The sequence below is a fragment of the Variovorax sp. Soil_C_19 genome, from assembly GCF_057657255.1.
Window position 1 is genome coordinate 443,410 of the sequence record NZ_JBDGIV010000001.1, and the last position, 57,671, is coordinate 501,080.

Here is a 57,671-nt window from a genome sequence, read left to right on the forward strand (position 1 = left end):
GAACAACTCTCGCGCCGGAAACTGCCGGTGGTGTGCTCGGAACCCTATGAGATCGACAAGATCCTCGCCCTGCGCAGTGCCTTGCTGCTGCAGGCGCAGACCGAACCCACGGTGGTGCTGCGCACGGGCGAACGCCGCATCGCGCGTGCGATCGTGACCGCCATCACCGCCGAAGGCCGCGCTGCCTGCGCGTTGCACGGCGCGGCAGCTCCGCCCGCCCGCCGTTGAGCCATCCCGGCCCAAGCCAGGGCACCCGTGGAACGGGCTTTGCCCGGCCACCGGGTGCGCCCCCCAGTGGGGGGAGGCGGCTACACGAAGTGAGCCGCTTCGGAGGGCGTCCTGGTCCTCTAGAACTGTCCCTGGCCGTCGCCTGTTCTGTCGTGCACCCAGCGCATCGCCTGCTGCTCGGCATGGCGCAACGCCTCGGCCTCGCTGGCATAGCCGATCTCGTCGGTGTCGTCGGGCAGCGCCTGTTCGCGGTGGCCGGCGCCCTGGCCCAGGCAAACCACGACGGGGCGGTACACGCCCGTGGCCATGCGGCGCGCGCTGTAGATGAAACGCCAGCCGCGGTAGGCGAAATCGTGGCGATCGCCGGCCCCCGGATCGCCGCCCGCTGCTGCAGGTTCGCGTGCACTCATTGCGGTTGCTCCATCGTCAAGGGATTGCCGTGGCGCCGAAGGCCTCGCGGCGGCGTTCGAACGGGTCGATGTTCATGCTCTGGCGGTACTTGGTGACCGTGCGGCGCGCAATGCGAAAGCCCTGCTGCGCGAGCTGGCGCGCGAGCGCGGCGTCGCTGAGCGGTGCCACCGGCTTTTCCACCGCGATGAGCTCGCGGATCAGGCCCTGCAGCGCCACGGGCGCACTCGCGCCGCCGGCCGCATGCGCGAGCCCACGCGAGAAGAAATACTGCAGCTCGAAGACGCCGACCGGCGTGGCGATGTACTTGTTGTGCACGGTGCGCGACACGGTGGACGGATGTACGCCCACCTCGTCTGCGATCTCGCGCAAGCCCAGCGGCTTCATCGCGAGTGGGCCGTGCTCGAGGAACAGCTTCTGCCGCGCGACGATGGCGCGCGCCACGCCGAGGATGGTGGCGGCGCGCTGCGAGACGTTGCCCGCCATCCAGCGCGCCTGCTCCAGGCATTCCTTCATCGCGGGGCAGCGGTTGCCGCCGTGCTTCTCGAACAGCTGGACGTAGTCGGCGTTCACGCGTGCGCGCGGCACGGCGCCGGGGTTGAGCGAGGTGCGCCACGCGCCGGCCACCTTCCGGACGGTGACGTCGGGCGCCACGAAACGCGCACCGGTCTCGCCGAACTGCCAGCCCGGGCGCGGGTTCAGGCGCCGGATGGCGTCGACTGCGGCCTGCATCTCGTGCGCGGCGGCGCCGAGCGCGCGGGCGAGCCGGCCGGTGTCGCGCGCGGCGAGCAGCGCGATGTGCTGTTCGAGGATGCGGCGCGCCAGCTGGCGCGTCCCGTCGTCGGCAATCGTATCGAGCTGCAGGCACAGGCATTCGGCCAGGTCGCGCGCCGCCACGCCTGTCGGCTCGAGCGCCTGCACGCGCCGCAGCGCGGTGCGCAGCTCCTGTTCGGCGTCGGCATGGCATTCGCCGAGCGCGGTGCCGATCTCGTCGAGCGAGATGCGCAGGTAGCCGTCCTCGTCGAGGGCCTCGACCAGCGCCTGCGCGAAGGCGGCTTCGCGCTCGGACAGCCGCAGCACGCCGAGCTGCGCATGCAGGTGGGCGCGCAGCGAATCGGGCAGCGGCACGCGCTGCATCAGGTCGAAGCTCTCGTCGTGCGACAGGTGGCGTTCGCCCGTGGCGGGCGCGGCGGTGAGGCGGTCGAAGGCGGCGGCATCACTGGCATGGTCGGCGAGCGCCGGCGCGGCCTCGGCCGTGTCTGCCGCCACGACGGCCCCCGCTTCGGTACCGTCCTGAGAGGCCGCATCGACTTCGAGGAAGGGGTTGAGCTCGGCCGCTTCGCGCAGCGCCTGCGCGTAGTCGACCGACGACATCTGGAGCAGCCGCACCGCCTGCTGCAGCCGGCGCGAGAAGACCGGCGCCTGGATCTGGCGGGCCTGCATGGCAATGGAAGTGTTCATGGATCTCCGTGTGTTGGCCTGGCGGGGCGGTCGGCAGGGAGACGGTCCTGCGCAACGGACGTGCCAGCGCCGCGGGGGCCGGAATCGGCTTGATCAGTAACTCGAAAGTTCGCGAAAATCGGGCCGGACCCCGCCACCGGCAGAAAGCCTTGCGGTAAATCTTGCGGACCGGCAGGGTAGAGACAGCCGCCTGCGCTTGCAGCACACTCCGGCCAATGAAAATTCCGGCAAGTGGGAACGAGGGCGCGTGGGCGAAGTTGGCCGGCGCGGGCGTGCTGTTGCTGAGCCTGGGACTCGTGTGCGCGCGCCAGGCGCGCTCGTCCGCGGCGGCCCACCTGGCGCTGGCCGACCATGCACGGCGCCAGGCGGCACGCGCAGAGGCGGCGCGGCGGCTCGAGCACGACCTGCGCAGCCCCGTGGGCGCCATGGCCGTGGCGCTGGAGCTGCTGCGCAGTGCCGACGACGACGCCACGCGCAACGAAGCGATGGCGGTGCTCGAACGCCAGGTCGCTCGTATGACCTCGCTGACAGAGCGAGTGCACGAATTCGCACAAGGCATGGCCGATTGAGCTGTCCGGCGAACGCCTGTCCGCGAGGCAGGCTCGAGTTTCAGGGAGTGACGCGGAGCAACGCAAGCAATCAAGGCGCGGGCGCAGGCAAGAGCGCAGGGCAGGCAGCAAGCCGGGGAATAAATTGGGCCACGCACTCATTGTTGAAGACGACGAAGATTCGGCGCGCATGATCGGCGCGCTGATTGCGCGCGAGGGGCACACGGTGATGAACGCCCACTCGATCGCGGCCGCGCGCCGCATGCTCGCGATGCAGCGGGCCGACCTGCTGCTGCTCGACCTGCACCTGCCCGACGGCAACGGGTTCGACCTGCTGGACGATCCTGACATCGTGAAGGACACGGTGCTGGTGCTCATGACGGGCCAGGCGAGCCTCGAGACCTCGATCCGGGCGCTGCGCCTCGGCGCGGCCGACTACCTCGTCAAGCCGATCAATCCGCAACACCTCAAGGGGCTGCTCTCGCGGCTGATCGCGCCGTCGCAGTTGCGCGCCGAGCTCGACGAGGTGCAGGAGCTCTGGCGCGAGACCGGGCACTTCGGGCACCTGATCGGGCGCTCGCAGCCGATGCAGCGCGTCTACCGCCAGATCTCGCGCGTGGCCGGCACCGCGGTGTCGGTGTTCATCCATGGCGAGAGCGGCACCGGCAAGGAGCTGGTGGCCCGCGCGGTGCACGACCTGAGCCGGCGGCGCGAGCAGCCGTTCCTGGCGGTGAACTGCGGTGCGCTGTCGCCGCACCTGGTCGAGAGCGAGATCTTCGGCCACGAGCGCGGCAGCTTCACGGGCGCCGAGCGCCAGCACCAGGGCTTCTTCGAGCGCGCACATGGCGGCACGCTGTTCCTCGACGAGGTCACCGAGATGCCACTCGAGCTTCAGGTGAAGCTGCTGCGGGTGCTCGAGAGCGGCACTTTCATGCGCGTGGGCTCGACCCAGGTGCAGCAGACCGACGTGCGCATCATCGCGGCCACCAACCGCGACACCGGCAAGGCGCTGGCCCAGGGCGCGATCCGCGAAGACCTGCTCTACCGCCTCAACGTGTTCCCGATCTCCCTGCCGCCGTTGCGCGAGCGCGGCGAGGACGTGGTGCGGATCGCCATCAGCTTCCTGCAGGATCTCGTCCGCCAGGAGGGCGGGGCCAAGCAGTTCACGCCGCAAGCGCTGGCCCGGCTGCAGGCCTATGCCTGGCCCGGCAACGTGCGCGAGCTTCGCAACGTGGTGCAGCGGGCCTGGGTGATGGCGTCGGGTGACGACATCGACGAGGAATGGCTCCCCCCACCAGACGCGGCGGCCGAGGCGCCCGACCCGTGGCCGCCGACAGTGCCAGGCGGCGCGTCCGAGGGGGCCGCCAGTGGCTTCGATGCGGGGAAGAGCCGGCTGGTGGTCGAGGTGGGCACGCAGCTCGCCGACATCGAACGGCAGGTGATCCTGGCCACCTACGAGCACTGCGGGCGACACAAGGAGCGTACTGCGGCGCTGCTCGGCATCAGCATGAAGACGCTCTACAACAGGTTGAAGGAGTACCGCGAATGAGGCGGCGCGGCGGTGTGCAGCGGCCCGTGCCGCCGGCCTGATGATGCGGCGCCCGAAGGCTGCCTCTCGTGCAGGGTGGGCGGGCGCGCGCGGTAGCTCTCCTGCCAGGTTTGAAGCCGCAGCCTGTAGGCCGCGGCGCCGGCAGGGTCGAAGTCGGTTCCCAGGTAGTTCGCTGGATTCTCGAGCGGATGATGGGCGAAGTAACGGCTGAGTTCGTTCATGCATACCTCCAGGCGCACGAGGCGTTTTCTTCGGGTTCTCGCGCACGGCCTGCCCGGCACCCGGCAAACTGCGTGCCGCCCCCGGGACCCGATCGGTGGATGGCGGCTTGCAACCAGGAGAAAGCGCATTGGATGAGTTGAACGCCGATCCTGCCGACGACGCGGCGCCGCCGCGCCGCGGGCGGCTGCTGCCCGTGGTGGGCCTCGGTGGCTGCGCCGGCAGCCTCGAAGCCCTGCGCGCCTTCTTCGAGGCCGCGCCGGCCGATACCGGCATGGCTTTCGTCGTGGTGCTGCATCCCTGCGCTGCCCAGGAGCGCGCGGCAGTGCTCGACATGCTGCGCGCCGCCACCTGCATGCCGGTGCTGCCGGTCGACACGCGCGAGCGCATGCAGGCCGACACGGTGCATGTGGTGGCACCCGGCAGCACGCTGCGGCTGCGCGGCGAACGCATCGAGCCGGTGGCGCTGGCGTCGGCGCGCGGCGCCCACACGGCGATCGACATGTTCTTCCGCGCGTTGGCCGACAGCCACGGCCCGAGCGCGGTGGCGGTGGTCTTGTCGGGCCGGCACGAGGACGCAGCGATCGGCCTCAAGCGCATCAAGGAGCGCGGCGGGCTCACCATCGCGCAGGCGCCGCAGGAAGCCCGCCACGCCGCGATGGTGCTGGCGTGCATCGCCACCGGCATGGTCGACTGGACCCTGCCGGTCGGCGAGATCGCTGCGCGCATCCAGGCCTACCGCCGCATCGAGTCGCAGCTCAGGCTGCCGGCCGAACAGCTGGCCCGGGAAGGCGGGGCGGGCGTGTCGCCGGTGGCGCGCGACGAAGAGTCGTCCTTCAGGGAAGTGATGGCCTTCGTGCGGCACCGCACCGGACGCGACTTCGCGCACTACAAGCGGGCCACGGTGCTGCGGCGCATCGGGCGGCGCATGCAGGTGAACGGCGCGAGCGACCTCGCGGCCTACCTGGAGTGCCTTCGCACCCGGCCAGGCGAGGCCGGCGCGTTGCAGCAGGACATGCTCGTGAGCGTGACCCACTTCTTCCGCGACGCGGCCTGCTTCGAGGCGCTGGAGGCTCGGCTGCCGACGCTGTTCGCCGGCAAGACCGCGACCGACACGGTGCGCGTCTGGGTGGCGGCGTGCGCCACCGGCGAGGAGGCGTATTCCGTGGCCATGCTGCTCAGCGAGCATGCGCAGACGCTCGAGAGCCCGCCGGCGGTGCAGGTGTTTGCCACCGACCTGAACGAAGAAGCGATCCGCACCGCGCGCGAAGGCATCTATTCGAGCGCCGCCGAGGCCGACCTGGCGGCCGACCGGCTGCGCCGCTTCTTCGTGCGCGAGCCGCGCGGCTGGCGCATACGGCGCGACCTGCGCGAGATGGTGCTGTTCGCGGTGCACGACGTGCTCAAGGACTCGCCGTTCGCGCGCATCGACCTCGCCTGCTGCCGCAACCTGCTGATCTACCTCGACCGGCAGGCGCAGGCCAAGGTGCTCGCGAAGTTGCACTTCTCGCTGCAGTCGGGCGGGCTGCTCTTCCTCGGTCCGCAGGAATCGGCCGGAGACCAGCGCACGCTGTTTTCCGCCGTCGACGCGCCGTACGGTCTCCATGTGCAGCAGGACGTGCCCCGGCCGGCGCTCCCGGTGCTCCAAGGGGCAGTGCGCCGGCTCGCGCCGGCACCGGTGGTGGCCGGCGAAGTCGCGGTGCCGCTGCCGCGCATCGCGCTCGCGCCCTTTGCCGGCACGCGTGCGATGAGCTGGGCCGAGCTGCACCTGAAGCTGCTCGACCGCCTCGGTCCGCCGTCGATCCTGCTCGATGCCGAGCACGAGATGCTGCACGTCTCGCCGGCCGCAACCGCGTTCCTGCACTTCAGCGGCGGAGAGCCGTCGCGCAACGTGCTGCGCGCCATCGTGCCCGAGCTCAGGTCCGAGCTGCAGACCGCGCTCTACCAGGCCCATGAGCGGCGGCAGCCGCTGGATGTGGCGCCGGTGCACGTGCGCCTCGGTGGGCGCGATGTCGACGTGGCCCTGGAGGTCATTCCGGTCGACGAACTCGGCGGCGCACTGCTGGTGCTGCTGCGCTCCAGCGAAGCGGCTGCTGCGCTGCGCGAGGTCGTCGTGGTGCCGCGCGCCGACCCTGCCTCCGTCGCCGGCCACCTCGAGCGCGAGGTGGAGCGCCTGAAGCAGCAGCTGCGCGAGACCGTCGAGCAGTACGAGACCTCGACCGAGGAGCTCAAGGCCAGCAACGAGGAACTGCATGCGATGAACGAGGAGCTCCAGTCGGCCACCGAGGAGCTCGAGACCAGCCGCGAGGAGCTGCAGTCGATCAACGAGGAGATCACCACCGTCAACCAGGAACTCAAGAGCCGCGTGGACGACCTCGGCCAGGCCAACAGCGACATGCTGAACCTGATGGACGCGACCGCCATCGCCACCGTGTTCCTCGACCGTGCGTTCCGCGTCACGCGCTTCACGCCCAGCGCGGCCGCGGTGTTCAAGCTGATCGCCGCCGACGTCGGGCGCCCGCTCTCCGACCTGGCCACCTCGCTCGACTATCCGCAGCTGCCGGACGACGCGCACCGCGTGCTCGAGACGCTGCTGCCCTGCGAGCGCGAGGTCGGCGACGACCAGGGCACCTGGTACCTGGCGCGCCTGCGGCCCTACCGCACCATCGAAGACCGCATCGCCGGCGTGGTGCTGAGCTTCGTCGACATCACCGAGCGCAAGGCCGCCGAGGCCGCGCTGCGCGAGAGCGAGGAGCGGCTGCGGCTGATGCTGGAGAACGCGGTCGACTACGCCATCTTCTCGGTCGACATGGCGCGCCGCGTCACCAGCTGGAACACCGGCGCCCAGCGGCTGCTCGGCTACACCGAGCCCGAGATCCTCGGGCGCTCGGCCGACATCATCTTCACCGAGGAAGACCGCACGGCCGGCGCGCCCGAGGAAGAGGCGCGCACCGCGCTGGCGGCAGGGCGCGCGGCCGACGACCGCCAGCACAAGCGCAAGGACGGTTCGCACTTCTGGGCCAGCGGCGCGCTCATGCCGATGCACAACGGTCATGGCGCGGTGATCGGCATGGTGAAGGTGCTGCGCGACCAGAGCGAGCAGCGCGCGGCGCAGCAAGCGCTCGAAGCGGCCGATGCCGCCAAGGACCGCTTTCTCGCGGTGCTCTCGCACGAGCTGCGCAATCCGCTCGCGTCGATCAGCGGCGCGGCGCAGCTGCTGGCGCCCGAAAGCCAGCTCACGCCCGACCAGGCGCACGCCGCGCGTGTGATCCAGCGGCAGGCCTCGGCCATGAAGGCGCTGCTCGGCGACCTGCTCGACGTGTCCAGCCTGCGCATGGGCCGGCTCGCGCTGCGCCGCGAACGCTTGACGGCGCAGGCGGTGGTGGAGGCTGCCGTCGAGGCCACGCGGCCGCTGATGGAGCTCGGGCGCCATACCTTCGAGCTCGATGTCAGCGCCGAGGAAGTCAGGCTCGACGCCGACCCGATGCGCTTGACGCAGGTGCTGTCGAACCTGCTGTCGAACGCGGCCAAGTACACGCCCGACCGCGGCGTGATCCTGCTGTCGATGCACCCCGACGCCGCGGCGCGCGAGGCGGTGTTCACGGTGACGGACAACGGCATCGGCATGGAGCCCGATACCGTCCAGGCGATGTTCGAGATGTTCACGCAGAGCGTGCGTTCGCACGACCGCGCGGCCGGCGGGCTTGGCATCGGGCTGGCGCTGGTGCGCAGCATCGTCGAGATGCACAGCGGCAGCGTCATGGGCGAGAGCGCGGGCAGCGGGCACGGCAGCCGCTTCACGGTGCGCATTCCGCTCGCGCGCAGCGAGGCGCAGGCCGCCGGTGCCGAGCGCGTGGCGAACCTGCCGCCGCCGGGGCCCGGACAGCCGCCGGCGTCGGAGCGGGCCTTGCGCGTGCTGCTGGCCGATGACAACGCCGATGCGCTCTGGGGCATGGCGCGGGTGCTGTCGATCTCGGGCTTCCACGTGGAGACGGCCGAGAACGGCATCGACGCGCTGCGCATCGCCGAGGCGTTGCGCCCCGATGCCGCCGTGCTCGACGTCGACATGCCGGGGCTCGACGGCCACGAGGTGGCACGGCGCATCCGCGCGCAGCCCTGGGGGCGCGGCATGCTGCTGGTGGCCGCCACCGGTTGGAGTCAGCCCGAAGACAAGCAGATGGCGCTGGCGGCGGGCTTCGACGAGCATCTCGTCAAGCCGGTGGCCCTGGGCGACGTGCAGCGCCTGCTGCGGAACCGGCGCGTCTCGGGCTGACGGGCGCGGGCATGCGGATTGCCGCAAAGGTGCATCGTCGCGTACTTGCTTCTGCACGCCAGGAATGTCCCAGCCTTATGCCTCCCTGCAAGCGATCTGCATCGGCGCCTCTTCGGGCGGCGTCAATGCGATGCTCCAGTTCGTTGCCGCACTGCCGGCCGGCTTTCCGGCGCCGATCTTCCTGGTGCAGCACATCGGCGCTCACCGCAGCCAGCTCGCGTCGCTGCTGGACACCCGCGGACCCAACCGCGCGGTGGAAGCGAGGCCGGGGGATGTGCCCACCGCCGGCACGATCTACGTGGCGCCGTCCGACCACCACATGCTGCTCGACGGCGGCGTGATCCGCCTGAACCGCGGGCCGAAGGAACACCATGCCCGTCCCGCCATCGATCCGCTGTTCCGCTCCGTCGCGCTCGAGTGCGGGCCGCGTGCCGTCGGCGTGGTCCTCACCGGCATGCTCGACGACGGCAGCGCGGGGCTGCGCGCCATCAAGGACTGCGGCGGCCTCGCGGTGGTGCAGGACCCGGCCGAGGCGCACGAGCCCGGCATGCCGCGCGCGGCAATGGCTGCAACGCAGGTGGACCACGTGGTGAAGCTCGCGGCGCTGCCGGGGCTGCTGATCCAACTGGCCGGGCCGCGCGACGCGGTGGCGGCCGCGGCAGTGTCGTCGACACTGCGCGACGAATATGAAATCGGTCTCGGAGGATCCACCGTGGAAAAGCTCAAAGCCATCGCCGAGCCCTCGATGTTCACGTGTCCCGACTGCGGCGGCGTGCTGTTCGAACTCAACGACAAGCGGCCGGTGCGCTACCGCTGCCACACCGGCCACGCCTTCAGCCTGCGCAGCCTGGCGGCCACGCAGGAAGAAGTGACCGACGGCGCGCTCTGGACCAGCCTGCGCACGCTGCAGGAGAAGGAATCGATCCTGCGCAGACTGGCCGCGATGCAGCGCGACGACGGCACCGGCGACCCCGAGGGCAGCCTGCGCGAGGCCGACGACCTGGCGGCCGTGAGCGCCGCGCTGCGCAAGCTCACGCTGAAGGCGCCGAGCCCGTCGGGCTTCGCCGTGCGCTGAGGCCCGGCGCCTTCTTTTCTTTCTTTCTTACCTACTTCGCCTTCTTCTTCTTGGCACCCGCGGCCGGGCCGTCGTCGGCCGGGCCCGACGCGGGCCCTTCGCCCATGCCGAGCTCGGCACCGGTGAGCGGGTCGCCGGCGGGCTGCGACTGCGTGCGCTCGGCCATCTGCTGCAGCGTGGCCGCATCGGCGTCGTCGAGCTCGACGGTCGCGAGTCCGTCGCCGCCGTCGACCGGGCCCGAGTCCTGGGTGACGGGCACGAAGTCCCAGCGCTCGCCCTGGTTCCACGGCCCGCGCAGGTCCGCTTCGCCCTTCGACATGCGGAAGTACACGCTGGTAAAGCGCGGATCGCCCGGCAGCTTGCCCGGCGGAAAGTTCGGCTCGATCGCGTACAGCGCCTTCTCGAACGACTTCTGGTGCGCGATCTCGCGCGTCATGAGGAAGGTCAGCGCGTCCTTCACGCCGGGGTCGTCGGTGAGGTTGATCAGGCGCTCGTAGACGATCTTTGCGCGCGCCTCGGCCGCGATGTTCGAGCGCAGGTCGGCCGTGGGTTCGCCGATGGTGTCGATGTACGCCGCGGTCCAGGGCACGCCGGCCGAATTGACCAGCGGCGGGCCGCCGCCGTAGAGCACCTGCGTGATGTGGCTGTCGTTGCCCGCGCCGGTGATGGTGCGGTACATCTCGCCTTCTTCCTCCACGCCTTCGGCAAGCCGGCCCTTGGCGCCCTTGTTGAGCATGCCGACGATGGTGCCGATGATCTCGAGGTGGCTCAGCTCCTCGGTGGAGATGTCGAACAGCATGTCCTTGCGGCCGGGATCGTCTTCGCCGAGCGCCTGGGTGAAGTAGCGGCAGGCTGCCGCGAGTTCGCCCTGAGGACCGCCGAACTGTTCGAGCATGAGGTTGGCGAGGCCGGGATTGGTCTCGCTGACGCGCACCGTGTATTGCAGGCGCTTGTTGTGAGAGAACATGGGGACTGCTCCTTTTGTTGGGTGGGGTCTGTTGTCGATCGAACGGCTGCGCGCTCGGCGCCGCCGCAGCTTCTTGCGGGCAAGCGGCGTGCCCTCCGGCGTGCGGCGGCGGCTGACACGCCGACGCGAAACGGCCTTGCTTGGGCCCCGCGTGCGCGTCCCAAACATGGCTGCGTGTTCCCTGCGTTTCTTTCATCCACCGACCTCACTTTTTCGAAGGAAGTCACATGCCCGTCAAGAACATTTCCGATCTCTTCGTCCACGAGCTTTCCGACACCTACAGTGCCGAGAAGCAGATGACGAGGTCGCTGCCGAAGCTCGCGCGCGCCGCCACCGACGAAGGCCTCGCCTTGGCCTTCGAGACCCACCTGGAAGAGACGCGCGGCCAGGTCGAGCGCATCGAGCAGATCGCCGAACTGCTGAAGATCAAGCTCAAACGCATCAAGTGCGAAGGCATGGCCGGCCTCGTCGAGGAAGGCGATTCGCTGATCGACCAGATCGAGAAGGGGCCGGTGCTCGACGCGGCACTGATTGGCGCCGCGCGCAAGGTCGAGCACTACGAGATCGCCGGCTACCACTCGCTGTGCACGTTGGCCAAGCAACTGGGTCACGCCGACGCCATCGAGCTGCTCGAAGCCTCGCTGGCCGAGGAGACCGCCACCGACGGCAAGCTCAGCGCGCTGGCCGAAGCGCAGGCGGTGCAGAAGGCCGTTACTGCCGATTGAGGGCGAGCGGGCACGCCGCTTGCCGGTGAACGGGTCGGCGCGCAAGGGTTGCGCGCACAGGCCCGCACTGTTTCGCGGATCGAAGGAAAGCACTTCAATGGACGATCAACAAGATCGCACGCGCGCCCCGCGCGGTTTTGCGAGGATGGACCCCAAGCGCCAGCGGGAGATTGCGCGCCAGGGCGGGCGTGCCGCGCACCGTCTGGGGCTGGCCCATGAGTTCACCCCTGAGGAAGCGCGAAGTGCGCGCGCCAAGAGCCTTGCCGCGCGTGCCATGGCGTCGGCCGTGCCGCCGGAGCCGCAGCCGCAGCCGGAATGACCGTCATGCCCGCGCCGGGCATCGGCGCGGGCGACGGTGGCGAGCGCTGCACGGCCTGCGGCGGCACCGGCAAGGTCAACGTGGGAGTGGGCGGCGGCTGACGAGCGCTGCCGAGGGGGTCAGCTGCCTCGGTCGGGCACCAGCCGCGACTGCTGTTCCTGCAGCGTCTAGCGGCCCGCCTGCGCGCCCTTCGGGTGCTGGTGCTCGGTGCCGGTGGGATCGGCGATCTGCACCGGCGTGCCCTTCAGCCAGCTGTCGGCGCCTTCGGCGATCGGGGGCGACGGAATGTCTTCGCGCTGCTTTCTCTTTTCCATCGAGTCGACACCGAAGCGCTTGTCGCGCTCGGCCACCATCGCGGGGTCGATCTGGCCGTCGGCGGTGAACCCCATCATGAGCTGCGGAATGCCGATCGGCAGCTCTTTCTGCAGGTCGGTGTGCCAAGTGTGGAAGGTCTTGCCGTAGGTGCCGACCAGCTTCTGCATCAGCGCGTGCTCGGCTGCCTGCGGAATGCCCGGCGCGATCAGCTGCCCCGACTTGACCTCGTGCACATGGCTGTGCCAGAGCGCTTTTTCCTGCGGGGGCAGCATCTGGAACAGGCGCTCGCTCACGATGTACTCGACGCCCATGATCTTTGCGGCTCGGGTGTTGCCGTCGTAGATCACGCACTGGATGAGCTCCTCGTTGAGCACGGCGCAGTAGTGGTGTGCCTCCATCTGGGCCTTCAGGTTGCCGCTGTAGAAGTGAAAGCCGTCGAGGTAGGCGTTGAGCGCTTCGATCGGCGGCTTGTCCTGCAGCGCCGCGGCGCCTTTCTCTAGCGCGGCGGTCTTCGCGCCCGTACCGGCACCGGGCGCTTCGACGTTGGATGCGGTGTTGCTGCCGCCGCAGCCCGCGAGCAGCGCGCCCGCGGCAAGGGTGATGGTGATGGCAAGGGCTGGGGTGGAAGGGCGCATGGCCGAGAACCTCGTGAAGCGGGTGGGCATGACCCGCGACCTTGCGCCGCGGGCATGTCGCATCGGCAAGCGGCCGTCGCGAGCGCCTGTAGGATCAGTGCGAATCCGGCATCGCGGACCGCAGGGTCGCGCGCCGGACTCCGCCAGGGGGGCAGAATCGGAACTGGAACGCCACACGCTGGCAGGCACGCAAGCGGCGGCTGCGCAACGACACCTTCATGCCAAAACCGCCCACGCCCCCGCCGTCTTCGTCCAACGAACCCGAACTCGTGCCGAGCACGCTGGACATGCCCGTGGTCGGCATCGGCGCCTCCGCGGGCGGGCTCGAGGCGCTGATCCGCTTCTTCGAAGGGATGCCGCCGGAGCCGGGCATGGCGTTCGCGGTGATCCTGCACCTGTCGCCCGAGCACCAGAGCAGTGCCCCGGAGATCCTGCAGCGCGCCACCGCGATGCCGGTCACGCAGGTCACGCAGGTGGTGCCCATCCGGGTCAACCACGTCTACGTGATCCCGCCGGGCGTCGAGCTGATGATGAACGACGGCCACCTGCAGCCCGTTCCCAGCGAGCGCATCAAGGGCCGGCACGTGGCGGTGGACGTGTTCTTCCGCACGATGGCCGAGGTGCACGACCGGCGCGCCGTCTGCGTCGTGATGTCGGGCACCGGCAGCGATGGGGCGGTCGGCCTCACGCACGTGAAGGAGAACGGCGGCCTCGCGATAGCGCAGTCGCCCGAGGATGCAGGACATGACGGCATGCCACGCGCGGCGATCGGTACCGGCATGGTCGACATCGTGCTGCCGGCCGCGCAGATGGGCCAGCGCCTCGTCGAGCACTGGCGCAATGCGAAGCAGATCCGGCTCCCCGGCGCGAATGAGCCCGCAGCGGCCGGCCAGGAGCCCGGCGGGCCGTCCGCGGCTGCACTGGCCGAAGAAGCGCTGCAGGAGATCATGGGGCTGCTGCGCACTTACACCCGGCACGACTTTCACCACTACAAGCGCGCCACGATGCTGCGCCGCATCGAGCGCCGGCTGCAGGTGAACCGCATTGCCGACCTGCCGGCCTACCGCGACTTCCTGAAGGCGCATCCCGAGGAAGCGGCCCCGCTGCTGCAGGACATGCTCATCAGCGTGACCAACTTCTTTCGCGACCCCGATGCCTTCGAGGCGCTGGCGCGCGAGGCGCTGCCCACGCTGATCGAGGGCCTGCAGCCGGGCGAGCAGGTGCGCGCGTGGGTGGCGGGCTGTGCGACCGGCGAGGAAGCCTATTCGCTGAGCATGCTGCTGCGCGAGGGGATCGACGCGCAGTCCAAGCCGCTCGACATCCAGATCTTCGCCACCGACATCGACGAACGCGCCATCGCCTCGGCGCGCAGGGGCCTCTATGCCCAGGGCATCGCGGAAGACCTCTCGCCTACGCGGCTGAGGCAGTACTTCGTGGCCGATCAGGACCAGTTCCGGGTGGCCACCGTGGTGCGCGAGCCGGTGCTGTTCGCGTTGCACAACCTGCTGCGCGATCCGCCGTTCTCGCGGCTCGACCTGATCTGCTGCCGCAACCTGCTGATCTATCTCGACCGCGCGGCGCAGGCCCATGTGCTCGAAATGTTCCGCATGGCGCTCAAGCCGGGCGGCTACCTGTTTCTCGGCACCTCGGAATCGATCGATGCGGTCGGGAGCATGTTCACGGCCGTCGACAAGAAGAACCGCATCTACCGCGCGAACCCGGGACCGGCGGCCGTGCGCCAGCTGCCGCTGATCAGCGATGCGCCAGCGCGGCCCGGCGGCGCCGGTGCGATCCAGACGTTGCGCGCGCGCAAGCACCCCGATCGGCCGACCTTCGCGGAGCTGCACCAGCGTGCGCTCGAGCAGTTTTCGCCGCCGAGCGTTCTCATCAATGGCGAGCACGAGGTGCTGCACCTGTCGAACGGTGTCGGCCGCTTTCTGGAGCGCGCCGGCGGCGAGCCGTCGAACAACCTGCTGAACAACGTGCGGCCCGACCTGCGGCTCGAGCTGCGCACCGCGCTCTTCAAGGCCGGGCAGACGGCCCGCAGCGTGGAGACCCGGCTGGTGCAGAAGCGCGAGGACGGACGCCAGGTGTTCCTCAACATCACGGTGCGCCCGCTGCAGCAGGACGACCAAGGCGCGCCGCAGCTCACGCTCGTGGTGTTCGACGAGGTCGAGGAAAGCATGCGCCCCGAAGGCGGCGAGCCCGCGCACGCGGCGCGCGAGCTGCTGATCGGGCAGATGGAGGACGAGGTGCGCCAGCTGAAGATGCACCTACAGGAGACCATCGAAAGCTCCGAAACCTCCAACGAGGAGCTCAAGGCGTCCAACGAGGAACTGCAGGCGATCAACGAGGAACTGCGCTCGGCCACCGAAGAGCTGGAGACCAGCAAGGAAGAGCTGCAGTCGATGAACGAGGAGCTCGTCACCGTCAACTACGAGCTCAAGATGAAGGTCGAGGAGCGCGGCCACATCAACGACGACCTGCAGAACCTGATCGCCTCGTCCGAGATCGCGACTGTGTTCGTGACCCGCGGCATGCACATCAAGCGCTACACGCCGCATGCGAGCAGCCTGTTCAACCTGATTCCCTCCGACATCGGGCGCTCGCTGTTCGACATCACGAGCCGGCTCGATTATCCCGAGCTGGCGAGCGACACCGCGTCGGCCTTCAAGGACCTGCGCACCACCGAGCGGCACGTCACGAGCGTGGACGGGCGGCACTTTCTGGCGCGCATCCTTCCGTACCGCACCGCCGAAGACAAGATCGAGGGCGCGATCCTCAATTTCTTCGACATCACCGACCTGCATGCCGCCGAGGAGCGGGTGCGCGCGGGCGAAGAGCGGCTGCGGCTGGTGGCGGCCACCACGCGCGACTTCGCGATCATCACCACCGACGAGAACGGCCTGATCACCACCTGGAACGCGGGCGCCCAGCGCATCTTCGGCTACGCGGAAGAAGAAATGCTGCGCCAGCCCCTGGCGACGATCTTCACCGCGGAAGACCGGGCGCGCGGCGTGCCCGAAGGCGAGATGCGTCGCGCGCTCGAACTCGGCCGCGCGGAAGACGAGCGCTGGCACCTGCGAAAGGACGGCAGCCGCTTCTTCTGCAGCGGCGTGACGACACCGCTCGAGCTGTCAACGGGGCGCGGCTTCGCCAAGATCGCGCGCGACATGACGGGCACCAAGCAGCACGAGCTCGCGCAGGAGCACCGCCTGCTGAAAGAGAAGAAGGCCAGCCTCAGCGCGCAGATGGCCAACGAGCTCAAGGACCGCTTCCTGGCCGTGATGTCGCACGAGCTCAAGCAGCCGCTGAACCTGATCCAGATGAGCGCCGAGCTGCTGGTGCACCTGCCCGCGACCGCCGCCGATCCGGCCGTGCAGCGCGTGGGCGACACGATCAAGCGCGCGGTGGCGAGCCAGACGCGCATCATCAACGACCTGCTCGATCTGTCGCGCATCCGCACCGGCAAGCTGCGGCTCAACCGCGTGGCGGTGAACCTCGGCGAGCTGGTGCAGGCCGCCGCGCAGGCGGCGCTGAGCAGTGCGGGCGGCAAGCAGATCGTGCTGCAGGTCGACTGCGAGGAAGGCGTGGTCTGCGACGGCGACCGCGTGCGCATCGAGCAGATCGCCTGGAACCTGCTGAGCAACGCGGTCAAGTTCACGCCCAAGGGCGGACGCATCTCGGCGCGCGTGTCGGCCGACGACGGCTACGGCCGGCTGACGGTGAGCGACACCGGCTGCGGCATCGCGGCCGAATTCTTGCCGCATGTGTTCGGCATGTTCAACCAGGCCGACAGCGACACCGCGCCGTCGAACGGCGGGCTGGGCATCGGCCTCGCGCTGGTGCAGGAGCTCGCGCGCGCGCATGGCGGCCGCGTCGAGGTGACCTCGCCGGGCGTGGGGCAGGGCGCCGAGTTCAGCGTGTGGCTGCCGCGCATGGGTGTGTCGATCCCGGCGCCGGCGGAGGCGCCCGCGGCCGAAGTCGACCTGCACGGCTGGCGCGTGCTGGCGGTGGACGACTATGCCGACGCCCTGGCGCCGTTCGCCGAGGTGCTGCGGCTCGAGGGCGCGATCGTCGACGTGGCGCAGAGCGCGAAGCGGGGCCTCGAGTTGCTCGAGGCGAACACCTATGACCTGCTGGTGTCCGATCTCGGCATGCCCGAGATGGACGGCTACCAGTTCATCGCCGAAGTGCGCCGCAGGCCCGCCACGAGCGATTTGCGCGCCATCGCGATGAGCGGCTTCGGCCGCCGCTCCGATGCGCGCCGCGCGCTCGAAGCCGGCTTCAGCGCGCACCTGCCCAAGCCGGCGTCGATCGAAGAGCTCAAGGCGGCGATAGGGAAGATCTGACGACGAAGCCGCTGGCCGGCGCGAGCCATTCGGCCTCGGCCGCCGCAGCGGCCATCGAGCTGCCCGTGAACAGCACGCGCTCCTCGGCGAGCAAGAACTGCAGCGCGGTGCTGCTGCCTTCCGGCGCGGCCTGCATCACCTGCAGCGTGGTGCCGCCCCCGAGGGACAGGCGCTCACCGGGCGCGGGGCAGTGCACCGATGCGTCAGGCCACGAGGAGGCAAGCTGCGCGAGTGCGGCTTCCGACGCCGGCGTGCGCGCCGCGGTCGACAGCAGCCAACCCACGGGCCCGGGTGCCACGGCGGCCGTGGCGCCCGGCATCGGGTCGATCAACGCGAACGGGCCTTCCGCTGCGCCGACGAAATAGCTGTGCGGTCCCGCATCGCCGCCATCGCCCGCCACGCGGCGGATCCGTGCCGTGAGCTGCGTCAGGTCGCCGGGCGAGAGCGCATAGCGCCCGGGGCCGCCGCGGCCCGAGCCATCAGGGTCGACGAGGCCGATCTCCGCGTAGGCGGCTTCGTCGATGTTCACCGCGCGGCGTCCGGCGGGGCCGTCGGCCAGGCGCGGCATGTTGAGCGGCAGGCGCGCCAGGCCGCGCGCATGCGTCATGCATTCCGCGGCGCTTGCAAAACCCGCGAGCGCTTCGAGCGTGCGCCGCGTCACGTTCATGAGCTTGAGCCCGCGGCGCGCGTCCACCGCCTCCGCGGGCCGCAGCCACATGTGCGCGACGGTCTCGCGGCCATCGGGAATCACGCTCTGGCCGGCCGGCATCTGGGCGATGAAGAAGCGCGTGTCGAAGCGGCGCGGCATGCCGGGCGGCGTGAGCCAATGGCTGAAGTAGGCGAGCCGGTCGATCGCGAGCCGCCAGCCGTGGGCGTCGCACATCGCGAGCAGCGCATCGGTGCCTTGCTCGGCGGCATGGCGCATCGCCTCGAGCCGGCCGGGCGCGAACCCGTCGAGCTCGACCACCCGGTCTTCGGCGTCGCAGGCGAACAGCACGCCCGCTTCCTCGAAGCACTCGCGCACCGCGGCGGCGTAGTAGTCGAGGCCGCCCTCGGCCACGCCGAGGCGCGCGCTCGCGCCGCGGTCATCGAGGCCCTGGCACATCAGGTGCAGGCGGCGGTCGTGGGCATCGAGCACGCCGCCTGGGAACACGCTGGCGCCGCTGTTCTGGTCGTCGGCTTTTTCGGCGCGGCGCAGCAGCAGCACTTCCATGCCGGCCGGGCCGTCGCGCAGGAGGATCAGGGTGGCGGCATGGCGGATCGGGCGCGCGGGGATCGCCGGGACCACCGGGACTACCGGGACTACCGGGGAAGAGGAATTCATGGGCGCCGATTGTCGGGCCATCGCGGCTCGGGCGCTTGGCGGCTCAGTCCTTGGGTGTCAGCGGCCCTGCAGCGCCGCCGGCCGGCGAGTTGGCGGATCGCGAACTCGCGCTGCATGCCTGTTCTCCGACACCGGGCGCGCAGCTTTGGCGCCATGATCCACCCGTGAAGATCGCGACCTTCAATGTCAACGGCGTCAACGGGCGGCTCCCGCGCCTGCTGGAGTGGCTGGCCGAATCCCGCCCCGACGTGGCCTGCCTGCAGGAACTCAAGTCGCCGGATGCGAACTTTCCCGCCGCGGCGATCCGTGAGGCCGGCTACGGCGTGGTGTTCCACGGCCAGCGCTCATGGAACGGCGTGGCCATCCTGGCGCGCGGGCGCGAACCCATCGAGACGGGTCGCGGCCTCGAAGGCAACACCCAAGACGACCAGAGCCGCTACCTCGAAGCGGTGGTCGGCGGGGTGGTGGTCGGTTGCCTGTACCTGCCCAACGGCAATCCGCAGCCCGGCCCCAAGTTCGACTACAAGCTCGAATGGTTCGAGCGGCTCCAGGCCCATGCACGCCGTCTCTTCGATTGCGGTCTGCCGGTGGTGCTGGCCGGCGACTTCAACGTGGTGCCCACCGACGCCGACATCTACAACCCGGCCTCGTGGCGCAACGACGCGCTGCTGCAGCCCGAGAGCCGCGCCGCGTTCGAACGCCTGCTCGCGCAGGGCTGGACCGATGCGATCCGCGCCCGCCACCCCACCGAGGCGATCTACACCTATTGGGACTACTGGCGCAACCGCTGGCCGCGCAATGCGGGCCTGCGCATCGACCACTTGCTGCTGAATGCGGAGCTGGCGCCCTTTCTCGTCGACGCGAACGTGGATCGCGAGGTGCGCGGGCGCCCGGGCGCGAGCGACCATGCGCCAGCCTGGGTCGAGCTCGATCTGCCGCGATAGCCGAGAGGGAGCGGCGTTTGCGCTCTATCGGTATTGCGCCGCGGTGATGAACTGGCCGAACGATTCGCACCAGACGATGACCGTGTCGTAGGCCGCCGGATCGGCTGATTCGGGCATCGGCACAATGAAGTTTTCGAAGGTCTTCACGTCGCCGATGCGCAGCATCTTCGACTTCAGCCGCAGGAAGTCGGCCTCGGTCTGGACGAACGCCGGCGCGAGGTAGAGCTTGTAGTCCGGCCCGGGTGCCACCTTGCCTTGCAGCGACACGGCGCTGCGGCTCACGGTGACCGTGCCTTCACCCCAGTGCAAGGCATCGCTGTCGGTCAGGTCGCGCTTGAATTGGCCGGTGAACTGCGCCTGGGCGGCCAGCGCGGAAACCTCGGCCGACGTGGGTGCGGGCGGCGCCGTCAGGATGGGCAAGGCATAGATGCCTGCGCCAAAGCCCAGGCCCGCCACGATCCCGTGCGAAGCGACGAGGAGAAGGATCTTCTTCATGCCTGTCCGCCTACAGGGTGCCGGAGCGACCCACCAGCACCGGTTCGGAGCGATAGCGCCCGGGGAACACGCGTTGCAGGTTGTCCACCTTGGGCAGGTCGTTGATCACGATGTAGGGCTGCCGCGGGTTGCGGGTCATGTAGTCCTGGTGATACGCCTCCGCGGGGTAGAAGGCCTTTGCCGGCTCGATGGTGGTGGCGATCGGCTTGCCGAACACCTTCGCGTTGTCCAGCTGTGCAATGTAGGTCTTGGCCACCCGGGCCTGTTCGGCGTTCGCGGGGAAGATCGCCGAGCGGTATTGCGTGCCCCGGTCGGGACCCTGGCGGTTCAGCTCGGTGGGGTCGTGCGCCACCGAAAAGTAGATCTGCAGCAGTTGTCCGTAGCTGATCTGGCGCGGATCGTAGGTGATGCGAACCGACTCTGCATGGCCGGTCCGTCCCGAGCCGATCGCGCTGTAGCTGGCAGCGGCGGCATCGCCGCCGGCATAGCCGGACACGGCGCTCCTCACGCCCTTCACGTGCTGGAAGACGCCCTGCACGCCCCAGAAGCAACCGCCTGCGAACACGGCCGTTTCCGAGTCCGCACCCGGGGCCGCGGCAAGATCCTCCGCCGGTGCCGGAATGGCGACGGCCGCCTCCGCCATCGCGGAGGGCTTGGCTTGCCCCACGGCGGCGCCGGCGAAAAGGGCCATGCCGGTGCCGGCGACGATGCCGGCGGCCAACAGGGTGGCGGTGAGCTTGTTCATGTCAGGGTCCTCTCATGGGTCTGATTTCAGACAACACGAGTTCGAGTGAACGCGGTCGTGCGTTACACCTGGGTGGCCTCCGTCGTGAAATTTTCGGCGGCCGGCACGCCGGATCGATGGCTGAAGCGCGCTACACGTTGCTGGTCGCGCGCACTTCCTCGATGGTGGTCTGCCCCGAAAGCACCTTGTCGATGCCGTCCTGGCGCAGCGTGCGCATGCCTTCGCGGAGCGCGGCCGCCTGCAGTTCCTCAGCGCGGGCGCCGCTCTGCACCATGCGGCGCAGTGTCCGGGAGATGACCATCAGCTCGTGGATGCCGACGCGGCCCTTGAAGCCGGTGTTGTCGCAGCGCGGGCAGCCCTTGCTCGAATAGCGCTGGAGCTGGCCGTCACGCGCGTGGCGGCCGAGCCAGCCGCTGCGCACCGCCTCGCGCTCGGCCGGCGTGTCGTGGTCGCTGCCGAACGCGTGCATGTAGTCGGCGAGCAGTTCGTCGACTTCCTCGGGGCTGAGCGGCCGGCTCTGCAGGCAGTGGGTGCAGAGCCGCCGCACCAGCCGCTGCGCCAGCACGGCGAGCAGCGAGTCGGCGAAGTTGAACGGGTCCATGCCCATGTCCAGCAGCCGCGTCACGGTTTCGGGGGCGCTGTTGGTGTGCAGCGTCGACAGCACGAGGTGCCCGGTCAGCGAGGCCTCGATCGCGGTCTTGGCGGTTTCCTCGTCGCGGATCTCGCCGACCATGATCACGTCGGGATCGGCGCGCACGAAGGCGCGCAGCGCCTTGGCGAAGGTCCAGTCGATGCGCGGGTTGACCTGCACCTGGCGCAGGCCCGGCTGCGTGATCTCGATCGGGTCTTCGGCGGTCCAGATCTTGCGCTCGGGCGTGTTGATGTGCATGAGCGCCGAATGCAGCGTGGTGGTCTTGCCCGAGCCCGTGGGGCCCACGCACAGCACCATGCCGTAAGGCCGCTCGACCGCCTTCGTCAGCTCGGCGAGATTGCGCGGCGAGAGGCCGAGCTGGTCGAGCGGGATCGGCGTTGCCGACGCCAGGATCCGCATCACCACGTCCTCCAGGCCGTTGCTGGTGGGAATGGTGGCCACGCGCAGCTCGATGCGGTGCTGCGGCGAATAGCGCGAGAAGTTGATCTTGCCGTCCTGGGGCTTGCGCTTCTCGCTGATGTCGAGGTCGCACATGATCTTCACGCGCGCGACCACCGCGCTGCGGTAGCTCGCGGGCAGCTCGAGGTGCGTGCGCAGGCGGCCGTCGCGGCGAAAGCGGATGCGCGTCTTTTCCTTGCCGGGATAGCTCTCGATGTGGATGTCGGACACGCCTTCGCGGTGCGCGTCGATGATCATGCTGTTGATCATGCGCACCAGCGAGTTGTCCGACTGCTCGACGACGTCCTCGTCGGCGCTCGGCGCGGAGGGGCGTTCCTTCTCGAGTGTGACCAGCAGTTCACTGGTGCCGACGCCCAGGTCGAACTCCAGCGGCCGCGAGGGGTCGGCCGGCATATCCGGCTGGTGCGCGAGCGTGGGATCGAGGATCTCCGAGCCCACCTTCGAATAGGCCTTGAAGAGCAGCGGGTCGAGCGCCAGGCACTGGCCGACGACCGGGATCACCTTCATCTGCGAGATGAACTCCACCTCGTCGATCGCCGCATGGCGGCCCGCGGGATCGTCGAGCGCCAGCACGAGCCGGCCCTGGTGGACCATCAGCGGCATGACCTGCAGGCGCCGGGCGACCGCGAGGCCGACGCTGCGCAATGCCTCCACCTCGGCCGGGAACACATGCAGGTTCACGAGCGGATAGCCCATCTTGCGCACCAGCGCGGTCTGCAACTGGTCGCGCGTGACGAGCCCCATGCGGACCAGCGTTTCGCCGAGCGGCACGCTGCGGTCGAGCTGCTGCTGTTCGAGGCCGGCGCGCAGCTGCGCCTCGGTGACGGCGCCGCTCGCGATCAGCGCCTGGCCGATGCGCAGGATGGGCATGCGGCTCTGGGCTTCGAGGGCCTGCAGCAACTGCTCCGGCGTGACGACTTCGTGGGGGGACATGGATGGGTTCTCCTGTGTGAGGCGATTCTGGGGGCGGCGGCGTGGCTTGTCAGCCGGAGCAGGCCGCTCCCACGCAGGTCGCGACAAAGCGCGGGTACGAAAGTTCGCAATCAGCCATCGGAGAAGCCGAAGGTGTTGCGCCCCGCCGACTTGGCGCGGTACAGCGCCGCGTCGGCGCGGGCCAGCAGGTCCGTTGGCTCGACGGGCGCGTCGGTGGCGCGGTGGAAGGCCACGCCGATGCTGGTGGTGACCTGGAGGCTGCGGCCGTCGAGTTCGAACGGTGCGCTGCCGACCTGATGGACGATCTTGCGCGCGGTGGCCACCGCGTCTTCGCGCATGTGCAGGTTCTCGAGTACCACCACGAACTCGTCGCCGGCCAGGCGGGCGACGGTGTCGGTGCTGCGCACGCTGCCCTTCAGGCGCTTCGCGTACTCGACCAGCACGCCGTCGCCGGTGGCATGGCCGAGCGTGTCGTTGATGCGCTTGAAGTGGTCGATGTCGAGGAACATCACGGCCAACGCCTGGCCCGTGCGCTGCGCCCGCGCGACCGCGCCCGGGAGGAATTCGTTGAAGGCAAGGCGGTTCGCGAGCCCGGTGAGGGTGTCGGCGCGCGCCAGTTCGGTGAGCTTGCGTTCCACGTCCTTCAGCGCGCTGATGTCCAGGCTCAGCGAGAAGATGCCGCGCACGCTGCCGTCGGGCGCGACGTCGGGCACGTAGCTGACGCGGGTCAGCCGGTCGGAGGCCGCGGTGCGGGTGTGGGCCTCGAATTCCAGGCGCTCGCCGGCCAGCGCGCGCGCGATCATGGCCTTGCGCGACAGGTAGAGATCGGGCCCGGCCACGTCGCGCACATGGTTGCCCAGGATGGCCGATGGCTCCACGCCGAGCCAGTCGCGGTAGGTGGCGTTGGCGAAGGTGATCTTCTCGTCGCGGTCGATGTAGGTGATGAGCGCGGGCAGGTTGTCGGTGATGGTGCGCAGCCGCCGTTCGCTCTCGGCCTGGCGCAGCTCGGCGCGCTTGAGCGCCGTGATGTTGAAGGTCATGAGGTAGAAGCCCGTCACCGCGGCTTCGTGGTTCCTGTCGGGAATCAGGTTGACCTGGAAGTAGCCGGTCTTGCCGTGCAGCGGTGCGCGCACCGGAAAACGCACCGCCTTGCCTTCGCGCACCATCGGCAGGTAGGGCTGCAGCTGCCTGTAGACCGCGTGGCCCACCGCCGAGCGCAGCGTCACGCCGTCGAGCGGGCCGTTGCCCAGGCCCGCCATCTGCCGTGCGCGCACGTTGCCGAACAGGCAGTTCTCGTCGTTGTCGAAGTAGCCGACGAGGGCGGGGATGTTGTCCGTCACGTCGCGCAGGCGCTTCTGCTGCTCGGTCAGGGCACGGCGGATGTTCACCTCGTCGGTGATGTCGAAGGTCATCGAGAACACGCCCTGGACCACGCCGTTCGCATCGCTGTCGGGGATGTAGTGGGCCTTGAAGGTGCGGTCGCCCACCCCCAGCCTCGGGTCGCCGTTCTTCTCGAGCACGACCGCGTGGCCGGCCAGCGCGCGGGCATAGGCGGGCGCCACGCTGGCGTACTCATCGGGGCCGCGCATCTCGGGCATCGAGCGGCCGAGCATCTCCTTGCCGCCGTAGAGCATGCGGACCTGCGCGTTCACGAAGGTGTAGTGCAGCGACGCATCGACGCGGGAGACCAGCGCGGGAATGTTGTCGGCGATGGTCCGCACCTGCGCCTCGCTGTGCGCGAGGTTGAACTCGATCTGCTTGCGCTCGGTGACGTCGGAGGTCATGGCGTAGTAGCCGCGCACGCGGCCCGCCTTGTCGCGGTCGGGAATGAGCTCGGTCTGGAAGTGGCGCTCCCGTTCGCCGCGGCTCTCGATGCGCACGGCCTGGCCGGCCAGCACGCGCCGGACCGCAGCGTCGAGCGCCTCGTCCTCGGCGATGGCACTCAGCCCGCGCACGGGCTCGCCGACCAGCTGTACCGCATTGCGCCCGAGCTTCCGGCTGAGCGCCTCGTTGACGAAGGTGTAGCGGCCCTCGGCGTCGACGTGCGCAATCATCGCGGGCAGGTTGTCGGTGATGTCGCGCAGGAACTTCTCGCTCGCGCGGCGCTGCAGCATCAGCGTGTCGAAGGTGCGCCGGAGGTCGCCGATCTCGTCGCGCGCATAGTCCGGCAGCACGACGATCTCGGTCGCGAGGTTCTCCGCGTCGAGCATGTGGCGATGCAGGTGCCTGAGCGGATCGAGTTGGCGGTGCACCACCGCCAGCGCGAGAGCCCCCGCCATCACCGCGAGCAGCACCGCGCCGATCCAGGCTGTGCGCTCGATCGATTCGAAATGTGCGAACGCCTCCGAGGTCGGGTACATCGCGCCGATCACCCAGTCGGTCTGCGGAATGCGCTTGAAGGCATACATGCCATGCACCCCGGCATGATTGAAGCCTTCGGCGATGCCTTCGAACTGTTTGGCCGGGAGGTCGATCTCTGGCGGGGCGGTGCCCGTCGGGTCGGCCGGCCGGGCGATGAGATCGGTGCGGGGATGATCGATGACGACCCCGTCGGTGGTCGTGATGAACAGGTAGCCAGTGTCGCCGAACCGGGTCCCGGCCATCTCGCCGAGGATGTTGCGGCCGCCGAGGTCGATGGCAGCCGAGATCACGAAGCGCAACGCCCCCGCTTCGTCGAACACCGGCTGGGTGAGGGCGACCTGTGCCAGGCCGGTCAGGCGGTTGAAGTAGGGCTCGGAAACCACGCCAGCCTTGGCCTGCAGGGTCCGGCGGAAGTAGGGCCGGTCGAGGATGTTGACCGCCCCCTCGGGCCGTGCCCCGTTCAGGTTGGCGACCAGGTCGCCCTCGGCCGTGAACATCGCGACGTTGCTGAAGGCCCGGCGCAGGGGCGCATGCCGCTCCAGGTACGGCTGCAGCAGGGCCGGATCTTCGAATCCGGCTGCCTCCACGCCCACGGCGAAGGTCTGCAGCAGGGTCCGCCAGCCCACGAACTTCTGGTCGACGGTGTCCGCAATCGCCGACAGCCGCGCCTGCTCCTCGCTCTCGATCGACGCCTTCACGCTGGTGCGCACCAGCTGCAGCGCCACCGTCGCGATCGCGATCGTCGCCAGCAGGACCACCAGGGCGGCCCCCAGGCTCAGGCGCGTGTTCAAACTGAAGCGGATGTTTCTTAGACCGGGTGAGTTCATGGGCGACCGACATGCATCGCGTGATCCGCGCCGCGCACGTAGTGTGTCAGAAGGAGATTTTCAAATGTTTCTGGCAATCCCCCATATACACGTCTACTAACAAGTCGGATTCACTTTTGGTGCGTCGGGCAGGCTGGCGCCGCATCGCCCAGGAGCGGATCGACCGCGCGCGTGCGGTCGATGTGCAGCAGCGCATCGAACTGCACTGGAAGCCGCGCGAAGAAATAGTGGCTCTGCCGTTCGGTCTCGGGGCGGTAGATGACGCCGATCGCGCGCTCGAGCCGCGGTTCGCGCAACGCGAAGAAGTGGCTTCCCTCGCCGCGCAGCGGGAGCATGAAGCGCGCGAGGCCGGTCTCGTGCATCAGGCCCTCGTAGCTGTCGGGCCGCGAGGGAACGACCGGCTTGCGCTCGGCCGGCGCGCCCCAGTCGGAAGCGGCCATCACCGTGCCGGTGTGGGTGGTGAAGCCCACGAGCACCGCGTCGCGGCCCTGGCGTTCGCGCACCAGCTGGCCCACTTTGAGCTCGCCGCGCTGCTCGCCCATCTCGGTGGCGCGCGCGTCGCCGAGGTGCGAGTTGTGGGCCCACACGACGATCTTCGGCCGCTCGGGGCCGCGCCAGAGGTGGCGTTCGATCTCGCCGAGGGTCTCGACCATGTGCCGGTCGCGCAGGTTCCACGAGGACACGTCGCTCTGGTACATGGAGCGGTAGTAGGCCTCGGCGTTCTTGACGAGGCGCGCGTTCTGCTCGGCGTTGAATGGGTCTTCCTCGCCAGCCGGATCGCCGCCGCGCCAGGCCTCGGCGGCGGCGCTGCGCAGCCGGACCAGCATCTCGACCACTTCCTTCTGGCACGACGGCGTGTTGCCGAGCCCGGCCATCAGGCCGTAGGCCTGGCCGCCGTCGCCCACGCGGTCGAAACAGCCATAGCGTTCGCGCGCCAGCTGCGCGGCTTCGGGATCGGTGCGGTCGAAGTAGTCGAGCACCGCCTCGATGGAGCCGTGCAGGCTGTAGAGGTCGAGGCCGTAGAAGCCGGTCTTGCCCTGCGGTGGCCCGGCCTCGTTGAAGGCGCGCTGCCATTCGACGAAGCGCGCCACGTCCTGGTTGCGCCACATCCAGGTAGGAAAGCGCGTGAAGCCTGCGAGGGCCTCGTGCGCCGTTGCGTCGCCGCCGAAACCGCGCACGTAGCGGTTCACGCGCCAGGCGTCGGGCCAGTCGCCCTCGACCGCCACGGCGCTGAACCCATTCTCGGTAAACAGGCGCCGGGTGATGGCCGCACGCTCGGCATAGAACTCGTGCGTGCCGTGGGAAGCTTCGCCGAGCAGTACGTAGTGCGCATCGCCGATCAGTTCGAGCAGGGCATCGTGGTCGTGCGCCGAGCCGTCCATGGGGTGCGCGACGGCGCGCAGTGCATCGGTGTCCTTCCGCATCTTCGACGGGTCCATGGATGACGGTCCTCCGTTCGCCAGTGTTTCAGGCCGACAGCGCGCCGTGGTGACGGTTCGCCGCGTCATCGAGCAGCGCGCAGACCTCCTCGTCGCTGGTCTGCGAAAAGTCGATGTACCAGCGCCCGACGCCGAGGAAGGATTCCGGCACTTCAGCACAGACGATCTCGTCGGCCTCGCTGCGCAGCAGTTCGCAGGCCTCTGCCGACGCCACCGGCACGGCCACCACGGTGCGTGCAGGCTGCTGCCGGCGCACCGCGCGCACGGCGGCGCGCATGGTCGATCCGGTGGCCAGGCCGTCGTCGACCAGGATCACGGTGCGCCCGTGCAACGCCAGCGGCGGACGGTCGCGGCGGTAGGTGCGTTCGCGCCGCGCCAGTTCACGCTGTTCGCGGGCTACGACGTCTTCGATGTCGCTACGGGTGAGGCCGAGTTCGTGCACGACCCGCGCGTCGAGCAGCTGTTCGCCGCCGCTGGCGATGGCGCCCATGGCGTATTCCTCGTTCCAGGGAATGCCGAGCTTGCGCACCACGAGCACATCGAGCGGGGCGTCGAGCGCCCGGGCCACTTCATAGGCCACGGGTGTGCCGCCGCGTGGCAGGGCCAGCACGACCACACCGGACTGCCCGGCGTGGCCGCCCAGCTTTTGCGCCAGCGTGCGGCCGGCGTCCCTGCGGTCACGAAAGTGTTCGAAGGCCATGTGTCCGGCGCTTCCGGAGGAGCTTTGCCGGACGACCTTAATTTTGCCGTGCCGCCGCGGGTGTAGGGCGAAGCGCACATCGGCGTAGGCGCCCGCTGCCACGGGCGCCTGCGCTGCCTGCGCGCTCAGGCGGCCTGGATCTCGATGCGTCGCGGCTGCGCGTGTTCCGCCTTCGGAATGCGCAGCTTGAGCACGCCCTGCGACAGCTCGGCCGTGATCGCGGCGGTGTCGAGTTCCTTGCTGAGCGTGAAGACGCGGCGGAAGCGTGCCAGGCCCACTTCGGTGTGGCTCGACGACAGCCCGTTGGGCACCGAGATGTCGGTCTCGGCGTCGATGGTCAGCGTGTCCGCCGCCACGTGCAGGCCGAGCTTGTCGCGCGAGACGCCGGGCAGGTCGGCATAGAGCGTGATGCCGCCGCTGTCCTCGATCACGTCCACCGGCGGGGTCAAGGCCGCATCGCTGTAGCGGGTGTCGTCCCCGCGGGCGACCTGTGTTGCCGTTTGCTGCGCCTTCTGCTCGGCGACGCGGTTCGATGGGGTGGTGTTCATGGTCGTTCTCCTTTCTTGCCTGGTTCTCTCTGCTTCGTCATTGAACGGTTATGCGCCGCGGCTGCGACGAGGCACGGCGCTGCACGCTGATGTGCAGCACGCCGTCGCGGTACTTGGCGGTGACCGCGTCGGGGTCGGCATCGTCGGGCAGGGTCAGCACCCTGCGGAAGCTCCCCTCGAAGCGCTCGTTGATGTGAACGGCCGCCTTGGCGCCGGCTTCGGGCAGCGCATTGCTGCGCTGGCCGGCGATCGAGAGCAGCCCGCGCTCGAGATGGACCTCGAGGCTGGACGGATCGACGCCGGGCGCGAACGCGTAGATCTCCACGGTCTGCGGCGTGCCGCCGATGTTCAGTGCCGGAAAGCCGTTGCGGGCGAGGCCGCGGATGGTGGGAGACAGATCGAAGGCCTGCTGCATCTCGCGCTGCAGGCGATCCATCTCGGCGAACATGTCGCGTGGAAACAGGGATCGGTACATGGCGAAACCTCCATTCAGAAACAAGGGTTGACGCTGCGCCGGAGGCACCCCCGGCGCTTCCGTCTTGCGAAGTAGGTGCCACGACCTTCTTTTCAAGAGGGGTTTCGTAGACGTTTCCGGCCGATCGCGCGCATGCTATTGCGCCGCGCAGCGCGGCAGAAAAAACCAATCTGCAGACTCTCTTGAAGGCTTGGCCGGAAGACCTATTTCGATGCTCGTCGAACCGTCAATCGTCATCCCGAACCTAGAGGAGATTTGTCATGCCGATGGACCTGCTCAAGCAGATTGCCGCATCCCGGCTTCCCGTGTCGTTTCGCACGCCGAAGGAGATCGACGAAGTCCGGATTCTTCGCCAGGCCGGACTCGTGATCGCCTTCGTTCCGGCGCCAGCCGATCCCTTGAAGCTGTCGGGCGCGGAGCCCGCCGCCCAGGTGCTGGCCATCACAGAGAAGGGGCGCGAGGAGCTTGCGCGCATTCACTATCCCGGCGAGTTGCCGCGCGGTCCGTCGCCGCGCGCGGGATGGAAGAATCTGCTCGCGGGCGCGCGATTCGGACAGAAATTGCGGCAAGTCTTGCCGGTGCGCAGTCACGACGCGCACCCATCGCAGCGGATGTAGGCGGCATCCTTCCTGAACTCGCGCGGAAATCCATGCCGTTCCAACGTCCATCCCGCGCTGAATCCAGTCGCCATTGAGGGCATCAACAGGAGACAAACATGGATTTCGAGGGCATCTACTGCTTTGACACCGCCACCGTCCGCTTTGCGATCTACCCGGACGGGCCCGATGGCGCGCGGATCGTCGCGCAGATATCGGAGGAGACGCTGCACGACGTGTTTGGTACGCGCAATCTCGGGGACCGCCTGCTCGAAACGTGCAAGGCGCACTTCGATGCGATCGGGGGGGCTGCGAAGCGGCGCTACCGCGCCAATCCGCACCAGGCCATCGTGCTGACCGTGCGCGATTTCTCGCTGCGCAGCGCCGATCCTTCACCTGTCGTCAGCAAGATACATCAAGAATTAGTCACAACGTGATGTAAATCACGTTGCACGGCGTGCGGTGCGAGCATCTTTCCGACATGCAGAGGAGGCCAAGCCTCCTGGGCCGTATCGTATGGGCTCTGTAAATTCTGTTCAGGATTTGTGAAGCGTCTGCGCGCTCTTTCGTGCGCTGGCTCGCAATCCTATTCTCAGGGAGGAACGCTGGTGCCATTGACTCAGCCGTCCATCGGACTCGAACCGCACGATGCATATCTGTTCCGCGAAGGAACGCACGCCCGCCTATACGACCGCCTGGGTTGTCATCTCGACCCCCAACAAGGAGGCGCACGCTTCGCCGTGTGGGCGCCCAATGCGGAGTCCGTCTCGGTCGTCGGCGATTGGAATCACTGGTCCGGCGAGGCCGATCCGCTGTCTGCGGACCCGGGTGGCACCGGCATCTGGCACGGCCACGTGCCGCAGGCAGCCGTGGGGCAAGCCTACAAATTCCGCATCCATTCGCGCGTCAACGGCTACGTGGTGGACAAGGCAGATCCCTTTGCCTTCTGCGCCGAGCTGCCGCCTGCCACGGGCTCGCGCATCTGCGACCTGAGCTACGAGTGGAACGACGCCGAATGGATGGCGACCCGCGCCGCTCATAATGCGCTCGACGCACCGATGTCGGTCTACGAGGTGCACCTGGGATCGTGGCGCCGGCGCGAGGGCCAGTTCATGGATTACCGCGAGATGGCGCATGCCCTCGCGACCTACGTGAAAGAAATGGGTTTTACCCACGTCGAGCTCATGCCCGTGACGGAGCATCCGTTCTATGGATCGTGGGGCTACCAGACCACCGGCTATTTCGCCCCGACCTCGCGCTTCGGTTCGCCGCAAGACTTCATGTACCTGGTCGACCATCTGCACCAGAACGGCATCGGCGTGCTGCTCGACTGGGTGCCGTCGCACTTTCCGACCGATGAGCATGGCCTCGGATACTTCGACGGGACACACCTCTACGAACATGCCGATCCGCGCCAGGGCTTCCACCCCGAGTGGAATTCGAGCATCTTCAACTACGGGCGCAACGAAGTGCGCAGCTTCCTCGTGTCGTCGGGGCTGTTCTGGCTCGAGAAATATCACCTCGACGGCCTGCGCGTGGACGCGGTCGCCTCGATGCTCTATCTCGACTACGCGCGCAAGCACGGCGAATGGATTCCCAACCGCCACGGCGGGCGCGAGAACCTCGAAGCCATCGAGTTCCTGCAGACCCTGAACCGCGCCGTCTACCGCGAGCATCCCGACACGGTCACGGTGGCCGAGGAGTCGACCTCGTACCCGCGCGTGTCGCGGCCGACCGACATGGATGGCCTGGGCTTCGGCGAGAAATGGAACATGGGGTGGATGCACGACGTGCTCGACTACATGAAGGAAGAGCCGATCTACCGCAAGTACCACCATCACAAGATGACGTTCTCGCTGGTCTATGCCTTCCACGAGAACTTCGTGCTGCCGTTCTCGCACGACGAGGTGGTGCACGGCAAGGGCTCGTTGATCAACAAGATGCCCGGCGACCCGTGGCAGCAGTTCGCGAACCTGCGCGCGCTGTTCGGCTTCATGTGGACGCATCCGGGCAAGAAGCTGCTGTTCATGGGCGGCGAGTTCGGCCAGCGCCGCGAATGGACGCACGACGGCGAACTCGAATGGTGGGTCTGCGGGCTCGAAGGCCACTCGGGGCTGCAGCGGCTCGTGGCGCAGCTCAATCGCGTGTACCGCGCCGCGCCGGCGCTCTACCAGCAAGACTTCTCGCCTGCCGGCTTCGAATGGATCGCGGCCGACGAGGTCGACACCAGCGTGTTCGCGTTCCTGCGCAAGGCCCGCGACGGCGCACCGCCGCTGCTGGTGGTGAGCAACATGACGCCGGTGCCGCGCACCAACTACCTGCTGGGCGTGCCGCTCGGTGGAACGTGGCGGGAAATCCTGAACACCGATGCCGTCGAGTTCGGCGGCGCCGGATGGGGCAACCTGGGCGGTGTCGAAGCCGCTCCTGTGCGGTCTCACGGTCGCATGCAGGCCGTGAGCCTGACCTTGCCCCCGCTTTCCACACTCATCCTCGAGCACAGCCCATCATGAGCAAGAAAAAAGTTTCCGCTACCACCACCATCACCATCTCCCAGACCGTCGCCAACACCGTGGCACCTGAAATCACCGACGGCGCACGCCGCGCCGTGGTCGACGCGGTGCTGCCGTCCGTGGACCACGGCCGATTCCCGGTCAAATGCGTCGCCGGCGAGAAGCTGCGCGTGACCGCGCACTGCTTCACCGACGGCCACGACGTGCTGCGCGCGAACTTGTGCTGGCGCGCCGAAGGCCAGGCAGAGTTCCGCGAAGTGCCGATGACGCCCCTCGTCAACGACGTATGGGAAGCCTTCATCACGCCGCCGGCCCTCGGGCGCTACGGCTACACCGTGGTCGCATGGGTCGATCCTTTCGAATCCTGGCGCCATGAGCTGACACGCCGTGTCGACGCGGAGGATGTGCGCATCGCGCTGCAGGTGGGTGCGCAAGAGATCACCGCGGCCGCAGAGCGCGCCGACGGTGCCGACCGCAAGGCGCTTGCGGCCTGGGCCAAGGAACTCGACGCGCTGGCCCGCGACGCCAGCGCGCAGGTTCCCGCGCTCAAGGCGCTGGCGCTCGACGAGGAGCGGACGGCGCTGGCCCGCCGCCACCCCGACCGCCGCCATGAGGTGCGCTTCGCGACCGAGTTGCCGCTCGACGCTGAACGCGAGCGCGCGCGCTTCAGCACCTGGTACGAGCTCTTTCCGCGCTCCACCAGCGCCACGCCGGGCGTGCATGGCACGTTCAAGGACGTCGAGCGCCGGCTGCCGGCAATTGCCGCCATGGGCTTCGACGTGCTCTATTTCCCGCCGATCCACCCGATCGGACGCATCCAGCGCAAGGGGCCGAACAACGCGCTGACCCATGGTCCCGACGACGTGGGCAGCCCCTGGGCCATCGGCGCCGAAGAGGGCGGCCACAAGTCGATCCTGCCGGCGCTCGGCACGCCCGAGGATTTTCGCCACCTGCGCGAAGAGGCCGAGAAGCACGGCATCGAGCTCGCGCTGGACATCGCATTCCAGTGCGCGCCCGACCATCCCTACGTGAAGGCGCATCCCGAGTGGTTCCGCTGGCGTCCCGACGGCACCGTGCAGTACGCCGAGAACCCGCCCAAGAAGTACCAGGACATCTATCCGTTCAACTTCGAGAGCGAGGACTGGCGCGGCCTGTGGTCCGAGCTGCGCAGCGTGATCGAGCACTGGATCGGGGAGGGCGTGCGCATCTTCCGCGTCGACAATCCGCACACCAAGGCTTTCCCGTTCTGGGAATGGTGCATCGGCGAGATCCGGCGCCAGCACCCCGAGGTGATCTTCCTGGCCGAAGCCTTCACGCGGCCCAAGGTGATGCACCGCCTCGCGAAGGGCGGCTTCTCGCAGTCGTACACCTACTTCACCTGGCGCAACACCAAGGCCGAGCTCATCGAGTATTTCACCGAGCTGTCCACCGCACCGGGGATCGACTACTTCCGTCCCAACGTCTGGCCCAACACGCCCGACATCCTGCACGAGCAGTTGCAGGGCGGCGAGATCTCGGTCTACCAGACCCGGCTGGTACTGGCGGCGACGCTCGCGGCCAACTACGGCATCTACGGCCCCGCCTACGAACTGCGCGAGCACAAGCCGCGCGAGCCCGGCAGCGAGGAATACCGCGACTCCGAAAAGTACCAGCTGCGCCACTGGAACCACGACGACCCGGAAAGCCTCGCGCCGTTCATCGCGCGCGTGAACCGCATCCGGCGCGAGAACCCCGCGCTGCAATGGGACCGCACGCTGCGCTTCCTGCCGATCGAGAACGATCAGCTGCTGGCCTATGCCAAGGCGTCGGAGGATGGCCGCAACGTGATCGTCACGGTGGTCAATCTCGACCCGCACAACGTGCAGTCCGGCTGGGTCAACCTGGCGCCCAAGAGCCTCGGCATCGAGACGCACGAGGCGTTCCAGATGCACGACCTGCTGAGCGGCCAACGCTTCATGTGGCAGGGCGATTGGCACTACGTGCAGCTCGACCCGCATCGCGTTCCGGCGCACATCTTCGCCGTGCGGCGTCGGGATGCCGACGACCGCGATTTCGATTACTTTGTTTGAAGGCGCAAGATGAACGCACCTGTACCCCATATTGCGCTTGAAACGGTCGAGATCGACACGAGCGACGATCCGCTTTGGTACCGCGACGCGGTGATCTACCAGCTGAACGTCAAGGCGTTCTTCGACACCAACAACGACGGCTTCGGCGACTTCAAGGGCGTGACCGCCAAGCTCGACTACGTCAAGGAGCTCGGCGTCAACACGATCTGGCTGATGCCGTTCTATCCGTCGCCGATGCGCGACGACGGCTACGACATTTCGGCCTACGAGGACGTGAACCCGCAGTACGGCACGATCGACGACTTCCGCGAGATGATGGACGAGGCGCACAAGCGGGGCCTGCGCGTGATCACCGAGCTGGTCATCAACCACACCTCGATCGACCACCCCTGGTTCCAGGCCGCGCGCAACGCGCCGCCCGGATCGCCCGAGCGCGATTTCTATGTCTGGAGCGACACCGACCAGATCTACCAGGGCACCCGGATCATCTTCACCGACACCGAGACCTCGAACTGGGCCTGGGACCCGGTGGCCAAGGCCTACTACTGGCACCGCTTCTTCAGCCACCAGCCCGACCTCAACTTCGACAACCCGGCCGTGCTCGAGGCGATCTTCAAGGTGATGCGCTTCTGGCTCGACATGGGCGTGGACGGGTTCCGGCTCGACGCCATTCCCTACCTGGTGGAGCGCGACGGCACCAGCAACGAGAACCTGCCCGAGACGCACGACGTCATCAAGAAGCTGCGCGCCGCCATCGACGCCGAGTACAAGAACCGCTTCCTGCTGGCCGAGGCCAACATGTGGCCCGAGGACGTGCGCGAATACTTCGGCGACGGCGACGAGTGCCACATGGCCTACCACTTTCCGCTCATGCCGCGGATGTACATGGCCATCGCCCAGGAAGACCGGCATCCGATCGTCGAGATCATGCAGCAGACGCCCGACATTCCCGAGGGCTGCCAGTGGGCCATTTTCCTGCGCAACCACGACGAGCTCACGCTCGAGATGGTGACCAGCAAGGAGCGCGACTACATGTACAACATGTACGCCGCCGACACGCGCGCGCGCATCAACCTGGGCATCCGGCGCCGCCTTGCGCCGCTGATGGAAAACGACCTCGATCGCGTCAAGCTCATGAACGGCATGTTGCTGTCGATGCCCGGTTCGCCGATCATCTACTACGGCGACGAGATCGGCATGGGCGACAACGTGTTCGTCGGCGACCGCAACGGCGTGCGCACGCCGATGCAGTGGAGCCCCGACCGCAACGCCGGCTTCTCGCGCGCCGATCCGCAGCGGCTGTACCTGCAGCCGATCATGGACCCCATGTTCGGCTACGAGGCGCTCAACGTCGAGGCGCAGGCGCGCGACGCCAGCTCGCTGCTCAGCTGGACCAAGCGCATGCTCGCCGTGCGCAAGACCAGCCACGCCTTCGGCCGCGGCAAGCGGCGCTTCCTCAAGCCCGGCAACCGCAAGATCCTGGCCTACCTGAGCGAGTACGAGGACGACATCATCCTGACGGTGTTCAATCTCTCGCGGGCCGCCCAGCCCGTGGAGCTCGACCTGTCCGCCTTCAAGGGGCGGGTGCCGATCGAGATGCTCGGGCGCGTGCCGTTCCCGCCCATCGGCGAGCTGCCTTACCTGCTGACGCTCGCTTCGTACGGCTTCTACTGGTTCAAGCTCGCCTCCGACGCCGAGATGCCGAGCTGGCACCAGGAGGGCGTGGCGCTTCAGGATTGGCCCACGCTCGTGCTGTTCGACGGCTGGAACAGCTTCTTCCGGGACCGCGTGATGCCGTGGCGCATGGGCATGTCCGAGCGCATGCGCAACCAGTTCGAACTCGACATCCTGCCGCGGCACATCGAGATCCAGCGCTGGTACGCGTCCAAGGGAACCCCGATCGCCCGGGCGCAACTGGCCGACTATGGGGTGTGGGAAACCGATGGGCAGAGCTGGCTGCTGCCGACGCTCGAACTCGACGGCCCACCCGGTGGCGCCACCTACTTCATGCCGCTCGCGCTGGCATGGGAAGAGCGCGACGAGGAGCGCATGAATGGCCTCACGCAGGCGGCACTGGCCAAGATCCGCCAGCAGGCGCAGGTGGGCGTGATGGGCGATGCCTTCTACGACGAGGCGTTCTGCCGGGCCCTGGTGCAGGCGATCCGCGACGGCATGGAGCTGCCGACCGCGAACGGCCGGCTGCGCTTCAAGGCCACGGCCGCGTTTGCGGCCATCGACGCCGACATCGCCACCATGCAGGTGGGCCGGCCCAGCGGCGTGAGCAGCAACACCGTGCTCACGATGGATGAAACGCTGTTCCTCAAGGGATACCGCAACGTACGCGAAGGCTTGAACCCCGAGCTCGAGATGGGACGCTTCCTGACCGAGGACGCAAAGTACCCGTCGTGCGTGCCGGTGCTGGGCGCGCTCGAGTACATCGGCAACGATGGCCGCACGATGACGCTCGCGATGGTGCAGTCCTACGTGGCGAACCAGGGCGACGGCTGGGAGCACACGCTCGGCTACCTCGAGCGCTACCTGCGCGACTTCGCCACCACCGACGGCGGTGCCGCGCCCGATCCGCTGATCGAGCATGGCGGCTTCCTCGCGCTCATGACCACGCTGGGGCAGCGAACGGCCGAACTGCACAACGCACTCGCGATGCGCACGGGCGCGGCGGCCTTCGAGCCCGAGGCGCTGCAGCCCGAGGACGTCGCGCGCTACACGGCCAGTGCCGACGCCGACGCCAAGGTCACGCTCGCGCTGCTGCGCGAACGCATCGGCCAGCTGCCCGCCGTGGCACAGCCCGATGCCCAGTCGCTGCTCGACATGGAGGCTGCGCTGCACGCCACCATTGCGGCACGCCGGCCGCAGACGCAGGGCGCCATCAAGAGCCGCTACCACGGCGACTTCCACCTGGGGCAGGTGCTGCTGCGCGACAACGACTTCCTGATCATCGATTTCGAAGGCGAGCCGGCGCGCAGCTTCGACGAGCGCCGCACCAAGGGGTCGCCGCTGCGCGACGTGGCGGGCATGCTGCGCTCCTTCAACTATGCGCGTTGGTCCGCCCTGCGACGCGTGGCGCAGAGCGCCGAGGAAGCCGTCATGCTGGCCACGCCAGCCGCGGCCTGGGAACAGGCCGCGCGAGAAGCCTTCCTGGCGGGCTACATGGGTTCGCTCACCACCGCGGACGGCAAGGCCGCGGCGATCGATGCCGAACTGCTCGCGCTGTTCGAGCTCGAGAAGGCGCTCTACGAAATGCGTTACGAACTCAACAACCGGGTCGACTGGGCGCAGGTCCCGTTGAACGGCGTGCTCGCCATGCTCCAGCCACCGCCAGCCGCCTGACCCGTCGACCCTCCACCCCGAAGCACGCGCCGCACCCGCGGCAACTGCTTCGATTTTCATATCCGCCTACCACCGCCATCACGCACGGGAGAAATACATGGACCGATTCGGCATTCAACTCGAACCACTGAATGCGATGCTTTACCAGGTCGGGGCCTTCGTGCCCCGCCTCGCCATCGCCATCGTGGTCGTACTCGCCGGCTGGCTCGTCGCCAAGACGGTGCGCTTCGCTGTCACCAGGGCCTTGCGGGCCATCAACTTCAACGTGCTCACCGAGCGCGCCGGCCTCGACAACTTCCTGCGCCAAGGTGGCTGGAACGGCGACACCAGCAGCCTCTTCGGGGTGCTGGCCTACTGGATGGTGATCTTCGCGTCACTGCTGCTGGCCTTCAACGGCATGGGGCTCAGCTACATCGCCGACCTGCTCGGTCGCGTGGTGTGGTTCGTGCCGAACCTCTTCGTCGCATTGCTGGTGCTCGCGTTCGGCTCGTACTTTGCCCGCTTCGTGGGCGAGGCAGTGGCCAGCTACCTGCGCGGTGTGCAGATGCGCGACGCGGCGCTGCTCGGGCGCATTGCGCGCTACGCGGTGATGGCGTTCGTGATCCTGATCGCGCTCGACCAGGTCAAGGTGGGTGGCGACATCGTGCGCGAGAGCTTCCTCGTCGTGCTTGCGGGCGTGGTGTTCGCGCTGGCGCTGGCCTTCGGCCTCGCAGGCAAGGACTGGGCTGCCACGCAGATCGAACGCTGGTGGCCCCGCGTGCCCAAGGACGACGCCAGGGCTGCGCCTCCCAGCACCACCACCACGACCACAGGAATTCGCCGGCCGGGCCCGCCCGTGCCGCCGCAGTCGGCGGGTGACCGTCCGCCACGCTGACGGCAGGCGGGATCCGTCTCGCCTCGTTCCCCATCCTGATCCATCTTCTTCGTCCAACTTCTTCGCGCAATCCATTCGATGACTCGCAGCAAAAACACCTCGATCACGGCCGTCTGGCCGGGGCGCCCCTATCCCCGGGGCGCCAACTGGGACGGGGAGGGCGTCAATTTCGCCATCTACTCGCAGCACGCCGAAGGCGTGGAGCTGTGCCTCTTCGACGAGAAGGGCCGCCATGAAATCCAGCGCATTCCGCTGCGCGAGCGCACCGACGGCGTGTGGCACTGCTACCTGCCCGAAGCCCGTCCCGGCCAGGCCTACGGCTACCGCGTGCGCGGCCCCTACAAGCCCGAGGAGGGCCACCGGTTCAACCCGCACAAGCTGCTGGTCGATCCCTACGCCAAGGACCTGGTGGGCGAGCTGCGCTGGGGCGATGCGCTCTACGGCTACACGGTGGGCAGCAAGCGCGAAGACCTGTCGTTCGACCGCCGCGACAGCGCGCCGCTCATGCCTAAGGGCCGCGTGCTCGAGACCGCCTTCACCTGGGGCGACGACCGGCGTCCCTCGGTGCCCTGGCAGGACATGGTGATCTACGAACTGCACGTGCGCGGGTTCACCATGGGCCATCCTGATGTGCCGTCCGAACTGCGCGGCACCTATGCGGGCATGTGCTGCGCGCCCGTCATCGACTACCTCAAGCGTCTGGGCGTCACCACCGTCGAGCTGCTGCCGGTGCACAGTTTCCTGAACGACCGGCATCTGGCCGAGAAGGGGCTGCAGAACTACTGGGGCTACAACTCGCTCGCGTACTTCGCGCCCGAGACGCGCTACAGCGCGTCGGGCAAGGTGAAGGAGTTCAAGACCATGGTCAAGACCCTGCACTCGGCAGGCATCGAGGTGATCCTCGACGTGGTCTACAACCACACCTGCGAAGGCAACCAGCTCGGCCCCACGCTGTCGATGCGCGGCGTGGACAACGCCTCCTACTACATGATCAACGCCGAGAACCGGCGTTACTACGACGACTTCACGGGCTGCGGCAACACCGTCAACCTCGAGCATCCGCGGGCACTCCAGCTGGTAATGGATTCGCTGCGCTACTGGGTCGAGGAGATGCACGTCGACGGCTTCCGCTTCGACCTCGCCTCGGCGCTGGCGCGCGAGGCTGGCAAGGTCGAGAACCTCGGCGGCTTCTTCGACGCCATTCGCCAGGACCCGACGCTCAACCGCGTCAAGCTGATCGCCGAGCCCTGGGACCTGGGCCACGGCGGTTATCAGGTCGGCAACTTCCCGGCCGGCTGGGCCGAGTGGAACGATCAGTACCGCGACGGCATGCGCGGCTTCTGGAAGGGCGATGGCGGACTGATCGGCGAAGTCGGCAAGCGGCTCACCGGCTCCGAAGATCTTTATGGCTGGTCGGGCAAGCGGCCGACCGCGAGCATCAACTTCATCACCGCGCACGACGGCTTCACGCTCAACGACCTCGTCTCTTACAACGAGAAGCACAACGAGGCGAACGGCGAGGACAACCGCGACGGCAACAGCCACAACATTTCGTGGAACTGCGGTGCCGAAGGCCCCACCGACGACGCCGAGATCGTGGCCCTGCGCGAGCGCCAGAAGCGCAACCTGCTCGCCACGCTGCTGCTTTCGCAGGGCGTGCCGATGCTGCTGGCCGGCGACGAGCGCGGCAACACGCAGAACGGCAACAACAACGTCTATTGCCAGGACAACGAGATCGGCTGGATCGACTGGACGCCCACGCCCGAGCGCCAGGCGCTCGTCACTTTCGTGGAGCGGCTCATCGCATTCAGGCGCTCGCATCCGTCGTTCCGCCGGCGCAGCTTCTTCGCGGGCACGCCCAGGGAAGCCGACGGCGTGACCGACGTGGTGTGGCTGCGGCCCGACGGCGGCGAGATGAGCTCCGACGACTGGAACGATGGCAATGCGCGCTGCATTGCGATGTACATCCCGGGCGGTGGCATCGTCGACCGCGGTCCCCGCGGCGAGGCGCAGCACGACGATGACTTCCTGGTGCTTTTCAATGCGCACCATGACGAGATCGCGTTCACGCTGCCCGCGTCGCGCCATGGCAGTTGGCGCCTGCTGGTGGACACCGCCAGCGGCTCGCCGCCGCTCGCTACCGAGGACGTGGCGGCGCATGCGCCGGCCTGGTCCGAGCCCGCCTACCCCTTGCAGTGCCGCTCGCTCGTGGTGCTGAGCCGTCCGGACGTCCGACCATGAAACGAATTCACCGCATGCCCTTTGGTGCCACGGTCCATGCCGCTGGTGTCGATTTCGCCTTCTGGGCGCCCTCGGCCGAGGGCGTTTCGCTGGTGCACAGGCCCGCGGGTGGCGCTGCGGCCACGCACGCGCTCTCGCGCGGAGCAGACGGCTGGTACCGCACCACACTGGCCGATGCGCGTGCTGGCGACAGCTACGCCTGGCGCCTCGCGGACGGCACCACCATGCCCGACCCGGCCTCGCGCTTCAATCCCGAAGACGTGCACGGCCCGAGCCGGGTGGTCGACCCCACGAGCTTCGACTGGCCCGATGCCGCATGGCGCGGCCGGCCCTGGCACGAGGCCGTGGTGTACGAGCTCCACATCGGCACCTTCACCGAGGAAGGCACCTTCCAGGCGGCACGCGAGCGGCTCACCGAGTTGGCGGAACTCGGCATCACCGCGATCGAGCTGATGCCGCTCGCGGACTTTCCGGGCTCCCGCAACTGGGGCTACGACGGCGTGCTGCAGTTTGCCCCCGACGCGAGCTATGGCTCGCCCGATGATCTCAAGGCGCTGGTCGCCGCCGCGCATGCGCTCGGCATCATGGTGCTGCTGGACGTGGTCTACAACCACTTCGGGCCCGAGGGCAACTATCTCCATGCGAGCTGCCCCGAGTTCTTCAATGCCGCCGAGCGCACGCCCTGGGGCGCGGCGATCAATTTCGACGGGCCGGGTTCCCGCACCGTGCGCGACTTCTTCGTGCACAACGTGCTCTACTGGATCGAGGAGTTCCAGTTCGACGGCCTGCGCATGGATGCGATCCACGCCATCCGCGACAGCTCGCCCAAGCACATCGTGCAGGAGATTCGCGAGGCGCTCGATGCCGGCCCCGCGCGCGAGCGGCAGGTGCACCTGGTGCTCGAGAACGACGCCAACCAGGCGCGCCTGCTGGTGCGCGGCAAGGGTGGGCATCCGCTGGCCGGCACCGCCCAGTGGAACGACGACCTGCACCATGCGGCGCACGTACTCACCACCGGCGAGCGCGACGGCTACTACGTCGACTACGCCGACGCACCCGCGCGCGACTTCGCGCGCTCGCTGGCCGAAGGCTTCATCTACCAGGGCCAGGCTTCGCCGTTCCGCGACGGCGAACTGCGCGGCGAGCCGAGCACCGCGCTGCCGTCGACCGCGTTCGTCTCGTACCTGCAGACGCACGACCAGGTCGGAAACCGCGCCTTCGGCGACCGCATCCATGCCTTCGGCGACCCGGTGCTGCTGCGCGGCGCCTTCGCATGCCTGCTGCTCTCGCCGCACGTGCCGATGCTGTTCATGGGCGACGAGTTCGCCGCGTCCACGCCGTTCCTGTACTTCTGCGATTTCGGACCCGAGCTGGCCGCCGCCGTGTCGGCTGGCCGCCGCGCGGAGTTCGGCGGCTTCGCGGCCTTTGCCGACGAAGCGGCGCGCGCCCGCATTCCGGACCCTAACGCCGAGCAGACCTTCCTGGCGTCGAAGCTGCGTTGGCGCGAGCGCGGCACGCAGCCGCACTTTGCGCGGCTGTGCGAAATGCAGCAGCTGCTCGAGGCCCGCCACCGCCTGCTGGTGCCGCACTTCGCGGGCTCGCAGGGTGCCGGCAGCTACAGCTGCGACGACGGCCTGGTGCAGGTCCGCTGGGACTTCGCCCGCACAGGTGGCGCGGCGGGCGCGTCGGCCAAGCGCCTGCACCTCGTCGCGCACCTGGGCACGGAGCCGGCCACGGAAACCGCCACGCCACCCGGCGCGGCAGTCTACAAAATGAGCGTCGCGGCAGAGGCCGCCGGTCGCCTGAGGCTTGAACGCGGAGGCGTCTACGCCTCGCTGGAGGATATCGCTGGTGGATGAACTGACTCACGGCGCAACCGCTGCGCTCGAACGGCTGTGCCGGCGCTACGGCATCGACCCCAGCTATACCAACGCATTCGGAATCGAACAGCACGCCACGCCCGAAAGCCTGGCTGCGCTGCTGGCAGAACTCGGTGTGGCTGCCGATGCGGCCGCCGTTGAAGACCCCGCAGACGACGCCGCCATTGCGCCCGTGCAGGTGGTTCCGGCCGACATGTCCGATTGGCGCGTGACCTTGCCGCTCGCCCGGGCGCAGGCCGATGGGCCGCTGCACTGGCGGCTGCGCGACGAGGCGGGCCGCACCCAGGAAGGCGATGCCAAGCCGCAGCCGGCGCCCGGCGGCGGCCGCGAGTTGCAACTGGCGCCCGCGCTCGCCGCGGGCTACCACTGGCTGCAGATCGACGGGCTCGATGGCGAGATGCTCGTCGTCGCGTCGCCAGGGCGCTGCTACCGCCCGCCCGCAGTGCAGGACGGTGGCCGCGTCTGGGGCCCCGCCATCCAGCTCTATGCGCTGCGCTCGCCGCGCAACTGGGGCATCGGCGACTTCGGCGATCTCGAGACGCTGATCGGCAGCATGGCCGAGCAGGGCGCCGACGTGGTCGGCCTCAACCCGCTGCATGCGCTGTTCCCGACCGACCCGCTGCGCGCGAGCCCCTACAGCCCGTCGTCGCGGCAGTGGCTCAACGTGATGTACATCGACGTCGAGGCCGTCGAGGAATTTGCCGGCTGCGAAGCGGCGCGCGAGCGCGTGGCCTCGCCGGTGTTCCAGGCGCGCCTCGCGGCGCTGCGCGCCGAGCCGCTGGTCGACCACGCCGGCGTCGCCGAGGCCAAGGCCGAGGTCATGGAGATGCTGTTCGAGCATTTCCGCGCGCAGCATCTCACGGCGGGCGGTGCGGTTGACGAGCGCGGCGAGTCCTTCCTTGCGTTCGTCGCCGCGCATGGCCAGGCGCTGCGCCGGCATGCAATCTTCGAGGCGCTGCAGGCGCACTTTGCCGCGGCCGACCCCGGCTGCTGGGGCTGGCCGGCCTGGCCCGAGGCCTACCGGCAGCTCGATGCGCCCGAGGTGCAGGCCTTCGCGACGCAGAACGCCAAGCGCGTGCAGTACTACCAGTACCTGCAATGGGTGGCCGACAGCCAGCTGGCCCGGGCCAGCCAGCGCTGCGACGCGCTCGGCATGGGCATCGGGCTCTACCTGGACCTGGCCGTGTCGGCCGACCGCGGCGGCTCCGACGTCTGGACCGCGCAGCAATGCTTCGCGGCCGGTGCCAGCATCGGCGCGCCGCCCGACGAGTTCAATCCCGCGGGCCAGAACTGGGGCCTGCCGCCGATGCGCCCGGACCGCCTGCGCACGCACCACTACGCGCCCTTCGTCCAGATGCTGCGCGCGAACATGCGCCATGCCGGCGCGCTGCGCATCGACCATGCCATGGGGCTGATGCGCCTGTTCTGGATTCCGCCCGGCCGCTCGGCCCGCGACGGCGCCTACGTGCGCTACCAGGTCGAGGAGATGCTCGCCATCGTGGCGGTCGAAAGCCACCGGCACGGCTGCATGGTGGTGGGCGAAGACCTCGGTACCGTCGAGGACGCGATGCGCGAGGCGCTCGCGCGCGCCGACGTGCTCTCGTACCGGCTGATGTACTTCGAGAAGCAGCCGGACGGCAGCTTCACGCCGCCTGAAGACTATCTTCCGGCCGCGCTCGTGGCGGTCAGCACCCACGACCTCGCCACGCTGGCCGGCTGGTGGACGGGGCAAGACCTGCGGTTGCGGCTCTCGCTCGACCTGTTCCCCGAACCGGGCCTCTTCGACGCGCAGCTGCTCGACCGTGCCCAGGAGCGCATCCGCCTGATGCTCGCGGTGCGCGAGGCAGGCCTGCTGACGGCAGACGAAGCGGCGCAGGCGCTCGCGCAGCCGACGCCGTCGCTGCGCGTCATGCAGGCCGTGCACGCCTTCCTGGCCAAGGCGCCCTCGGCGCTGATGGTGTTCCAGCTCGAGGACGTGGCGGGCGAGATCGACCAGGCCAACCTGCCCGGCACCATCGACACCCATCCCAACTGGCGGCGCAAGCTTCCGTCGAACGTGCAGGCACTCGCCGCGAGCGATGCGATGCGGGGGCTTGCCGAGTGCCTGCGCGCCGCGCGGCCGCGGCGCAGCACGGTGTCCAACGAGCCCGCACCGCTGCCCGAGGCGCGCGTGCCGCGCGCGACCTACCGGCTGCAGTTCCACAAGGACTTCACCTTCGACCATGCGATCGAAGTGCTGCCGTACCTTGCGCAGCTCGGCGTGAGCCATGTCTACTGCTCGCCGATCCAGCGCGCCCGCGCCGGCAGCACGCACGGCTACGACGTGGTGGCGCATGCCGAGGTCAATCCCGAGCTCGGCGGTGCCGAAGGCTTCGAACGCTTCGTCTCGGCGCTCAAGGCCAACGGCCTTGGCCAGCTGCTCGACCTGGTGCCCAACCACATGGGCGTGCTCGGCGCCGACAACGCCTGGTGGATGGACGTGCTCGAGAACGGGCCGGCTTCGCCGTTCGCGCAGCACTTCGACATCGACTGGCAGCCGCTCAACGCCGAGCTCGCCGGCAAGGTGCTGCTGCCGGTGCTCGGCGGGCACTACGGCGAGATCCTCGAGGGCGGCGAACTGGTGCTGCACTTCGAGGTGGCCGAGGGCCCGCTGGCGCTGCGCTACTACGACCACCGCTTCCCGCTGGCGCCCGAGACCTATCCCGCCGTGCTCGCTCGGGCGGTGCCGCACCTGGCGGATGCGACGCTGTCGGCCGAGCTCGCGAGTTTGTCGACAGCCTTCGGGCACCTGCCGGGTCGCAGCGTGTCGGGGCCGGCGGAGCGCACCGAGCGCGTGCGCGACAGCGCACTCTTCAAGGCCCGGCTCGCAGCGCTGGCCGAGGCGCATCCGCCCGTCGCGCGCGCCGTGCTGGCCGCGGTGGCGGAGCTCAACATGGCCTCGGAAGAAGCCCGCGACGCACTCCACCGGCTCATCGACGTTCAGGCGTACCGGCTTGCCTACTGGCGCGTCGCGTCGGACGAGATCAACTACCGGCGCTTCTTCGACATCAACGACCTGGCGGCCGTACGCATGGAGCGCGAAGAGGTGTTCGAGGCGACCCAGTCGTTCGCGCTCGAACTCACCGCCGCCGGCGTCGTCGACGGATTGCGCATCGACCACCCCGATGGCCTCTATGACCCGGCGCGCTACTTCCTGCAACTGCAGGAAGGGCATGCGCGCCGCGCCGGGTTTGCGCTGCCGCCAACCGGTCCGGATGGGCGCCCCCCGCGCCCGCTCTACGTCGTCGCCGAGAAGATCGCCGCCGCCGAGGAAGAGGTGCCGCTCGAATGGCACGTGCACGGCACCACCGGCTACCGCTTCGCCAACGTGGCCAACGGCGTGCTGGTGGACACCGGCTCGGCCGATGCGCTGCGCAAGACCTGGCACGACTTCACGCGCGAGACGCAGGATTTCCATTCGCTCGCGCGCGAGGGCAAGCACGAGGTGATGCGCAGTGCGCTATCGTCCGAGCTCAACGTGCTTTCCACCGAGCTGCTGCGCATCGCGCGGGCCGACCGCAGCACGCGCGACTACACGCTCAATGCACTGCGCCGCGCGATCGCAGCCGTGGCGGAATGCATGCCGGTCTACCGCACCTACATCGTCGACGCGCCGTCCGAGCAGGATGCGCACTTCATCGACGTGGCCACGCGCGAAGCCGAGCGCCAGAGCCGCGATGCCGACCGCTCGGTGTTCGCCTTCGTGCGCCAGTCGCTGCGCGGCGAGGCCGTGGAAGGCGCCCCGGCGGCGCTGGCCGAGCGCGTGCGCCGTTTCGCGGTGCGCTTCCAGCAGTTCAGTGCGCCGGTGACGGCCAAGGGCGTGGAGGACACTGCCTTCTACCGCTACTTCCCGCTCAGCGCGCTCAACGAAGTCGGTGGCGAGCCCGACCAGTTCGGTTTCGACGTGGACGAGTTCCATGCCCTGAGCGCCGACCGCGCGCGGCGCTGGCCGCATACGATGCTGGCCACTTCGACGCACGACAACAAGCGTTCCGAAGGGGTGCGCAACCGCATCGACGTGCTGTCGGAAATGCCGCGCGAATGGCGCGAGTCTCTCGCGCGCTGGCATGCGCTGTGCGGCGAGGGGCCCGATTCACCGTCGCGCGCCCACGAGTACCTGCTTTACCAGACGCTGCTCGGCGCGCTGCCCTTCGGTGGGCTCGATGCGGAGACCGCGCCCGCCTTTACCGCGCGCATCCAGCAGTACATGCAGAAGGCGGCGCGCGAGGCCAAGCAGCACACGGCGTGGACCCAACCCGACGAAGCCTACGAAAAGGCGCTCGAGGGCCTGGTGCACAAGATACTCTCGGACTTGTCCGACGGCGGATGCCTGGCCGACATCCAGCGGCTGGCCGATCGGCTGTCGTGGTACGGCGCCTGGAACGGGCTCACGCTGGCCCTCTTGAAGTACGGCTCGCCCGGCGTGCCCGATCTCTACCAGGGCAGCGAGCTCATCGACCTGAGCCTGGTCGACCCCGACAACCGCCGGCCGGTCGACTACGACCTGCGCCGCGGCCACCTGAACACGCTGGTCGCCGCTGCCGCAACGCCCGACGCCCCCGCGCAGCTGCAGGCCCTGGCCGCCGCGCCGCACGACGGCCGCGCCAATCTGTGGTTCATCTGGCGCATGCTGTCGCTGCGGCGCGGCGACCCCGACCTGTTCAAGCTCGGCGGCTACGAGGGACTCACCGTCGAGGGGCCGCTCGCCCGGCACGTGGTTGCGTTCGCGCGCCGACACGAGGGCCGCACACTGATCGTTCTTGCGGGGCGGCTGTTCACCGGCATTGCGCGCCCGGCCACCGGGGGTGCGGCGCCGGTGCTCCCCGATGCCGCGGCATGGCGCGGCACGCGGGTGTTGCTGCCCGAAGGCTTCGACAAGCCTGAACTCGACAACGTGCTGACCGGGCAGGCCCTGTCGCCGAACGGTGCCGAGATTCAGCTCGATGTGGCTTTCGCGCGCATCCCTTGGGCCGTGTTCTACAGTCCGTAGTACTTGTCGACCGTGCCCTTGTACGTATCGTCGTACTCGGGCACGCGGTCGTTCGCATAGCGCGGCGCACCTTCGATCTGGGTCTTGTCGAGCGGCACGACGTAGCCGTCCTGGGCTGTGTCGTACTTCAGCATCGACCACGGGATCGGATAGCGGTCGGTGCCCATGCCGAGGAAGCCGCCGAACTCCATCACGGCGTAGCAGACCTGGCCCGAGATCTTGTCGATCATGAGTTCGTCGATGGTGCCGAGCTTGTCGCCCGCGGTGTTGTAGACGGTGGTGCCTTCGACACGCTCCGAGGAAATGACAGGGTTCGCGCTTGTCATGGAAGGAAGTCTCCGGCCAGCATGCCTGGGAAATGCCGGCGTTGATTGCAATGCCCAGACCCTTCACTCTCCGCGCGAAAGAATCCAGCCGCATCGGCTGGTGGATCGTCGTGGTGTAGGAGGCTGTCGGCCGTCACCCGAGCCAGCGCGGCACGAACTGCACGGCGGCCGCGGCAACGATGCCCTGCACGGTCACGCAATGCCACATGAGGCCGGTGTTGTCGAGCGTGGCGCGCGCCGCCGGCTGCAGCCTGCCCGTCCATGAGCGCGCCAGCACATAGCCGCCCATCAGCGCCAGCACCGCGACGTGGAAGGCCTGGTAGCCGAGCAGCATGCCGACCGAGGCGCTCCAGCCCTGCGCGCGCGGGTCGAGCCCGGCCTGCAGATGGCCGACGATCTCGAGCACCGATGCGCCTGCCGCGCAGGCGACCGCCAATGCGACGAAGAGCCTCAGCCAGCGCTGGCCGCAAGCTTGCGCGGAGCCGAGCGAGCGCGTGGCCACCAGCATCAGGACCGACCCCGCAGCGAGCAGCAGCCCCGCGCCGGCCGGCCAGCGTGAAGCCGGCAGCGCCGCGCCTGCGGGCGGACACACGTCACTGGCCATGGCGAGGTGCACATGGGTGTAGAGCAGCGAAGCGAAGATGGTCATGTCGACCGCGATCAGCACCACCATCGCCCACCACGAATGCGACGCCGCGCCGCTGGCGCCCACCGGCAGGTGCACGCCGTGGCCGACGTCGGCGGTGGCGACCGGCGGCGGCTGGTCGGAATCCCAGAGCCAGCGCATGATGCACACCACCGCGAGCACGCCGCAGGCGAGGGCAGGCAGCGCCTGCGAAACGGTGAGCAGAAGGAAGAAGCCGGCCGTGCCGGCGGCCGCCAGGAGCGGCCACCAGCTGTCGGTCGGCAGCCGAAGCAAGTGCATCGGGCGCGCCGCGAGCACGCTGGTCACCAGCGTTTCGCGCCCGCCGAACACCGTGCCGGGTAGCCAGAAACGGCCGGCCTCGGCCTCCTGCGGTAGCGTCGGCCGCTGCCAGAGCGGATAGCGCGAATCCACGGGCGGAATGCTGCGCACGCCGTATTCGCGCGGCGGCAGCCATTCGAGCGTGCCGGCACGCCATGGGTCGCGATGGTCCTGCTCGGGGCGCCGCAGCGTGCGCACCACGTCCACGATGAAGATCAAGACCCCTGCGGCCAGGATGTAAGCGCCGACGGTCGAGAGCATGTTGAGCGTGTTCCACCCCAGGCCGGCGTCGTAGGTGTAAACGCGTCGCGGCATGCCGAGCAGCCCCGCGAAATGCATGGGAAAGAAGGTCAGGTTGAAGCCGCCGAACATGAGGCCGAACACCCAGCGGCCCCAGCGCTCCGAAAGGCGGTGCCCGTTGAAGAGCGGCGCCCAGTAGTAGAAGCCCGCGAAAACCGGAAACACCATGCCGCCGATCAGCACGTAGTGCAGGTGCGCCACGATGAAGTAGCTGTCGTGCGCCTGCCAGTCGAAGGGCAGCACCGCCACCATCACGCCCGTGAGGCCGCCCAGCACGAAGATGAAGTGGAAGCCGAGCAGGAACAGCGTCGGCGCATTGAGCGTGACGCGGCCGCGCCAGAACGTGGCGATCCAGGCGAACACCTGCACTCCGCTCGGGATGGCGACGATGAAGCTCGCGGCCGACACCACCATGAGCGACAGCTCCCCGAGCCCGGCGGTGAACATGTGGTGCGCCCACAGCGCAAAACTCACCACGCCGACGCCGATCAGCGCCAGCACCACGGCGCGGTGCCCCACGAGCGGCGTGCCCGCGAGCGTGGCAGCCATCATCGAGACCATGCCCGCCGCGGGCAGGAAGATGATGTAGACCTCGGGGTGGCCGAAGAACCAGAACAGGTGCTGCCACAGCAGCGGATCGCCGCCGCGCGCGGGGATGAAGAAGGGCCAGTCGAATGCGCGCTCGAGTTCGAGCAGCATGGTGGCCGCGATCACCGCCGGAAAAGCGATGACGATCATCAGCGCGCTCACGAGCATGGCCCAGGCGAAGATCGGCATGCGCATCAGCTTCATGCCGGGCGCGCGCGTGAAGAGAATGCCGATGATCAGCTCGATGGCGCCCGCAATGGCCGAGATCTCGATGAAGCCGATGCCCAGCAGCCACCAGTCGGCGCCGCGCCCCGGGGAGAATTCCTTGCCCGTGAGCGGCGGGTACATGAACCAGCCGCCATCGGGCGACTGCCCGAAGAAGAGGGTGCAGAAGAACGCGATGCCGCCGATCGCATAGGCCCAGAACGCATAGGCCGACAGCAGCGGAAAGGGCAGGTCGCGCGCACCGAGCATGCCCGGCAACAGGTAGATGGCCACGGCCTCGACGATCGGCACCGCGAACAGGAACATCATCACGGTGCCGTGCATCGTGAAGAGCTGGTTGTAGGTGCCTGCGTCGATCAGGTCGTTGTCGGGTACCGCGAGCTGCGTGCGCATCAGCAGCGCCAGGATGCCGGCCAGCACGAAGAACAACATGGCCGTGGCGATGTAGTACACGCCGATGTGCGTGTTGTTGACCGCCGAGAGCCGGCGCCATCCGCGCGGCGGTGCCCAGGCGCGTTCGAGCGCTTCGCGTTCGTCCGCGGGGCGCGGCTGCGGGTTCGGCGGTTCTGCGTATGCTGCTGCGGATGCGTCGTTCGTCATTGGAGTTGGGCAAGCCAGGCTGCGATGGCGTGGAGGTCGGCGTCACCGATGCGCTGGCCCGACGAGGGCATCTGCGCACCGGGCTTGAGCTGCTGCGTGTGGGCGACCCAGCGTGCCAGTTCGCCGGGCGAATTGGCGACCGTGCCGGCGCCCAGGTGGAGGCGGCTGCCCACATGCGTCAGGTCGGGGCCGAGGCCGCGCTCCTCGCTCACGCCGCGCACGGTGTGGCAGGCGTTGCAGCGGTGCGCGAGGAAGGCCTCGCGCCCGCGCTCGACCTCGGCCGAAGGCGCAGCGGGTGCGGCGGCCGGCCGCGCCTGCGCCGCGAGCCACGCATCGAAGGCTTCGGGCGCTTCGGCAACCACGTGCAGCGCCATGCGCGCATGCTGCTCGCCGCAGTATTCGGCGCATTGGCCACGCCAGGTGCCGGGCCGGTCGGCCTGCAGCAGCAGGTGCTGCACGCGGCCGGGCAGCATGTCCATCTTGCCGCCGAGTGAGGGCACCCAGAAGCTGTGGATCACGTCGGCGCTACTGAGTCCGAAGTACACCGGCCGTCCGACCGGGATGCGGATTTCGTTGGCGGTGACCACCTCGGCGCCGCTGGCGGGGTCGCGGTAGCGCACCTCCCACCACCACATGTGGGCCGTGACGCCGACGATCAGCGCATCCGCCGGCGGCACCGGGCGCCAGGGCGGACGATGCCACTCGCTGTAGAAGAACAGCGCGACCAGCACGGTGGTCGGAAACACCAGCCCGCCGCCCACGAGCCACCAGCGTGCGTTCACCTGGCCGCCACCGCGGCGCCGCACCGCGAGCACAAGCAGCAGCATGACGCCCGCGAAGATCAGCGTGCCGCCGACCGCCAGCACCACGCTCACCTCCAGCAGCGTGTCGGCCACGGGGCCGGCGGCGCGCAGCGCGGACTGGGTCGGAGCTTCGACGGTACCGTTCATCGCGCTCATTCGAGGCTGAGCAGGTAGGCTGCCATGTCGCGCGCATCGGCAGGCGACACGCCCATGGCGGGCATCAGGGTGCCGGGCACGAGTTCGGCCGGGGCGACGATCCAGCGCGCGAGCGCGGCGGGGCCGTTCGGCACCTCGCCGGCGATGTAGCTGCGGCGTCCGAAGGCGGCGAGCGTCGGGCCCATGCGGCCGCGCGCGGCCGACACCTCGGGAATGGCGTGGCAGCTGCCGCATTGGTACTGGGCCAGCAGCGATCGGCCGCGCTCGAGCTGCTGCGCCGATGAGGCGGCCAGCGTGCAGCCGCAGGCCAGCAGCGCCAGCACGGGCAGGGCACAGGCACGAACCGCGCGGCAGGAAGGGGCAGCCAACATGCCCGCCATTGTGCAAACGGAGACGCGGCTTGCGCCGACAAGGCGGCGCCCGTGTGCGTCGGACAATGCCGCGATCGATGCGTGCACCGAAGACCGTTCTCCTCACCCTGGCCGCGCTGGGCCTCGCCGGCGCCGCGGCGGGCGCGCTGGTCGTGTTCGGCGGGCTCTACGATGTCTCGGCCACCTCGCAGCACACGCAGCCGGTGTACTCCCTGCTCGAGACCGCCATGCACCAGTCGGTTCGGCTGCGCGCGCGCGGCATCGAGCCACCCAATCTCGACGACGAGCGCCTGCTGGTGCACGGCGCGGCCTGCTATCGCGACAAGTGCGTGCAGTGCCATGGTGCACCCGGTGTGGCGCAGAACGACATCGGCAAGAGCATGCAGCCGCTGCCCGGCCCGCTGGTGGACGCGCCCGCGCGCTGGAAGCCGCGCGAGCTGTACTGGCTCACCAAGCACGGCATCAAGATGAGCGGCATGCCGGCCTGGGAGCACCGGTTGACGGAGGACGAACTCTGGGCGGTGGTCGCTTTCCTCGGACGGCTGCCCGAACTGTCGCCGCAGCAATATGCCGAAGCCGTGCGCGCGGCGCCCACGGTGGTGGCGCAGGGTGCGCCTTCGCCTTTGGCCTGCGGGCGTGCGCAGGATGCGCCGCCGACCGGAGAGGGCGACGTTCGGCGCGGGGCGCAGGCGCTGCACCAATATGCCTGCAGCGCCTGCCACACGATTCCCGGCATCACGAGTTCATCGCCCCACGTGGGACCGCCGCTCGAAGGCATCGCTGAGCGCCTGCTGATTGCTGGAAAGCTGCCCAACACGCCCGAGAACATGGTGCGCTGGCTGCGCCACACGCACGAGGTCGACCCGCGTTCAGCGATGCCCGAGATGGGGGTGAGCGAGCAGGATGCGCGCGACATCGCAGCGTACCTGGGCACGCTGCGCTGAAGGGGGCAGGGAGTCAGAACTTGCCGGCAGTGCTTTCGTCGTCGACGGTGGCGATGCGCAGCCGGGCGCGTTCGTGCTTGACGACGAGTTCGGCGCAGCGATCGCGCAGCACGGCATCGGCCGGCGGCTGGCCCCGGCAGTCGACGAGCAACTGCGACTCCGCGAAGTCGAGGCCGTGAAGAACCTCCTGGCCATGCGAATTGATGGCCAGGAGATTGTCCGCGGCGAGCTGCGCGCGCAGGGCTTCCGGGATGGCGAGCGACTGCAAGGGAGCCCCTGCTTACTTCTTCATGGCCTTGATATCGGCCTTGCCCTTGGACTGATCGGCCTTGGCCTGCTTCACGCAGGCATCCTTCGCATCGCCCTTCTGGTCGTCGCACTTCTCTTTGGCGACGTCGTAGGCTACGTCGACCTTGGCCTCCGCGACCTTGCGTGCATTGCCATCGCTGGGCCTCTGCTTCTGATCGAGTTCGGCCTTGGCGATCTTTTCCTTGCCCTTGGCCTCGGCCATGCAGACGTCCTTGGCGTTGTCCTTCATGGCGTCGCAGGCCGCCTTGTCGGCCTTGGCGTCGGCCGAGATCTTGTCGCGTGCGGCCTTGTGTTCGGCCATGGCGGCATCGGTGGCCGCAGCCGGCCCGGTGGTCACTTGCGCATGCACCTGGACCATTGCCAGGCAGGATGCTGCGGTGCAAATCATCAGCAGTTTCTTCATGGTGATCTCCTTGGCGGCGGGGGTTTGTTTTTGAAAGCGAGGATCCGCCGTCGAAATCAATATAGAAGTCGGGATGACCGCCACGGTAGGACGCCTGTCGAAGCAGCCGTAAGCACATGCTGACGTGAGGGCTGTGCGCGTCCGTCCTACCATGGGCAACGCACAGGAGTTCGTCATGAAGCTTTCAATTCACCTGTTTGTCTGCGTTGCCACGCTCTCGGCGGCGGCGCCCCCGGCTGTGGCGCAGCAGGACGTGCAGCCGCGTCCCGCGGAGATCGACCCGGCCACCATCGACGACGGCGTCGCGCGCCAGCGCATCGATGCCCAGCGCAAGGCCGCGCTGGAGCGGTGCGAAACCCAGGCCGGCAACCAGCGTGCGGTGTGCCGCAAGGAAGCCGAGGGCCGCGAGAAGATTGCGCTGGCCGAACTTGCACACCAGCGAAACCCGAGCGAGGCCAACGAGCGCCGGCTGGCCGACACAAAGGCCGGCGTGGACCACGAGATCGCGCGCGAGAAGTGCAATGCACACGAAGGCGATGAGCGCAACGCATGCCTGTCGCGCGTCGCTTCCGAATCGGAGCGGGCCCGCCGCCAAGGTGTCCGGCCTAGGGCCTGTTAACACTACGCAAGGGGTCGCGAAGCTCGCCACAGCCCGCCCATCAAGGCGCGTGACGCCGTGCGTGCGTCCGCACGCACAAGGAGCGCAACGCCGAGGGGCGGGCTGTGGCGAGCTTCCCTCCGGGTTGCTCCGCCAAGGGGCCGTCTGCGGCGTTGCCCGCGCTTGCAAGGCGCCAGCCTTGCTGCGCGCGGGCGCCTTGCAGCCAGCCCCTTGGCGAAGCAACGCGATCCCCTTGCGTAGTGTTAACAGGCCCTAGGCTGCACTGAGCCGCCGGCGGGCGTTCAGGCGGTGACGCTGGCCCAGTATTCCCGCGCGGTCGCCTTGATGGTGCGCATCGCTTCCGGGTCGCCCTGCCATAGCGCGGAGAAGTAGGCCTTGGCCTGTGCGAGCGAGACGTCGGGCGGCAGCGGCGGCACGGCCGCATCGGTCACCATCTCGAGCAGCATCGGTCGGTCGGCCGAAAAAGCAGCTTCCCATGCGGGGGCGATGGCCTCGGGCGTGTCGACGCGTACCGCGGCAAGGCCAAGCATCTCGGCGAAGCGCGCATAAGGAAAGTCGGGCAGCTGCTGCGAGGCATCGAACTTGGGGTCGCCACTGAGCACACGCTGTTCCCAGGTCACGAGGTTGAGGTCGCGGTTGTTGAGCACCATGATCGCGAGCCGCGGATCGCGCCAATTGCGCCAGACACGCGCGAGCGTGATGAGCGCATTCAGTCCGTTCATCTGCATCGCGCCGTCGCCGAGCATCGCGACCGCGGGGCGGTCGGGGTGCACCATCTTGGCCGCGATGGCATAGGGCAGCGCCGGGCCCATGGTGGCGAGTCCGCCAGAGAGGCTGGCCTTCATGCCGCGCCGCAGCTTGACGTCGCGCGCATACCAATTGGCGGCCGAGCCGCTGTCGCAGGTGAGCATGCAGCGCTCGGGCAAGCGCGACGACAGTTCCCAGAACACCCGCTGCGGGTTCAGCGGCGAGGCCTCGACGTGCGCGCGCGCCTCGAGCACGCGCCACCATTTCGCCACGTCGGCCTCGATGCCACTGCGCCAGGGGCCGTGCGGTTTCGCATCGAGCAGCGGCAGCAGGGCCGCGAGCGTGGCGCGGCTGTCGCCGACCAGGCCCAGCTCGGTGGGGTAGCGCAGGCCGATGGCGCGCGGATCGGCGTCGATCTGCACGCAACGCGCCTGGCCTTCGGGCGGCAGGAACTCGGCATAGGGGAACGACGACCCGATCATCAGCAGGGTGTCGCACTCTTCCATCATGCGCGAGCTGGGCCGCGTGCCGAGCACGCCGATCGCGCCGGTCACGAAGGGCAGGTCGTCGGGCACCGCGGCCTTGCCGAGCAGCGCTTTCGCAACGCCGGCGCCGAGGTGCTCGGCCAGTTGGATCAATTCGTCGGTGGCGTGCAGGGCGCCCGCGCCTGCAAGGATCGCGACCTTCTGGCCGGCGTTGATGATTTCCGCCGCGCGCCCGAGTGCGATCGCGTTCGGCACCTGCGCAATGGCCGTGCTGCCGATGCCGCTGTGCACCGTGCCGTGTTCGCGTGGCGGCACCGGCACCGCGGGCAGGTCCTGCACGTCGTTGGGAAAGATCACGCAGGTCACGGCGCGGCGGTCGCGCGCAATGCGCATCGCGCGGTCGACGAGGTGGCGAACCTGTTCGGCGCTGGTGGCCATCTGCACGAACTCGTGCGCCACGTCCTTGAACAGCGAGACCAGGTCCACCTCCTGCTGGTAGTCGCCGCCGAGTGCGCTGCGCTTCTGCTGGCCCACGATGGCGACCACCGGCTGGTGGTCGAGCTTCGCGTCGTAGAGGCCATTGAGCAGGTGGATGGCACCCGGGCCCGAGGTGGCGAGGCAGACACCCACCTCGCCCGAGAACTTGGCATGCGCGCACGCCATGAAAGCCGAAAGCTCCTCATGCCGGCTCTGCACGAACTCGATCGCGCCATCGGCACGGTCGAGCGCACCCATGAGACCGTTGATGCCGTCACCGGGGTAGCCGTAGATGCGCCGCACGCCCCAGTCGTGCAGCCGCTGGACCACGAAATCGCTGACCGTCTGCTTCGTCATTGGCACTCCATGTTGTCGGCCGTCCATGCTCGGCGCGGGCGGCGCGCGTGGCTGTCGTTCAACCGGCCCCAGGTTCCGTCGGCGCAGTCCCACAGGCGGCGGCAGAGTGGTCGCCAGACTTCTCCCACGCCCGTCCCCAGCGTCTTCCGACCCGACGTGCTCGTGCGGCGCGCACGATGAAACCTTGTTCATCAAAAGGAGCAAAGTCATGCCCCAAGGCGACAAGTCGGCCTACACGGACAAGCAGAAACGCAAGGCCGAGCACATCGAGGAGAGCTACGAGCACCGCGGCGTTGGCAAGGGCGAGGCCGAGCGGCGTGCCTGGTCCACGGTCAACGCCGAGACCGGCGGCGGCAAGAAGAGCGGCAGCGGCCGCGGCAAGGCCGAGAACCATGCACCGTCGCGCAAGGGCGGCCACAAGGGTGGGGCTGCGGCCGCGTCGCGCACGGCGGCGGAGCGCTCGGCATCGGCGAAGAAGGCCGCCGCCACGCGGAAGCGGAATGCGGAGCATCGAAGCGGCTGAACCCGGAGCCTGTCAGGGCGTATGCACGAAGCAGAGCTTGTGGCCCTCGGGGTCGATGCAATACGCCGCGTAGAAGTCGGCCGCATAGCGCGGCCGCAGCCCCGGTTCACCTGCATCGGTGGCACCGCGCGACAAAGCGCCTCGCCATGCCGCATCGACCGCCTCGTGCGAGCGCGCGAGAAAGCTCACCTGCGAGCCGTTGCCCGCGGTCGCCGGCAAGCCATTGAACGGATGGTGGATGACGAACTGCGGCCAGCGGGTGCCCGGGTGGCGCCACAGCACGCCGGCCGGGCCAACGCGTGAAAGGTCGGTGAAGCGCACCATGCCGACGTGGCGCAGCACCTCGTCGTAGAACGCGGTCATGCGGCGCAGGTCGTGGACCCCGAGCTGGATGTGCGCGAACATGGATGGGAAGCTCCGGTTCTTCGTGGCTGCTCAGCGGCGGCGCGCAGCGGGCAGGCGGATGCGTGGGCCGGGCGTGGTCGGAACTCGCAATGCCTCTGCGGCCTGGCGCAGGAAGCGTTCGTTGCGCTCGCGCGACTGCGTGGCCACGCAATCGCGCGGCGCCACGGCGTCGAAGTCGCGCATGCCGGCATCCGCCACAGTGGCCCAGATGCACTGGTCGCTCGCCACCCCGGTGACGATGAGCCGCCGGGCCTTCAGGTAGGACAGCAGCAGTTCGAGCGGGGTCGCGAAGAACGCCGATTGTTTGGGCTTGAGCACGAAGTAGTCGCTTTCGCCGGGCAGCAGCGCCGAGGTGATCTCGGCGCCCGCGCCGCCCGCCTCGAGCGACATGTCGACGAGCCTGCGCAGGTCCGAACGCCAGCGCCCGCGGTTGTCGTTGACGTAGATGGTGGGCACGCCGGCACGGCTGCAGCGCGCCTTGAGCGCTGCGATCGGTCGGGCGATCGAAAGGGCGCCGGGCAGCAGCTTCTCGGCGTCGGGAAAATC

Annotated in this window: 44 protein-coding genes (2 of these 44 only partly in view); 21 read left to right on the forward strand and 23 right to left on the reverse strand. The window is 68.8% G+C overall.

Features of this window, described 5'->3' with window-relative positions; all coding sequences use genetic code 11:
* Positions 1–228 carry the 3' portion of a hypothetical protein gene (locus tag AC3A6R_RS02175; protein ID WP_487863650.1) on the forward strand. The gene continues 54 nt to the left of window position 1, outside the view, so 228 of the gene's 282 nt are visible here — the last part of the coding sequence; its start codon lies off the left edge, out of view; the stop codon is at positions 226–228.
* A 119-nt stretch (positions 229–347) separates the two neighbouring features.
* Here the strand turns inward: AC3A6R_RS02175 and AC3A6R_RS02180 are convergent, their stop codons facing one another.
* Positions 348–638, reverse strand: a complete 291-nt coding sequence (locus tag AC3A6R_RS02180; RefSeq protein ID WP_487858673.1) for a hypothetical protein — start codon at positions 636–638, stop codon at positions 348–350.
* 16 nt (positions 639–654) lie between these two features.
* A complete protein-coding gene (gene rpoN, locus AC3A6R_RS02185) occupies positions 655–2,097 on the reverse strand; it encodes an RNA polymerase factor sigma-54 (RefSeq protein ID WP_487863651.1) in 1,443 nt (480 codons plus the stop codon).
* Between the two features lie 215 nt (positions 2,098–2,312).
* On the opposite strand from rpoN, the gene AC3A6R_RS02190 reads away from it, so the two are divergent.
* A complete protein-coding gene (locus AC3A6R_RS02190) occupies positions 2,313–2,666 on the forward strand; it encodes a histidine kinase dimerization/phospho-acceptor domain-containing protein (protein WP_487858675.1) in 354 nt (117 codons plus the stop codon).
* 124 nt (positions 2,667–2,790) lie between these two features.
* Positions 2,791–4,194, forward strand: coding sequence for a sigma-54-dependent transcriptional regulator (locus AC3A6R_RS02195; RefSeq protein ID WP_487858676.1), 1,404 nt, complete (start codon positions 2,791–2,793; stop codon positions 4,192–4,194).
* On the opposite strand, the gene AC3A6R_RS02200 is transcribed toward AC3A6R_RS02195, so the two are convergent.
* Positions 4,164–4,415, reverse strand: coding sequence for a hypothetical protein (locus AC3A6R_RS02200; protein ID WP_487863652.1), 252 nt, complete (start codon positions 4,413–4,415; stop codon positions 4,164–4,166). The genes AC3A6R_RS02195 and AC3A6R_RS02200 overlap by 31 nt on opposite strands.
* A gap of 128 nt (positions 4,416–4,543) precedes the next feature.
* Here AC3A6R_RS02200 and AC3A6R_RS02205 point away from each other — a divergent pair, with 128 nt between their 5' ends.
* Positions 4,544–8,686 (forward strand): CheR family methyltransferase, encoded by a 4,143-nt coding sequence (locus tag AC3A6R_RS02205; RefSeq protein WP_487863653.1) that lies wholly within the window; start codon positions 4,544–4,546, stop codon positions 8,684–8,686.
* A 64-nt stretch (positions 8,687–8,750) separates the two neighbouring features.
* Complete coding sequence (locus AC3A6R_RS02210) at positions 8,751–9,761, forward strand: chemotaxis protein CheB (protein ID WP_487858679.1); 1,011 nt, start codon at positions 8,751–8,753, stop codon at positions 9,759–9,761.
* A 31-nt stretch (positions 9,762–9,792) separates the two neighbouring features.
* Here AC3A6R_RS02210 and AC3A6R_RS02215 read toward each other — a convergent pair whose 3' ends face one another.
* Positions 9,793–10,728 (reverse strand): manganese catalase family protein, encoded by a 936-nt coding sequence (locus tag AC3A6R_RS02215; protein ID WP_487858680.1) that lies wholly within the window; start codon positions 10,726–10,728, stop codon positions 9,793–9,795.
* Positions 10,729–10,955: 227 nt separating this feature from the next.
* Here AC3A6R_RS02215 and AC3A6R_RS02220 point away from each other — a divergent pair, with 227 nt between their 5' ends.
* Positions 10,956–11,453, forward strand: a complete 498-nt coding sequence (locus AC3A6R_RS02220) for a YciE/YciF ferroxidase family protein (RefSeq protein WP_487858681.1) — start codon at positions 10,956–10,958, stop codon at positions 11,451–11,453.
* A gap of 97 nt (positions 11,454–11,550) precedes the next feature.
* A complete protein-coding gene (locus AC3A6R_RS02225; RefSeq protein WP_487858682.1) occupies positions 11,551–11,772 on the forward strand; it encodes a KGG domain-containing protein in 222 nt (73 codons plus the stop codon).
* A gap of 167 nt (positions 11,773–11,939) precedes the next feature.
* Here the strand turns inward: AC3A6R_RS02225 and AC3A6R_RS02230 are convergent, their stop codons facing one another.
* Positions 11,940–12,722, reverse strand: coding sequence for an OBAP family protein (locus AC3A6R_RS02230; protein WP_487858683.1), 783 nt, complete (start codon positions 12,720–12,722; stop codon positions 11,940–11,942).
* Between the two features lie 218 nt (positions 12,723–12,940).
* Between AC3A6R_RS02230 and AC3A6R_RS02235 the strand changes: the two genes are divergently transcribed.
* Complete coding sequence (locus AC3A6R_RS02235; protein ID WP_487863654.1) at positions 12,941–17,074, forward strand: CheR family methyltransferase; 4,134 nt, start codon at positions 12,941–12,943, stop codon at positions 17,072–17,074.
* On the opposite strand, the gene AC3A6R_RS02240 is transcribed toward AC3A6R_RS02235, so the two are convergent.
* Positions 17,049–18,398, reverse strand: coding sequence for an NUDIX hydrolase (locus AC3A6R_RS02240; RefSeq protein ID WP_487863655.1), 1,350 nt, complete (start codon positions 18,396–18,398; stop codon positions 17,049–17,051). The genes AC3A6R_RS02235 and AC3A6R_RS02240 overlap by 26 nt on opposite strands.
* A gap of 164 nt (positions 18,399–18,562) precedes the next feature.
* On the opposite strand from AC3A6R_RS02240, the gene AC3A6R_RS02245 reads away from it, so the two are divergent.
* Positions 18,563–19,342 carry an exodeoxyribonuclease III gene (locus AC3A6R_RS02245; protein ID WP_487863656.1) on the forward strand — a complete coding sequence of 260 codons (780 nt, stop codon included), beginning with the start codon at positions 18,563–18,565 and terminating at the stop codon, positions 19,340–19,342.
* 24 nt (positions 19,343–19,366) lie between these two features.
* Here AC3A6R_RS02245 and AC3A6R_RS02250 read toward each other — a convergent pair whose 3' ends face one another.
* The 8 genes from AC3A6R_RS02250 to AC3A6R_RS02285 form a co-directional block, all read right to left on the reverse strand.
* On the reverse strand, positions 19,367–19,837 hold the full coding sequence (locus AC3A6R_RS02250) for a DM13 domain-containing protein (protein WP_487863657.1): 471 nt from the start codon (positions 19,835–19,837) through the stop codon (positions 19,367–19,369).
* 10 nt (positions 19,838–19,847) lie between these two features.
* On the reverse strand, positions 19,848–20,582 hold the full coding sequence (gene msrA / locus AC3A6R_RS02255; protein WP_487863658.1) for a peptide-methionine (S)-S-oxide reductase MsrA: 735 nt from the start codon (positions 20,580–20,582) through the stop codon (positions 19,848–19,850).
* A 130-nt stretch (positions 20,583–20,712) separates the two neighbouring features.
* Positions 20,713–22,626, reverse strand: coding sequence for a GspE/PulE family protein (locus tag AC3A6R_RS02260; protein WP_487858689.1), 1,914 nt, complete (start codon positions 22,624–22,626; stop codon positions 20,713–20,715).
* 110 nt (positions 22,627–22,736) lie between these two features.
* The gene (locus tag AC3A6R_RS02265; protein WP_487863659.1) at positions 22,737–25,778 is read right to left on the reverse strand and encodes a sensor domain-containing diguanylate cyclase; all 3,042 of its coding nucleotides are present in this window, start codon (positions 25,776–25,778) and stop codon (positions 22,737–22,739) included.
* Between the two features lie 146 nt (positions 25,779–25,924).
* Positions 25,925–27,253 carry an erythromycin esterase family protein gene (locus AC3A6R_RS02270; protein ID WP_487863660.1) on the reverse strand — a complete coding sequence of 443 codons (1,329 nt, stop codon included), beginning with the start codon at positions 27,251–27,253 and terminating at the stop codon, positions 25,925–25,927.
* A 28-nt stretch (positions 27,254–27,281) separates the two neighbouring features.
* Positions 27,282–27,953, reverse strand: coding sequence for a phosphoribosyltransferase (locus AC3A6R_RS02275; RefSeq protein ID WP_487858692.1), 672 nt, complete (start codon positions 27,951–27,953; stop codon positions 27,282–27,284).
* A gap of 125 nt (positions 27,954–28,078) precedes the next feature.
* Positions 28,079–28,501: an Hsp20/alpha crystallin family protein gene (locus AC3A6R_RS02280; RefSeq protein ID WP_487863661.1), complete on the reverse strand. Its 423-nt coding sequence runs from the start codon at positions 28,499–28,501 to the stop codon at positions 28,079–28,081.
* A gap of 37 nt (positions 28,502–28,538) precedes the next feature.
* Positions 28,539–28,976 (reverse strand): Hsp20/alpha crystallin family protein, encoded by a 438-nt coding sequence (locus tag AC3A6R_RS02285; protein ID WP_487858694.1) that lies wholly within the window; start codon positions 28,974–28,976, stop codon positions 28,539–28,541.
* A gap of 260 nt (positions 28,977–29,236) precedes the next feature.
* Between AC3A6R_RS02285 and AC3A6R_RS02290 the strand changes: the two genes are divergently transcribed.
* From AC3A6R_RS02290 to AC3A6R_RS02330, 9 genes are all read left to right on the forward strand, one after another.
* Entirely contained in the window at positions 29,237–29,593 is a 357-nt protein-coding gene (locus AC3A6R_RS02290; RefSeq protein ID WP_487863662.1) for a hypothetical protein, read from the forward strand.
* Positions 29,594–29,691: 98 nt separating this feature from the next.
* Positions 29,692–30,009 (forward strand): hypothetical protein, encoded by a 318-nt coding sequence (locus AC3A6R_RS02295; protein WP_487858696.1) that lies wholly within the window; start codon positions 29,692–29,694, stop codon positions 30,007–30,009.
* Positions 30,010–30,180: 171 nt separating this feature from the next.
* Complete coding sequence (gene glgB / locus AC3A6R_RS02300; RefSeq protein ID WP_487863663.1) at positions 30,181–32,082, forward strand: 1,4-alpha-glucan branching protein GlgB; 1,902 nt, start codon at positions 30,181–30,183, stop codon at positions 32,080–32,082.
* Positions 32,079–34,151 (forward strand): alpha-1,4-glucan--maltose-1-phosphate maltosyltransferase, encoded by a 2,073-nt coding sequence (locus tag AC3A6R_RS02305; protein WP_487863664.1) that lies wholly within the window; start codon positions 32,079–32,081, stop codon positions 34,149–34,151. Before glgB ends, AC3A6R_RS02305 begins: the two co-directional genes overlap by 4 nt.
* Before the next feature lie 9 nt (positions 34,152–34,160).
* On the forward strand, positions 34,161–37,499 hold the full coding sequence (treS, locus tag AC3A6R_RS02310) for a maltose alpha-D-glucosyltransferase (protein ID WP_487863665.1): 3,339 nt from the start codon (positions 34,161–34,163) through the stop codon (positions 37,497–37,499).
* A 97-nt stretch (positions 37,500–37,596) separates the two neighbouring features.
* On the forward strand, positions 37,597–38,373 hold the full coding sequence (locus AC3A6R_RS02315; protein ID WP_487858700.1) for a mechanosensitive ion channel family protein: 777 nt from the start codon (positions 37,597–37,599) through the stop codon (positions 38,371–38,373).
* 78 nt (positions 38,374–38,451) lie between these two features.
* Positions 38,452–40,614 carry a glycogen debranching protein GlgX gene (glgX, locus tag AC3A6R_RS02320; protein ID WP_487858701.1) on the forward strand — a complete coding sequence of 721 codons (2,163 nt, stop codon included), beginning with the start codon at positions 38,452–38,454 and terminating at the stop codon, positions 40,612–40,614.
* Positions 40,611–42,473 carry a malto-oligosyltrehalose trehalohydrolase gene (treZ, locus tag AC3A6R_RS02325; protein WP_487863666.1) on the forward strand — a complete coding sequence of 621 codons (1,863 nt, stop codon included), beginning with the start codon at positions 40,611–40,613 and terminating at the stop codon, positions 42,471–42,473. Before glgX ends, treZ begins: the two co-directional genes overlap by 4 nt.
* A complete protein-coding gene (locus tag AC3A6R_RS02330; RefSeq protein ID WP_487863667.1) occupies positions 42,466–47,523 on the forward strand; it encodes a malto-oligosyltrehalose synthase in 5,058 nt (1,685 codons plus the stop codon). Before treZ ends, AC3A6R_RS02330 begins: the two co-directional genes overlap by 8 nt.
* Here the strand turns inward: AC3A6R_RS02330 and AC3A6R_RS02335 are convergent.
* The 4 genes from AC3A6R_RS02335 to AC3A6R_RS02350 form a co-directional block, all read right to left on the reverse strand.
* The gene (locus AC3A6R_RS02335) at positions 47,511–47,849 is read right to left on the reverse strand and encodes a PRC-barrel domain-containing protein (RefSeq protein ID WP_487858704.1); all 339 of its coding nucleotides are present in this window, start codon (positions 47,847–47,849) and stop codon (positions 47,511–47,513) included. The two genes, AC3A6R_RS02330 and AC3A6R_RS02335, sit on opposite strands and share 13 nt — an antisense overlap.
* A gap of 133 nt (positions 47,850–47,982) precedes the next feature.
* Positions 47,983–50,526 (reverse strand): cytochrome c oxidase subunit I, encoded by a 2,544-nt coding sequence (ctaD, locus tag AC3A6R_RS02340; RefSeq protein WP_487863668.1) that lies wholly within the window; start codon positions 50,524–50,526, stop codon positions 47,983–47,985.
* Positions 50,523–51,476 carry a cytochrome c oxidase subunit II gene (locus AC3A6R_RS02345; protein ID WP_487863669.1) on the reverse strand — a complete coding sequence of 318 codons (954 nt, stop codon included), beginning with the start codon at positions 51,474–51,476 and terminating at the stop codon, positions 50,523–50,525. Before AC3A6R_RS02345 ends, ctaD begins: the two co-directional genes overlap by 4 nt.
* A gap of 5 nt (positions 51,477–51,481) precedes the next feature.
* The gene (locus AC3A6R_RS02350) at positions 51,482–51,856 is read right to left on the reverse strand and encodes a c-type cytochrome (RefSeq protein ID WP_487858706.1); all 375 of its coding nucleotides are present in this window, start codon (positions 51,854–51,856) and stop codon (positions 51,482–51,484) included.
* A gap of 77 nt (positions 51,857–51,933) precedes the next feature.
* On the opposite strand from AC3A6R_RS02350, the gene AC3A6R_RS02355 reads away from it, so the two are divergent.
* A complete protein-coding gene (locus AC3A6R_RS02355) occupies positions 51,934–52,800 on the forward strand; it encodes a c-type cytochrome (RefSeq protein ID WP_487863670.1) in 867 nt (288 codons plus the stop codon).
* Between the two features lie 13 nt (positions 52,801–52,813).
* On the opposite strand, the gene AC3A6R_RS02360 is transcribed toward AC3A6R_RS02355, so the two are convergent.
* Positions 52,814–53,068: a hypothetical protein gene (locus AC3A6R_RS02360; protein ID WP_487858708.1), complete on the reverse strand. Its 255-nt coding sequence runs from the start codon at positions 53,066–53,068 to the stop codon at positions 52,814–52,816.
* A gap of 12 nt (positions 53,069–53,080) precedes the next feature.
* Complete coding sequence (locus AC3A6R_RS02365; RefSeq protein WP_487863895.1) at positions 53,081–53,512, reverse strand: hypothetical protein; 432 nt, start codon at positions 53,510–53,512, stop codon at positions 53,081–53,083.
* A gap of 175 nt (positions 53,513–53,687) precedes the next feature.
* On the opposite strand from AC3A6R_RS02365, the gene AC3A6R_RS02370 reads away from it, so the two are divergent.
* Positions 53,688–54,131, forward strand: a complete 444-nt coding sequence (locus AC3A6R_RS02370; RefSeq protein ID WP_487858710.1) for a hypothetical protein — start codon at positions 53,688–53,690, stop codon at positions 54,129–54,131.
* Between the two features lie 281 nt (positions 54,132–54,412).
* Here the strand turns inward: AC3A6R_RS02370 and AC3A6R_RS02375 are convergent, their stop codons facing one another.
* Positions 54,413–56,197 (reverse strand): thiamine pyrophosphate-requiring protein, encoded by a 1,785-nt coding sequence (locus tag AC3A6R_RS02375; protein ID WP_487863671.1) that lies wholly within the window; start codon positions 56,195–56,197, stop codon positions 54,413–54,415.
* A gap of 208 nt (positions 56,198–56,405) precedes the next feature.
* On the opposite strand from AC3A6R_RS02375, the gene AC3A6R_RS02380 reads away from it, so the two are divergent.
* A complete protein-coding gene (locus AC3A6R_RS02380) occupies positions 56,406–56,720 on the forward strand; it encodes a plasmid stabilization protein (protein ID WP_487863672.1) in 315 nt (104 codons plus the stop codon).
* Between the two features lie 12 nt (positions 56,721–56,732).
* On the opposite strand, the gene AC3A6R_RS02385 is transcribed toward AC3A6R_RS02380, so the two are convergent.
* Together AC3A6R_RS02385 and AC3A6R_RS02390 are read right to left on the reverse strand one after the other, a co-directional pair.
* Positions 56,733–57,125: a VOC family protein gene (locus AC3A6R_RS02385; protein ID WP_487858713.1), complete on the reverse strand. Its 393-nt coding sequence runs from the start codon at positions 57,123–57,125 to the stop codon at positions 56,733–56,735.
* A gap of 30 nt (positions 57,126–57,155) precedes the next feature.
* Positions 57,156–57,671 carry the 3' portion of a cysteine hydrolase family protein gene (locus tag AC3A6R_RS02390; protein WP_487858714.1) on the reverse strand. Its footprint extends 87 nt past the window's final position, so the window shows 516 of its 603 coding nt (coding positions 88–603); its start codon lies off the right edge, out of view; it ends in the stop codon at positions 57,156–57,158.

What these genes read in the sequence shown, in the direction of transcription:
- AC3A6R_RS02225 (WP_487858682.1), top strand. Translation starts at nt 11,551, where the DNA reads ATGGACGATCAACAAGATCGCACGCGCGCCCCGCGCGGTTTTGCGAGG.
- ctaD (WP_487863668.1), bottom strand. Translation starts at nt 50,526, where the DNA reads ATGACGAACGACGCATCCGCAGCAGCATACGCAGAACCGCCGAACCCG.
- AC3A6R_RS02280 (WP_487863661.1), bottom strand. Translation starts at nt 28,501, where the DNA reads ATGAACACCACCCCATCGAACCGCGTCGCCGAGCAGAAGGCGCAGCAA.
- glgX (WP_487858701.1), top strand. Translation starts at nt 38,452, where the DNA reads ATGACTCGCAGCAAAAACACCTCGATCACGGCCGTCTGGCCGGGGCGC.
- AC3A6R_RS02190 (WP_487858675.1), top strand. Translation starts at nt 2,313, where the DNA reads ATGAAAATTCCGGCAAGTGGGAACGAGGGCGCGTGGGCGAAGTTGGCC.
- AC3A6R_RS02350 (WP_487858706.1), bottom strand. Translation starts at nt 51,856, where the DNA reads ATGTTGGCTGCCCCTTCCTGCCGCGCGGTTCGTGCCTGTGCCCTGCCC.
- AC3A6R_RS02210 (WP_487858679.1), top strand. Translation starts at nt 8,751, where the DNA reads ATGTCCCAGCCTTATGCCTCCCTGCAAGCGATCTGCATCGGCGCCTCT.
- AC3A6R_RS02295 (WP_487858696.1), top strand. Translation starts at nt 29,692, where the DNA reads ATGGATTTCGAGGGCATCTACTGCTTTGACACCGCCACCGTCCGCTTT.
- AC3A6R_RS02270 (WP_487863660.1), bottom strand. Translation starts at nt 27,253, where the DNA reads ATGGACCCGTCGAAGATGCGGAAGGACACCGATGCACTGCGCGCCGTC.
- AC3A6R_RS02380 (WP_487863672.1), top strand. Translation starts at nt 56,406, where the DNA reads ATGCCCCAAGGCGACAAGTCGGCCTACACGGACAAGCAGAAACGCAAG.
- msrA (WP_487863658.1), bottom strand. Translation starts at nt 20,582, where the DNA reads ATGAACAAGCTCACCGCCACCCTGTTGGCCGCCGGCATCGTCGCCGGC.
- AC3A6R_RS02290 (WP_487863662.1), top strand. Translation starts at nt 29,237, where the DNA reads ATGCCGATGGACCTGCTCAAGCAGATTGCCGCATCCCGGCTTCCCGTG.
- AC3A6R_RS02355 (WP_487863670.1), top strand. Translation starts at nt 51,934, where the DNA reads ATGCGTGCACCGAAGACCGTTCTCCTCACCCTGGCCGCGCTGGGCCTC.
- AC3A6R_RS02335 (WP_487858704.1), bottom strand. Translation starts at nt 47,849, where the DNA reads ATGACAAGCGCGAACCCTGTCATTTCCTCGGAGCGTGTCGAAGGCACC.
- AC3A6R_RS02250 (WP_487863657.1), bottom strand. Translation starts at nt 19,837, where the DNA reads ATGAAGAAGATCCTTCTCCTCGTCGCTTCGCACGGGATCGTGGCGGGC.
- AC3A6R_RS02285 (WP_487858694.1), bottom strand. Translation starts at nt 28,976, where the DNA reads ATGTACCGATCCCTGTTTCCACGCGACATGTTCGCCGAGATGGATCGC.
- AC3A6R_RS02345 (WP_487863669.1), bottom strand. Translation starts at nt 51,476, where the DNA reads ATGAACGGTACCGTCGAAGCTCCGACCCAGTCCGCGCTGCGCGCCGCC.
- treS (WP_487863665.1), top strand. Translation starts at nt 34,161, where the DNA reads ATGAACGCACCTGTACCCCATATTGCGCTTGAAACGGTCGAGATCGAC.
- AC3A6R_RS02215 (WP_487858680.1), bottom strand. Translation starts at nt 10,728, where the DNA reads ATGTTCTCTCACAACAAGCGCCTGCAATACACGGTGCGCGTCAGCGAG.
- AC3A6R_RS02235 (WP_487863654.1), top strand. Translation starts at nt 12,941, where the DNA reads ATGCCAAAACCGCCCACGCCCCCGCCGTCTTCGTCCAACGAACCCGAA.
- AC3A6R_RS02230 (WP_487858683.1), bottom strand. Translation starts at nt 12,722, where the DNA reads ATGCGCCCTTCCACCCCAGCCCTTGCCATCACCATCACCCTTGCCGCG.
- AC3A6R_RS02375 (WP_487863671.1), bottom strand. Translation starts at nt 56,197, where the DNA reads ATGACGAAGCAGACGGTCAGCGATTTCGTGGTCCAGCGGCTGCACGAC.
- treZ (WP_487863666.1), top strand. Translation starts at nt 40,611, where the DNA reads ATGAAACGAATTCACCGCATGCCCTTTGGTGCCACGGTCCATGCCGCT.
- AC3A6R_RS02275 (WP_487858692.1), bottom strand. Translation starts at nt 27,953, where the DNA reads ATGGCCTTCGAACACTTTCGTGACCGCAGGGACGCCGGCCGCACGCTG.
- AC3A6R_RS02240 (WP_487863655.1), bottom strand. Translation starts at nt 18,398, where the DNA reads ATGAATTCCTCTTCCCCGGTAGTCCCGGTAGTCCCGGTGGTCCCGGCG.
- AC3A6R_RS02370 (WP_487858710.1), top strand. Translation starts at nt 53,688, where the DNA reads ATGAAGCTTTCAATTCACCTGTTTGTCTGCGTTGCCACGCTCTCGGCG.
- AC3A6R_RS02315 (WP_487858700.1), top strand. Translation starts at nt 37,597, where the DNA reads ATGGACCGATTCGGCATTCAACTCGAACCACTGAATGCGATGCTTTAC.
- rpoN (WP_487863651.1), bottom strand. Translation starts at nt 2,097, where the DNA reads ATGAACACTTCCATTGCCATGCAGGCCCGCCAGATCCAGGCGCCGGTC.
- AC3A6R_RS02200 (WP_487863652.1), bottom strand. Translation starts at nt 4,415, where the DNA reads ATGAACGAACTCAGCCGTTACTTCGCCCATCATCCGCTCGAGAATCCA.
- AC3A6R_RS02305 (WP_487863664.1), top strand. Translation starts at nt 32,079, where the DNA reads ATGAGCAAGAAAAAAGTTTCCGCTACCACCACCATCACCATCTCCCAG.
- AC3A6R_RS02260 (WP_487858689.1), bottom strand. Translation starts at nt 22,626, where the DNA reads ATGTCCCCCCACGAAGTCGTCACGCCGGAGCAGTTGCTGCAGGCCCTC.
- AC3A6R_RS02180 (WP_487858673.1), bottom strand. Translation starts at nt 638, where the DNA reads ATGAGTGCACGCGAACCTGCAGCAGCGGGCGGCGATCCGGGGGCCGGC.
- AC3A6R_RS02385 (WP_487858713.1), bottom strand. Translation starts at nt 57,125, where the DNA reads ATGTTCGCGCACATCCAGCTCGGGGTCCACGACCTGCGCCGCATGACC.
- AC3A6R_RS02365 (WP_487863895.1), bottom strand. Translation starts at nt 53,512, where the DNA reads ATGAAGAAACTGCTGATGATTTGCACCGCAGCATCCTGCCTGGCAATG.
- AC3A6R_RS02220 (WP_487858681.1), top strand. Translation starts at nt 10,956, where the DNA reads ATGCCCGTCAAGAACATTTCCGATCTCTTCGTCCACGAGCTTTCCGAC.